This window comes from Haloarchaeobius sp. FL176 (assembly GCF_024609245.1).
Classification (GTDB): Archaea; Halobacteriota; Halobacteria; order Halobacteriales; family Natrialbaceae; genus Haloarchaeobius.
Genome location: NZ_JANJYH010000005.1, coordinates 1 through 53,876 on the forward strand (window position 1 = coordinate 1; position 53,876 = coordinate 53,876).

At 68.3% G+C, this 53,876-nt stretch carries 64 protein-coding genes, 1 tRNA gene and 1 pseudogene (1 of these 66 running past the window's edge); 30 read left to right on the forward strand and 36 right to left on the reverse strand.

The window, feature by feature from the left end; genetic code table 11:
• Positions 1–140, forward strand: a pseudogene (rpl10e, locus tag NO978_RS10535) (50S ribosomal protein L16); the annotation flags it as partial.
• Between the two features lie 30 nt (positions 141–170).
• Positions 171–1,049 carry a RimK family alpha-L-glutamate ligase gene (locus NO978_RS10540; RefSeq protein WP_257299554.1) on the forward strand — a complete coding sequence of 293 codons (879 nt, stop codon included), beginning with the start codon at positions 171–173 and terminating at the stop codon, positions 1,047–1,049.
• Positions 1,050–1,088: 39 nt separating this feature from the next.
• Here the strand turns inward: NO978_RS10540 and NO978_RS10545 are convergent, their stop codons facing one another.
• The 3 genes from NO978_RS10545 to NO978_RS10555 form a co-directional block, all read right to left on the reverse strand.
• On the reverse strand, positions 1,089–1,478 hold the full coding sequence (locus tag NO978_RS10545; RefSeq protein ID WP_257299555.1) for an Hsp20/alpha crystallin family protein: 390 nt from the start codon (positions 1,476–1,478) through the stop codon (positions 1,089–1,091).
• A gap of 68 nt (positions 1,479–1,546) precedes the next feature.
• A complete protein-coding gene (locus NO978_RS10550; RefSeq protein ID WP_257299556.1) occupies positions 1,547–1,810 on the reverse strand; it encodes a hypothetical protein in 264 nt (87 codons plus the stop codon).
• Positions 1,811–1,861: 51 nt separating this feature from the next.
• Positions 1,862–2,875 carry a type II glyceraldehyde-3-phosphate dehydrogenase gene (locus NO978_RS10555; protein ID WP_257299557.1) on the reverse strand — a complete coding sequence of 338 codons (1,014 nt, stop codon included), beginning with the start codon at positions 2,873–2,875 and terminating at the stop codon, positions 1,862–1,864.
• A gap of 218 nt (positions 2,876–3,093) precedes the next feature.
• On the opposite strand from NO978_RS10555, the gene NO978_RS10560 reads away from it, so the two are divergent.
• The 6 genes from NO978_RS10560 (at position 3,094) to NO978_RS10585 (ending at position 8,532) form a co-directional block, all read left to right on the forward strand.
• Positions 3,094–3,312 carry a hypothetical protein gene (locus NO978_RS10560; RefSeq protein ID WP_257299558.1) on the forward strand — a complete coding sequence of 73 codons (219 nt, stop codon included), beginning with the start codon at positions 3,094–3,096 and terminating at the stop codon, positions 3,310–3,312.
• 45 nt (positions 3,313–3,357) lie between these two features.
• Entirely contained in the window at positions 3,358–4,311 is a 954-nt protein-coding gene (locus NO978_RS10565; RefSeq protein WP_257299559.1) for an aminopeptidase, read from the forward strand.
• A gap of 329 nt (positions 4,312–4,640) precedes the next feature.
• Entirely contained in the window at positions 4,641–6,017 is a 1,377-nt protein-coding gene (locus tag NO978_RS10570; RefSeq protein ID WP_257299560.1) for an NAD-dependent succinate-semialdehyde dehydrogenase, read from the forward strand.
• Positions 6,018–6,380: 363 nt separating this feature from the next.
• Entirely contained in the window at positions 6,381–6,728 is a 348-nt protein-coding gene (locus NO978_RS10575; protein WP_257299561.1) for a hypothetical protein, read from the forward strand.
• Between the two features lie 51 nt (positions 6,729–6,779).
• Positions 6,780–7,691, forward strand: coding sequence for an ABC transporter substrate-binding protein (locus tag NO978_RS10580; RefSeq protein ID WP_257299562.1), 912 nt, complete (start codon positions 6,780–6,782; stop codon positions 7,689–7,691).
• Between the two features lie 40 nt (positions 7,692–7,731).
• On the forward strand, positions 7,732–8,532 hold the full coding sequence (locus NO978_RS10585) for an HAD-IIA family hydrolase (protein WP_257299563.1): 801 nt from the start codon (positions 7,732–7,734) through the stop codon (positions 8,530–8,532).
• Position 8,533: 1 nt separating this feature from the next.
• On the opposite strand, the gene NO978_RS10590 is transcribed toward NO978_RS10585, so the two are convergent.
• From NO978_RS10590 to NO978_RS10605, 4 genes are all read right to left on the reverse strand, one after another.
• Positions 8,534–8,767: a hypothetical protein gene (locus tag NO978_RS10590; protein ID WP_257299564.1), complete on the reverse strand. Its 234-nt coding sequence runs from the start codon at positions 8,765–8,767 to the stop codon at positions 8,534–8,536.
• 64 nt (positions 8,768–8,831) lie between these two features.
• On the reverse strand, positions 8,832–9,485 hold the full coding sequence (locus NO978_RS10595) for a lactate utilization protein (protein ID WP_257299565.1): 654 nt from the start codon (positions 9,483–9,485) through the stop codon (positions 8,832–8,834).
• A gap of 146 nt (positions 9,486–9,631) precedes the next feature.
• A complete protein-coding gene (locus NO978_RS10600; protein ID WP_257299566.1) occupies positions 9,632–9,979 on the reverse strand; it encodes a thioredoxin family protein in 348 nt (115 codons plus the stop codon).
• Between the two features lie 82 nt (positions 9,980–10,061).
• Complete coding sequence (locus NO978_RS10605) at positions 10,062–10,988, reverse strand: alpha/beta hydrolase (RefSeq protein WP_257299567.1); 927 nt, start codon at positions 10,986–10,988, stop codon at positions 10,062–10,064.
• Positions 10,989–11,254: 266 nt separating this feature from the next.
• Between NO978_RS10605 and pdhA the strand changes: the two genes are divergently transcribed.
• Positions 11,255–12,361 (forward strand): pyruvate dehydrogenase (acetyl-transferring) E1 component subunit alpha, encoded by a 1,107-nt coding sequence (gene pdhA, locus NO978_RS10610; RefSeq protein ID WP_257299568.1) that lies wholly within the window; start codon positions 11,255–11,257, stop codon positions 12,359–12,361.
• Between the two features lie 6 nt (positions 12,362–12,367).
• Here pdhA and NO978_RS10615 read toward each other — a convergent pair whose 3' ends face one another.
• The gene (locus NO978_RS10615; protein WP_257299569.1) at positions 12,368–13,387 is read right to left on the reverse strand and encodes a deoxyhypusine synthase; all 1,020 of its coding nucleotides are present in this window, start codon (positions 13,385–13,387) and stop codon (positions 12,368–12,370) included.
• A gap of 51 nt (positions 13,388–13,438) precedes the next feature.
• On the opposite strand from NO978_RS10615, the gene NO978_RS10620 reads away from it, so the two are divergent.
• Positions 13,439–14,017: a DJ-1/PfpI family protein gene (locus NO978_RS10620; protein WP_257299570.1), complete on the forward strand. Its 579-nt coding sequence runs from the start codon at positions 13,439–13,441 to the stop codon at positions 14,015–14,017.
• A gap of 351 nt (positions 14,018–14,368) precedes the next feature.
• On the opposite strand, the gene NO978_RS10625 is transcribed toward NO978_RS10620, so the two are convergent.
• The 6 genes from NO978_RS10625 to NO978_RS10650 all read right to left on the reverse strand — a co-directional run bounded on the left by NO978_RS10625 (position 14,369) and on the right by NO978_RS10650 (position 19,059).
• Complete coding sequence (locus NO978_RS10625; RefSeq protein WP_257299571.1) at positions 14,369–14,509, reverse strand: hypothetical protein; 141 nt, start codon at positions 14,507–14,509, stop codon at positions 14,369–14,371.
• Positions 14,510–14,564: 55 nt separating this feature from the next.
• A complete protein-coding gene (locus NO978_RS10630) occupies positions 14,565–15,800 on the reverse strand; it encodes a PLP-dependent aspartate aminotransferase family protein (protein WP_257299572.1) in 1,236 nt (411 codons plus the stop codon).
• Between the two features lie 90 nt (positions 15,801–15,890).
• Positions 15,891–16,205, reverse strand: a complete 315-nt coding sequence (locus NO978_RS10635) for a hypothetical protein (protein ID WP_257299573.1) — start codon at positions 16,203–16,205, stop codon at positions 15,891–15,893.
• A gap of 1 nt (position 16,206) precedes the next feature.
• Positions 16,207–16,551: a helix-turn-helix domain-containing protein gene (locus tag NO978_RS10640; protein WP_257299574.1), complete on the reverse strand. Its 345-nt coding sequence runs from the start codon at positions 16,549–16,551 to the stop codon at positions 16,207–16,209.
• A gap of 87 nt (positions 16,552–16,638) precedes the next feature.
• Positions 16,639–17,931, reverse strand: a complete 1,293-nt coding sequence (locus NO978_RS10645; RefSeq protein ID WP_257299575.1) for a hypothetical protein — start codon at positions 17,929–17,931, stop codon at positions 16,639–16,641.
• 219 nt (positions 17,932–18,150) lie between these two features.
• Positions 18,151–19,059 (reverse strand): serine/threonine-protein kinase RIO2, encoded by a 909-nt coding sequence (locus tag NO978_RS10650; RefSeq protein WP_257299576.1) that lies wholly within the window; start codon positions 19,057–19,059, stop codon positions 18,151–18,153.
• 258 nt (positions 19,060–19,317) lie between these two features.
• On the opposite strand from NO978_RS10650, the gene NO978_RS10655 reads away from it, so the two are divergent.
• The 6 genes from NO978_RS10655 to NO978_RS10680 all read left to right on the forward strand — a co-directional run bounded on the left by NO978_RS10655 (position 19,318) and on the right by NO978_RS10680 (position 24,559).
• Positions 19,318–19,521, forward strand: coding sequence for a hypothetical protein (locus NO978_RS10655; RefSeq protein ID WP_257299577.1), 204 nt, complete (start codon positions 19,318–19,320; stop codon positions 19,519–19,521).
• Between the two features lie 60 nt (positions 19,522–19,581).
• On the forward strand, positions 19,582–20,397 hold the full coding sequence (locus NO978_RS10660) for a biotin/lipoate A/B protein ligase family protein (RefSeq protein ID WP_257299578.1): 816 nt from the start codon (positions 19,582–19,584) through the stop codon (positions 20,395–20,397).
• 252 nt (positions 20,398–20,649) lie between these two features.
• Positions 20,650–21,486: a deoxyribonuclease IV gene (locus tag NO978_RS10665; RefSeq protein ID WP_257299579.1), complete on the forward strand. Its 837-nt coding sequence runs from the start codon at positions 20,650–20,652 to the stop codon at positions 21,484–21,486.
• A 161-nt stretch (positions 21,487–21,647) separates the two neighbouring features.
• Positions 21,648–22,451 (forward strand): methyltransferase domain-containing protein, encoded by an 804-nt coding sequence (locus NO978_RS10670; protein WP_257299580.1) that lies wholly within the window; start codon positions 21,648–21,650, stop codon positions 22,449–22,451.
• Between the two features lie 48 nt (positions 22,452–22,499).
• Positions 22,500–23,411 (forward strand): helix-turn-helix transcriptional regulator, encoded by a 912-nt coding sequence (locus NO978_RS10675; protein ID WP_257299581.1) that lies wholly within the window; start codon positions 22,500–22,502, stop codon positions 23,409–23,411.
• A 56-nt stretch (positions 23,412–23,467) separates the two neighbouring features.
• Positions 23,468–24,559, forward strand: a complete 1,092-nt coding sequence (locus tag NO978_RS10680) for an aminopeptidase (RefSeq protein ID WP_257299582.1) — start codon at positions 23,468–23,470, stop codon at positions 24,557–24,559.
• 9 nt (positions 24,560–24,568) lie between these two features.
• Here the strand turns inward: NO978_RS10680 and NO978_RS10685 are convergent, their stop codons facing one another.
• The 3 genes from NO978_RS10685 to NO978_RS10695 all read right to left on the reverse strand — a co-directional run bounded on the left by NO978_RS10685 (position 24,569) and on the right by NO978_RS10695 (position 26,338).
• The gene (locus NO978_RS10685; RefSeq protein WP_257299583.1) at positions 24,569–25,222 is read right to left on the reverse strand and encodes a hypothetical protein; all 654 of its coding nucleotides are present in this window, start codon (positions 25,220–25,222) and stop codon (positions 24,569–24,571) included.
• A 45-nt stretch (positions 25,223–25,267) separates the two neighbouring features.
• Positions 25,268–25,720: a DUF4442 domain-containing protein gene (locus NO978_RS10690; protein ID WP_257299584.1), complete on the reverse strand. Its 453-nt coding sequence runs from the start codon at positions 25,718–25,720 to the stop codon at positions 25,268–25,270.
• A 186-nt stretch (positions 25,721–25,906) separates the two neighbouring features.
• Positions 25,907–26,338: a lamin tail domain-containing protein gene (locus tag NO978_RS10695; RefSeq protein ID WP_257299585.1), complete on the reverse strand. Its 432-nt coding sequence runs from the start codon at positions 26,336–26,338 to the stop codon at positions 25,907–25,909.
• 139 nt (positions 26,339–26,477) lie between these two features.
• On the opposite strand from NO978_RS10695, the gene NO978_RS10700 reads away from it, so the two are divergent.
• On the forward strand, positions 26,478–27,173 hold the full coding sequence (locus NO978_RS10700) for an alpha/beta hydrolase (protein WP_257299586.1): 696 nt from the start codon (positions 26,478–26,480) through the stop codon (positions 27,171–27,173).
• Positions 27,174–27,223: 50 nt separating this feature from the next.
• Here NO978_RS10700 and NO978_RS10705 read toward each other — a convergent pair whose 3' ends face one another.
• On the reverse strand, positions 27,224–29,668 hold the full coding sequence (locus NO978_RS10705) for an AAA family ATPase (RefSeq protein WP_257299587.1): 2,445 nt from the start codon (positions 29,666–29,668) through the stop codon (positions 27,224–27,226).
• 157 nt (positions 29,669–29,825) lie between these two features.
• On the opposite strand from NO978_RS10705, the gene NO978_RS10710 reads away from it, so the two are divergent.
• The gene (locus tag NO978_RS10710; RefSeq protein WP_257299588.1) at positions 29,826–30,806 is read left to right on the forward strand and encodes a TIGR00269 family protein; all 981 of its coding nucleotides are present in this window, start codon (positions 29,826–29,828) and stop codon (positions 30,804–30,806) included.
• On the opposite strand, the gene NO978_RS10715 is transcribed toward NO978_RS10710, so the two are convergent.
• On the reverse strand, positions 30,803–31,075 hold the full coding sequence (locus NO978_RS10715; RefSeq protein ID WP_257299589.1) for a hypothetical protein: 273 nt from the start codon (positions 31,073–31,075) through the stop codon (positions 30,803–30,805). The genes NO978_RS10710 and NO978_RS10715 overlap by 4 nt on opposite strands.
• A gap of 219 nt (positions 31,076–31,294) precedes the next feature.
• Between NO978_RS10715 and NO978_RS10720 the strand changes: the two genes are divergently transcribed.
• The gene (locus tag NO978_RS10720) at positions 31,295–31,717 is read left to right on the forward strand and encodes a hypothetical protein (protein ID WP_257299590.1); all 423 of its coding nucleotides are present in this window, start codon (positions 31,295–31,297) and stop codon (positions 31,715–31,717) included.
• Between the two features lie 170 nt (positions 31,718–31,887).
• On the opposite strand, the gene ftsZ is transcribed toward NO978_RS10720, so the two are convergent.
• From ftsZ to NO978_RS10735, 3 genes are all read right to left on the reverse strand, one after another.
• Positions 31,888–33,108 carry a cell division protein FtsZ gene (gene ftsZ / locus NO978_RS10725; protein WP_257299591.1) on the reverse strand — a complete coding sequence of 407 codons (1,221 nt, stop codon included), beginning with the start codon at positions 33,106–33,108 and terminating at the stop codon, positions 31,888–31,890.
• 2 nt (positions 33,109–33,110) lie between these two features.
• Entirely contained in the window at positions 33,111–33,287 is a 177-nt protein-coding gene (locus NO978_RS10730; protein ID WP_089735902.1) for a ribbon-helix-helix domain-containing protein, read from the reverse strand.
• Between the two features lie 220 nt (positions 33,288–33,507).
• Complete coding sequence (locus tag NO978_RS10735) at positions 33,508–34,026, reverse strand: zinc ribbon domain-containing protein (RefSeq protein WP_257299592.1); 519 nt, start codon at positions 34,024–34,026, stop codon at positions 33,508–33,510.
• Between the two features lie 134 nt (positions 34,027–34,160).
• Here NO978_RS10735 and NO978_RS10740 point away from each other — a divergent pair.
• Together NO978_RS10740 and NO978_RS10745 are read left to right on the forward strand one after the other, a co-directional pair.
• Positions 34,161–34,234 (forward strand) — tRNA-Tyr (locus NO978_RS10740).
• Between the two features lie 101 nt (positions 34,235–34,335).
• A complete protein-coding gene (locus NO978_RS10745) occupies positions 34,336–34,875 on the forward strand; it encodes a hypothetical protein (protein WP_257299593.1) in 540 nt (179 codons plus the stop codon).
• Between the two features lie 24 nt (positions 34,876–34,899).
• Here NO978_RS10745 and NO978_RS10750 read toward each other — a convergent pair whose 3' ends face one another.
• From NO978_RS10750 to NO978_RS10770, 5 genes are all read right to left on the reverse strand, one after another.
• Positions 34,900–35,334, reverse strand: a complete 435-nt coding sequence (locus NO978_RS10750; RefSeq protein ID WP_257299594.1) for a type IV pilin N-terminal domain-containing protein — start codon at positions 35,332–35,334, stop codon at positions 34,900–34,902.
• 59 nt (positions 35,335–35,393) lie between these two features.
• On the reverse strand, positions 35,394–35,855 hold the full coding sequence (locus NO978_RS10755) for a type IV pilin N-terminal domain-containing protein (protein WP_257299944.1): 462 nt from the start codon (positions 35,853–35,855) through the stop codon (positions 35,394–35,396).
• A gap of 9 nt (positions 35,856–35,864) precedes the next feature.
• Complete coding sequence (locus NO978_RS10760; protein ID WP_257299595.1) at positions 35,865–36,323, reverse strand: type IV pilin N-terminal domain-containing protein; 459 nt, start codon at positions 36,321–36,323, stop codon at positions 35,865–35,867.
• A 604-nt stretch (positions 36,324–36,927) separates the two neighbouring features.
• Entirely contained in the window at positions 36,928–37,128 is a 201-nt protein-coding gene (locus NO978_RS10765) for a hypothetical protein (protein ID WP_257299596.1), read from the reverse strand.
• Between the two features lie 66 nt (positions 37,129–37,194).
• Entirely contained in the window at positions 37,195–37,650 is a 456-nt protein-coding gene (locus NO978_RS10770; protein ID WP_257299597.1) for an RDD family protein, read from the reverse strand.
• 114 nt (positions 37,651–37,764) lie between these two features.
• On the opposite strand from NO978_RS10770, the gene NO978_RS10775 reads away from it, so the two are divergent.
• From NO978_RS10775 to NO978_RS10805, 7 genes are all read left to right on the forward strand, one after another.
• Positions 37,765–38,187, forward strand: a complete 423-nt coding sequence (locus NO978_RS10775; RefSeq protein ID WP_257299598.1) for a Rieske (2Fe-2S) protein — start codon at positions 37,765–37,767, stop codon at positions 38,185–38,187.
• A gap of 63 nt (positions 38,188–38,250) precedes the next feature.
• Entirely contained in the window at positions 38,251–38,880 is a 630-nt protein-coding gene (locus NO978_RS10780) for an HAD family hydrolase (protein WP_257299599.1), read from the forward strand.
• Positions 38,881–38,926: 46 nt separating this feature from the next.
• Positions 38,927–39,823, forward strand: a complete 897-nt coding sequence (gene cbiB, locus NO978_RS10785; RefSeq protein ID WP_257299600.1) for an adenosylcobinamide-phosphate synthase CbiB — start codon at positions 38,927–38,929, stop codon at positions 39,821–39,823.
• Positions 39,814–40,599, forward strand: coding sequence for an adenosylcobinamide-GDP ribazoletransferase (gene cobS, locus NO978_RS10790; RefSeq protein WP_257299601.1), 786 nt, complete (start codon positions 39,814–39,816; stop codon positions 40,597–40,599). Before cbiB ends, cobS begins: the two co-directional genes overlap by 10 nt.
• Positions 40,584–41,177 (forward strand): NTP transferase domain-containing protein, encoded by a 594-nt coding sequence (locus tag NO978_RS10795; RefSeq protein WP_369684137.1) that lies wholly within the window; start codon positions 40,584–40,586, stop codon positions 41,175–41,177. The genes cobS and NO978_RS10795 overlap by 16 nt, the downstream gene beginning before the upstream one ends.
• Positions 41,167–42,189, forward strand: a complete 1,023-nt coding sequence (locus tag NO978_RS10800; RefSeq protein ID WP_257299602.1) for an aminotransferase class I/II-fold pyridoxal phosphate-dependent enzyme — start codon at positions 41,167–41,169, stop codon at positions 42,187–42,189. The genes NO978_RS10795 and NO978_RS10800 overlap by 11 nt, the downstream gene beginning before the upstream one ends.
• On the forward strand, positions 42,167–42,874 hold the full coding sequence (locus NO978_RS10805; RefSeq protein WP_257299603.1) for an adenosylcobinamide amidohydrolase: 708 nt from the start codon (positions 42,167–42,169) through the stop codon (positions 42,872–42,874). Before NO978_RS10800 ends, NO978_RS10805 begins: the two co-directional genes overlap by 23 nt.
• Here NO978_RS10805 and NO978_RS10810 read toward each other — a convergent pair whose 3' ends face one another.
• Both NO978_RS10810 and NO978_RS10815 read right to left on the reverse strand, forming a co-directional pair.
• Positions 42,875–43,570, reverse strand: a complete 696-nt coding sequence (locus NO978_RS10810; RefSeq protein WP_257299604.1) for a hypothetical protein — start codon at positions 43,568–43,570, stop codon at positions 42,875–42,877.
• Positions 43,571–43,637: 67 nt separating this feature from the next.
• Positions 43,638–43,868, reverse strand: a complete 231-nt coding sequence (locus NO978_RS10815) for a hypothetical protein (protein ID WP_257299605.1) — start codon at positions 43,866–43,868, stop codon at positions 43,638–43,640.
• 61 nt (positions 43,869–43,929) lie between these two features.
• On the opposite strand from NO978_RS10815, the gene NO978_RS10820 reads away from it, so the two are divergent.
• Positions 43,930–44,844, forward strand: a complete 915-nt coding sequence (locus tag NO978_RS10820; protein WP_257299606.1) for a hypothetical protein — start codon at positions 43,930–43,932, stop codon at positions 44,842–44,844.
• Positions 44,845–44,957: 113 nt separating this feature from the next.
• Here NO978_RS10820 and purH read toward each other — a convergent pair whose 3' ends face one another.
• The gene (purH, locus tag NO978_RS10825) at positions 44,958–46,583 is read right to left on the reverse strand and encodes a bifunctional phosphoribosylaminoimidazolecarboxamide formyltransferase/IMP cyclohydrolase (protein ID WP_257299607.1); all 1,626 of its coding nucleotides are present in this window, start codon (positions 46,581–46,583) and stop codon (positions 44,958–44,960) included.
• A gap of 178 nt (positions 46,584–46,761) precedes the next feature.
• On the opposite strand from purH, the gene purB reads away from it, so the two are divergent.
• On the forward strand, positions 46,762–48,141 hold the full coding sequence (gene purB, locus NO978_RS10830; protein ID WP_257299608.1) for an adenylosuccinate lyase: 1,380 nt from the start codon (positions 46,762–46,764) through the stop codon (positions 48,139–48,141).
• A gap of 3 nt (positions 48,142–48,144) precedes the next feature.
• Here purB and NO978_RS10835 read toward each other — a convergent pair whose 3' ends face one another.
• The 6 genes from NO978_RS10835 to lysA all read right to left on the reverse strand — a co-directional run.
• Positions 48,145–48,744, reverse strand: a complete 600-nt coding sequence (locus NO978_RS10835) for a TetR/AcrR family transcriptional regulator (protein ID WP_257299609.1) — start codon at positions 48,742–48,744, stop codon at positions 48,145–48,147.
• Entirely contained in the window at positions 48,741–49,529 is a 789-nt protein-coding gene (locus NO978_RS10840; protein ID WP_257299610.1) for an ABC transporter permease subunit, read from the reverse strand. Before NO978_RS10840 ends, NO978_RS10835 begins: the two co-directional genes overlap by 4 nt.
• Complete coding sequence (locus NO978_RS10845; protein WP_257299611.1) at positions 49,529–50,479, reverse strand: ABC transporter ATP-binding protein; 951 nt, start codon at positions 50,477–50,479, stop codon at positions 49,529–49,531. The genes NO978_RS10840 and NO978_RS10845 overlap by 1 nt, the downstream gene beginning before the upstream one ends.
• Positions 50,480–50,778: 299 nt before the next feature.
• On the reverse strand, positions 50,779–51,894 hold the full coding sequence (locus tag NO978_RS10850; RefSeq protein WP_257299612.1) for a M20/M25/M40 family metallo-hydrolase: 1,116 nt from the start codon (positions 51,892–51,894) through the stop codon (positions 50,779–50,781).
• A complete protein-coding gene (dapF, locus tag NO978_RS10855; protein WP_257299613.1) occupies positions 51,894–52,772 on the reverse strand; it encodes a diaminopimelate epimerase in 879 nt (292 codons plus the stop codon). The genes NO978_RS10850 and dapF overlap by 1 nt, the downstream gene beginning before the upstream one ends.
• Positions 52,769–53,876: the 3' portion of a diaminopimelate decarboxylase gene (gene lysA, locus NO978_RS10860; RefSeq protein ID WP_257299614.1), read on the reverse strand. The gene runs 224 nt beyond the window's last position; the window shows 1,108 of its 1,332 coding nt (coding positions 225–1,332); its start codon lies beyond the right edge, outside the window; the stop codon is at positions 52,769–52,771. The genes dapF and lysA overlap by 4 nt, the downstream gene beginning before the upstream one ends.

A 53,876-nucleotide genomic window follows, 5' to 3' on the forward strand; every position in this document is an offset into this window, starting at 1 on the left:
AAGGCGAGCAACTGTTCACCTGCTGGTGCACCGTCGACCAGGCCCCCGAAGTCAAGGACGCCTTCCGCCGCGCCTACAACAAAATCTCCCCGCCCTGCCGCGTCGTCGTCGAACGAGGCGAGGAGAAACTCATCGCGTAGGCTTTTCTTTCCGGGGTCGAACCCACTCGCATGGTCGACCTCGCAGTCGTCAACCGCGCCGAGACGTTCGAGCGGATGCAGTCACCGCTCGCCGAGCGCGGCGTCTCCGTCCACCACGTCCAGGTGAAAGAGCGAACCCTCGCGCTCTCGCCCGAGACGGCACCGTTCTCCGCCGACCAGTTCGACGCCGGCTTCGTCTATCCGGGCCGCATGATGGAGGGTGGCGTCGCCGACGCGCTACTCGACGTGCCCTGGGTCAACGGCCGCGATGCGGTGCTCACCTCGCGGAACAAGGCGGGCGTCCTCGCGCGTCTGGAACGCGCGGGCCTGGCCGTCCCGCAGTCGGTGTACGTCTCGAACCCCGCCGACGAGTCCGCCGTGGCCGAGGCCGTCGAGTCGCTCGACCCACCCGTCGTCCTCAAGCCGAACTCGACGACCAGAGGTATCGGCGTCGCGAAGGTACCGGACCTCGACTCGGCGCTCGGCGTCACAGACTACCTCGACCTCGTCCACGACTTCCGCGCGACGGGTGACCGCTCCTACCTCGTTCAGGAGTTCGTCCCCGATGCCCGGGACTATCGAGTGATGGTGCTCGACGGCGAGTACGTCGGCGCGGTGGAACGCCAGCTCTCGGACGCGGACCGCGAGGCCGGGCGCTGGAAGCACAACGTCCACCGCGGGGCCGAGGCCACGCCCGTCGACCTCGACCCGGAGTACCGCCGGCTGGCCGAGCGAGTCGCCGACGAACTCGACATCCGGTTCCTCGGGGTCGACCTGCTGGTGGGGCCGGACGGTGTCGTCGTCAACGAGACGAACGCACGCCCGACCATCGACGACGCGGCGAAGTACGAGGACGGGTTCTGGGACCGGCTCGCCGGCGCGGTCCGGGAGACGGCCGACGCGGCGTAGCCGCGGCTCACGGTGGGGAAAACGGAGGATGGTGGGTCGTTACTTCAGGTCGATGCCCGCGGAGGTGTCCAGTCGCTCGAAGACGACTTCGAGGACGCCGTTGTTGTAGGTCGCTGTCGCGTTGTGCTCGTCGACGCGGTTCGGAAGCTCGACGCGCTCGTGGTACTGTCGGTGCTCGCTCTCGGCACCGATGGTGAGTGCCTCGCCGTCGCACTCCAGTTTGATGTTCTCTTTCTCGACACCCGGGAGGTCCGCCACCACACGGATCTCGTCGTCGGTCTCGTGGATGTCGACGTGCGTGTCCGAGCCGAAGCCTGCGTCGCCCTCGAACTGCATGTCGACCGACCGATCGCCCATCATCTCGTTCATCATCCGCTCGATTTCCTTGAAGAAGTCGTCGAACGGCTCGTCACGGTCGTCACGACGCATGGAACACCCTAACGGCCGTCACCTCAAAAGCCTTCTGTCCCGGTCAACGTCGCCGGGACTCGGCCGTGCTAACGCTCGAAATCGATAGCTTTGCCCACTCCAACAGCGACGTTGACCAGCCCTGCCATCGCGGGCAACAGGCTGGCACCGCAGTCGTTGCAGTCGTCCTTCCAGCCGACCGTCAGCGTCTCCAGCTGGATGGTGACGTTCCTGACTCCCTCGTCAGGGCCGGGACAGCCGGCGGCCGTACAGCCGATGAAGAAGACCGTGCTGAGGCCGACGAGGATGCCGGCCACGACGAGACCGACGCCGAACCGGCGGTTCCGTGCCATCGTGACCGACGGGTTCGAACGAGCCGCGTAGAAAGCTGTGCTGCCGCCGGGTTAGAGGCCCATCCCCATGGCCTCGTTCGTCGTCTCGATGCTCTCCGCGGCGTCGCTCTCGCCGAGGATGGCCCGGACCGCGTCGACGTTCTCCGGCACCACGTCGGACTCCTGGTGGATCGCCTGGAAGAGGTACAGGTCGTTACCCTCCATCGTGATGGACTCGCCCCAGATGCAGTTCTCCCAGATGTCTGCACGCGGCCGGCCGACGTCCTGGGCGTACTCCTTGAGCTTGCCCGCCCCGTCGATGGCCATGTGCTCGTCGATGACGAACGTCCGGGACTGGGAGTCGAGCAGTTCGCGCACCGCCTCGGCGTCGGGTGTGGATTCGAGTTCGACGTTGATGCTGTGGGTGTGCATCAGCGTCGCGGGCACCTTCAGGCCGAGCGTGTCGATGGAGAGGTCGGGGAAGATGGTGTTCACGTCGGGGCCGTGGTGGCTCGGGAGGCTCACCGGGTTCGGCAGGATGTCGTTGATCGGGCCGCGACCTGTCTGGGCGGGGTCGCCGCCGCGGCGGACCAGCGTCGCGCGCACCTTCTCGATGCCGTACTCCTCCTGTAGCGGCGCGACGAGCCGGGAGAGCCCGGTCGTGTTGCAGGAGACGACGCGAGCGACGTCCGCGCCGGTCGTCGCGTCGAAGTTCGCGCGGGCGTTGAAGCTCACGTCGGCGGCGTCGGCGTCCTCGCCACCCTGGAGCAGCGCCGGCGTGTCGTGCTCGCGGTACATGGCGACGTTGTCCGCGCCGATACCGGACGGGCAGGCGTCGACGACCACGTCGGCGGCCGCGACGAGTTCGTCGACCGTTCCGGCGAGCTCGATACCGGCGTCGTCGAACTGGTCCATCCGCTCCTCGATGGCGGCGTACAGCGGGTACCCCTTCTCGACAGCCGTCTCGGCCTCGAAGTTCGGGCGTGTCTTCGCGACGCCGACGACCTCCATGTCTGGCTGGGCGCGCACGGCGTCCGCGACGCGCTTGCCGATGGTACCGTAGCCGTTGATGGCCACCTGGATCATACCCGAACCTCGATAGCCCCGCGAGATAACCGTTTCGAGGTTCCTACCTACTTCGGCGGCGAGTAAGTCCTCCGTGGCCGACGACGCACTCGGTCCCTCGCGGACGCTAATCGGCCGTTAGCCGTGGGGTACTGATTTCCTTGATATGTCTAACAGTTCATTTCTTCCGATATACGATGAAAGAACTTTTGTCGAGTATCGGCGTAGGCGGAAGCACCATGCTCTCCGCGGGGGTGTTCATCGCCGGGCTGGTGCTGTTCGTCGGCGGGGTGAGTGCTATCAGGACCACGCCGGGCGAGACCGAGCCCGCGGACACCGTTCTCACAGGTCGGAGACGCCGCCGCCACCGCGACGCGCCGATGGACTACGTGCAGGTCGACGGGGCCGTCCTCGGCATCCTCGGGCTGCTCTTCATGCTCGGGACGACGCTCCTCTGAGCGCAGACGGTAAACCCTAACAGGGCTCCCACCGACCGGTTGGATATGACCGACCTCCGCAAGCCCGCAGAAACGGCAGTCAGACAGTGCCTCGACCTCTCGCCCGACGAGTCCTGCGTCGTCGTCACCGACGACAAGCGCCGGCCCATCGGCGAGGCGCTGTACGAGGTCGCCAGCGAGATCACCGACGACGCGACACTGTGCTGCTACCCGCCGGGGGACCAGCACGGCGAGGAACCACCCGAACCCGTCGCCGCCGCCATGGCCGCCAGCGACGTGTTCCTCGCGCCGACGACGAAGAGCATCAGCCACACCCGCGCCCGGAGCGAGGCCTGCGAGGCCGGCGCGCGCGGCGCGACCCTCCCGGGCATCACCGAGTCGGTGTTCCTGACGGGGCTGGACGCCGACTACGAGCGCATCGCCGCCGAGTGCGAGGCGATGCTCGAACAGGTCGAAGCCGCCGACGAGGTCCGGGTCACCACCGAACTCGGCACCGACATCACGTTCGAGCCGGGCGACCGGGAGTGGCGCTCGGACACCGGCATGGTCGACGAGCCCGGCGCGTTCTCCAACCTGCCCGCTGGCGAGGTGTTCGTCTCGCCCGAGAACGCGAACGGCACCTACGTGGTCGACGGCACCATCGCCCCCCACGGCCTGCTCGACGAGGGAGAGACGGTGACCATCGAGGTCGAGGACGGCTTCGTCACCGCCACCGACTCCGACGAGATCGACGCGATGCTCGAGACAGCCGCCGAGGAGGTCGGCCGGGACGCCTACAACCTCGCCGAACTCGGCATCGGCACCAACGTCGCCGTCACCGAGCTCGTCGGGAGCGTGCTGCTGGACGAGAAGGCCGGCGGCACCATCCACATCGCCTTCGGCGACGACGCCGGCATCGGCGGCGACACCAGCGCGCCCCTCCACCAGGACGGCATCATCCGCGACCCGACCGTCTACGCCGACGGCGAGGAGGTCGAGCTGCCGACGGCCGAACAGTGAAAACCGCGAGACGGTGGAAGAATCGAACTGCCGACCGTTGAGTGAAACCCACACCGTAGCACTCCTGCCGACTTTTCACAACCGGCGCGCGCTGGCTCGCGTGCCGAAGGCCGCGAGCCTCTCAGCGTGCGAGGGATGAGGACCGCAGCGGAGCGAGGAGCGCAGCGAGGCCTGGGAGTCGAGACGCTCGGGGCTTTCTGGCTGTCCGAGTTGAAACAGACCCCCACGGCCGACTGAACCGGCACACTGGGAGCTTCTCGGTCACCAGTCCCACAAATCGCGTTACCGCCGGCCAAAACTAGTAGTACCAAGTCCGCGAACCACGGGACATGGAGCGACTCAATCCAGCGACCGGTGAGCACGTCGAGACGGTCGCCGAACACGACGAGGAAGCGGTCGAGGAGCGTCTCGCGACGGCGGCGGACACCTACGAGTCCTGGCGCGAAGTGCCGATGAACGAACGGCGGCAGCTGCTGGAGGAGGCCGCGAACGTCCTGCGCGAGAACGAACAGCACTACGCGGAGCTGATGACCGTGGAGATGGGCAAGCCCATCTCGCAGGCCAAGGGCGAGGTCCGCAAGTGCGCGTGGGTCTGCGAGCACTACGCGGAGAAGGCCCCGGAGTACCTGCAGGACGAGGTCATCGGTGGGGCGAGCAACGCGACGACGTACGTCCGGCACGAACCCATCGGGCCGGTGCTGGCGGTGATGCCGTGGAACTTCCCGTTCTGGCAGGTGTTCCGGTTCGCCGCGCCGAGCCTGGCGGCGGGCAACGTCGGGCTGTTGAAGCACGCCTCGAACGTGCCGAAGTGCGCGCTGGCCATCGAGGAGGTGTTCCGCGAGGCGGGCTTCCCCGAGGGAGCGTTCCAGACGCTGCTCGTCGGCGGCGCGGAGGCCAACGAGGTCATCCGCGACGACCGCGTCCGGGCGGTGACGCTGACCGGGAGCGAGTTCGCGGGCAAGCAGGTCGCCAAGACCGCGGGCGAGGAACTGAAGAAGACGGTGCTCGAGCTGGGCGGCTCGGACCCGTTCGTCGTGCTCGACGACGCGAACGTCGATGCGGCCGTCGAGACGGCGGCGACGGCGCGGCTGCAGAACAGCGGGCAGTCCTGCATCGCGGCGAAGCGGTTCATCGTCCACGACGACGTGTACGACGAGTTCCTCGACGGGTTCGTCGAGGAGCTGGACTCGTGGACCGTCGGCGACCCGATGGACGAGGAGACCGAGGTCGGCCCGCAGGCGCGCGAGGACCTGATGCAGGACCTCCACGACCAGGTCGAGCGCAGCGTCGACGCGGGCGCGGACTGCCTGCTCGGCGGCGAGCCGATGGACAGGGACGGCTACTACTACCCGCCGACGGTGCTGGCGGACCTCGACCGCGACATGGCGGTCGCCTGCGAGGAGACGTTCGGCCCGGTCGCGGCGGTGTTCCGCGTCGAGAGCGAGGCCGAGGCAGTCGAACTCGCGAACGACTCGCCGTACGGGCTCGGGGCGTCGGTGTGGACCGACGACCTCGACCGCGGCGAGCACGTCGCCCATCAAATCGAGGCGGGCGCGACGTTCGTCAACGAGATGACGAAGTCCGACCCGCGCCTGCCGTTCGGCGGCGTCGGCATCTCGGGCTACGGCCGGGAGCTGGCCGCCGACGGCATCCGCGAGTTCGTCAACCGGAAGACGGTGTGGGTGCAGGCGGCCGACGACGAGTAGGGAGACGCGACGGCAGGAGCGTCTCCGCCAGCGGAACGGCGAGCGGTGCGTGGTTCGGAACGAGCGGTGCGCGGTTCGAAGAGCGCTAGCGAGTGAGAACCGCGACTGCGAACGGCGAGCGCAGCGGCCCGTGAGCACAGCGAGTGAAAACCGCGAGGCGAGCGCAGCGAGCCGTGACGCCGTCACGCGCTTTCGACGCGGGTGAGTTCGAGCGAAAACCCAACTCGAAGCTACGGTACTCCTCGGACGCCGACGACACGGCACGAGTCTAGACGTCGTCCACCCGCCGGTACTCGCCGAGGTCGAGGTCGCCGTCGACAGCGCTTCGGCAGGGCTAAACCGCCGGGGCGTCACGCCCCGGACATGAGCAGGGAAGCGCAGTTCGACCGGGCGAAGTGGCACCTCGCCGGCGTCATCGTCGGCTTCGTCGTGCTGGTGGTCGTGGTCGTCGCGACCGGCGCGTCGGTCCCGGCGCTGGGGCTGGATGCCCCCTCGACCCGGTTCGCGGCCATCGGTGCGTTCCTCGCCGCTGTCGGCGGCGTCTACACGATACACGCGAAGATCGTGACCATCTGGTTGACCGCCCGGACGCAGGGCATCGACGACCTCGAAGCGGTCGAGGTGAGCGACGAGGACGTCTCACAGCGCCGCAACGGTGCACTGCTGATGTTCGTCGGCGGGCTGGTCGTCCTCCTCGTCGGGTTCCTGTAGCGCCCCGTTCTCGACCGTCGATTTATACTGTCGCCGCCCCGAGAACCGAGCATGAACGTCGTGACGTTGCTCCCCTCCGCCACGGAGGTCGTCTTCGCGCTCGGGGTCGAGCCCGTCGGGGTCTCCCACGAGTGCGACTACCCGCCGGGCGCTGCCGACCTGCCCGCCGTCGAGTACAGCCGCATCGACGCCGACGCCTCGACCGCCGAGATCGACCGGCAGGTACAGGAGGCCGAGGCGTCCGGCGGCGTCTACGGCATCGACGTCGACCTGCTCGACGAGCTCGACCCGGACCTCGTCGTCACGCAGGGCGTCTGTGACGTCTGCGCTGTCGACGAGGTGCTCATCCACGACGCCGTCGAACGGATCGACGCGAACCCCGAGGTGCTGACGACCGACCCGCACAGCGTCGGCGACGTGTTCGACGACGTCCGGGCGGTCGGTGCGGCGCTCGACCGCGAGGAGCGGGCCGCCGAAGTCGTCGCGTCGCTCGAGGAGCGCGTCGCCGCCGTCCGCGAGCGGGCAGCCGACTGCGAGCGCAAGCGCGTGGCCGTGCTGGACTGGACCGACCCCGTGATGGTCGCGGGCCACTGGGTACCCGAACTCGTCGAGGCCGCGAACTGCGAGTACGGGATGGCCGACCCAGGCGACGCCTCCACGCCCCGGGAGTGGGACGACCTGCGCGCGTACGACCCCGAGGCGCTGGTGGTCGCGCCCTGCGGCTACGACCTCGCCCAGACCCGCGCGAACCTCGCCGACCTGACCGACCGACCCGGGTGGGACGAGTTGACCGCCGTCCAGAACGGCGACGTGTGGGCCATCGACGGGAACCACTTCCTGAACCGGCCTGGCCCCCGCGTCGTCGACTCGCTGGAGCACCTCGCCGGCGTGCTCCACGACGAGTTCGAGACGCCGAGCCGCGACGTGGCCGCGCCGCTGTCGGAGCTGGCGGCCGCGCGCTGACCGGGAAGCGTTACGGCCCCACCGTCCCAAGCCCCACCCGATGACACGACGTGCGGCCATCGTCGACCTCGACGGCACCGTCTGGCGCGGCGACGAAGTGATTCCGGGCGCTCCCGAGGGCATCGCCGCCCTCCGCGACGCCGGACTCGCCGTCCGCTTCGTCACGAACAGCACGAACGTCGACCGCGAGGCGTTCCCCGACACAATCGAGTCGATGGGCATCCCCGGCGACGTCGGCGGCATCTCGACGGCTGCGTCCGCGACCGCGACGTACCTCGCCGAGCACCACCCGGACGCCGAAGTGTACGTCGTCGGCTCCGACGTGCTGTACGACGAGATCCGCGAGGCAGGCCTCACCGTGGTCTCCGAACAGGACCCGTCGTCGCGACCGCGAGACGTGGCACCGGCCGACGTCGTCGCGGCGGGGAAGGCCTACGACATCGACTTCGACCTGCTCACGGAGACGCTCTGGGCGTTCGACCAGGGGACGCTGTTCGTCGCGACGAACGCGGACCGGGCGTTCCCGACCGAGGACGGCCTTAAACCCGGCGCGGGCTGTACCATCGGGGCCATCCAGGGGATGACCGGTCGCGAACCGCTCGTCGTCGGCAAACCCTCGGAGCACATGGCCGACGCCGTCACCGAGCAGCTGGGCGTCGCGCCAGGGGAGTGCCTCGTCGTCGGCGACAACCTCCACACGGACATCCTGATGGGCGAGCGCGCCGGAATGGAGACGGTGCTCGTACTCACCGGGGCGACGCGACGCGAGGAGATCGGCGGCTCGGGCGTGGAACCCGACCACGTCGTCGACTCGCTCGGCGAGGTCGCCGGGATACTCTGAGCTACGGCTTGTGCGTGAAGATGACCGCCTGGTCGTCGACGGTGCCGACACAGAGGTCGAGCTGCAGCGTGAGGTCGAGACTCGTCGGGTTCTCCTGGCAGACTACGAGGTCGTCGAACGGCTCGTCGCAGGCCGGACAGGCGACCGCGACCGTGTTCTGGTAGCTCTTCACCGACTGGTTCTCCTCCCGCAGCGTCAGCGACGCCACGAGTTCGTCGAAGTCGACGTCCTCCATACGCCCCCATAGCGGGGCACTGTACATAAAATCAGACGCGTTGCCAGGTCGTGGCGCGCCCGGTTCAGTAGCCGAAGTCGTCGCGGACGAGGACCACGGTCGTCCGGCCCGCCTCGTTCTCCTGTCGGTAGACGAGCTGCTTGGCGACGACCGAGCCGGCACCGTAGGCGTCCTGTGCCCGGGCGTCCTCCAGCGGGAAGACGAACTCCTCGATGCGCTCGAAGGCGGCGTCGAGGTCGTCGACGATCTTGTTCACGCCGGAGACGAGCAGCAGGTTGCCGGCGGCGAAGGGGTACGCGCCGATGCGGCTGCCGGAGGCGTCGGCGGCGACGAGCTCGCCCGTCTCGGCGATAGCGTTGACGCTGCCGAGGAAGTAGTCGGCGGTCTGGGCCTCGCGCCGGAACTGCTGGCGCTCTTCGTCGTCGTCGATGCTCCAGACCTGCCCCGCGAGGTTCTCCCAGTCGTGCTCGTCACCGTTCAGGTAGTCGACGAAACCGATCTCCTCCAGCGTCGTCGAGTGACCGTTCATCACCGACGCACCGGCCGGGATGGCGTCGACGACCGTGTCGAGGGCCTCGTCGGCCGTGTCGACGACGACCACGTCGAAGCCACGCGCCTCGAGGTTCTCGACCGTCGCCTGAATGGTCTCCTCGTCCGGAAGCTGGTCGTACGATTCGTCCGCAGATACTGTCGTGAGATACTCGGCTTTTTCAGACATGATGAGGTGTGGGTCTCGCGACGGTGGGAGCCGCCGCGCGTCGACTCACACTCGGAGCGGAACACCCATAACTGCTCTCGGACGACCGTGTAAGCAGGTTACAGCGGTGTTACGACACGTGTTCACGCGGCGCACTCAACCGCCGTTCAGCGCTCGCTCTCCCCGCCGGACTCGACGAACGCGACCATCCGGTCGGTCTCGACGAAGCCGTCGGCGAGCGTCGCGACCTGCTCGCCGTCGCGGAGCAGGACGAACGTTGGCGTGCTCCGCACCTCGAACCGGTCGAGCAGCGTCATGTCGTCGCCGGGGTTCGCCATCGCGACGGTCGCGTCGGTGACCCGGGCGACGGTGCCGATGACGGGCTCCATCGCCTGGCACTTGCCACAGCCGTTCGTGTACAGTTCGAGGAGGACGAGCGACTCCGCGGCGAGGAGGTCGTCGAGTTCGTCGCCGTCCGCGAGTCGGACGGGCTTGCCGTCACTTCGTGTGCTCATACCGTCAGTACTCGGTCGAACAACCTAACGGCTCCGCCGCGTGACGCGGCCCGCGCATCACCGCCGCGACGGACGGCATCGCTCACCGCAGCGCCAGCACGGCCGCCGCGAGGTCGTCCCAGGCGTCGGCCGCCGCCGGCACCGTGTCGGCCAGCGAGAGGAAGCCGTGTGGCGCGCCCGGGTAGTGGCGTCGTTCGACGGGGACGCCGGCGTCGGCGAGTGCGTCGACGTACCGCGCCCCGTCGTCCCGCAGTGGGTCGACGCCCCCGGTGACGACGACCGTCGGCGGCGAGTCCCCGAGCGACGAGGGCTCCGCACCCAGGAGCGGGGAGAGCCGCGGGTCGTCGACCGGAATCGTCCCGTCGTCCCGGTACAGCCGCCAGAACCACTCGAGGTCCGCGCGGGTGAGCAGCGGCGCGCCGGCGTGCTCCGCGTGCGACTCCCCATCGAGCGTCGGGTCGAGCATCGGGTAGAACAGGACCACGAGCCCGACCGTCGCGTCGGCCCGTAGCGCAGCCATTGCAGCGAGATTCGCGCCCGCGCTGGAGCCCGCGACGCCGACCTGTGCCGGGTCGACACCGAGCTCGTCGGCGGACTCCCCGGCCCACTCGACGACGGTCGTCACGTCGGTCAGCCCCGCCGGACACGGGTGCTCGGGTGCGAGCCGGTAGTCGACCGAGACGACGACACTGTCGGTGTTCGCCGCTAACCGCCGGGCGAGGTCGTCGGCCGAGTCCAGCGTCCCGAGGACGAACCCGCCGCCGTGGGCGAACACCAGCGCCGGTGCGGGCTCTTCCAGGCCCGGCGGCCGGTACACCCGGACTGGAATCGTGTCCTCCTCGCCCGGTCGGTCGACAGGCCGGTCGGTCGTCCGTACGTCGCCGTCGGTCGACCGCGAGAACACCTCCGCCTCCAGCGCTCTGGCCCGCTCCACGCCGAGTTCGTGCCACGCAGGGGTGTCGGGCAGCTCCGTGATCGCACGCTCGAACGCGGGGTCGAGGTCTGTCACTGCGTCGGCCTTCGCACCACCATGGAATAACGATGCAGGTTCCGGACGAACCGGGGTTTATCAGCTATCCCGCGGCCAGAGCCCGCGTGCACTTACCGTCACCGCACGCGGGCCAGCGGCTGTGCGACGCGTCCGTGTGCGACGACACCATCCTCTGGAACCGCTCCACGGTGGTTCACGCGTCGCCTGCTCGCCACACGACCGCCAGCGACCGCGCCTGGCGGCAGTTTTATCGCGAAGACTGCCATGGGTTCAGATAGCTTGGCATGTCTCTGGGTATCACTACCGACGATGACGACGTTCACCGGGTGCTCGACGTCGACGGGTCCCTCGTCGACGGGGCGTCCGTCCCGCTCTCCGACGACGGGCTCCGGGACCTCTACGAGGACCTGAAGCTCGCCCGCCGGTTCGACCGCAAGGCAGTCTCGCTCCAGCGACAGGGGCGGATGGGGACCTACCCGCCGATCTACGGGCAGGAGGGCGCACAGGTGGGGAGCGTCCACGCGCTCGACGACGAAGACTGGCTGTTCCCCAGCTACCGCGAGAACGGGGCGATGCTGGCCCGTGGCGCACCGATGGCGGCGAACCTCGAGTACTGGATGGGCTCGGAGTCCGGTAACGCGACTCTCGGGGACAGGAACGTGTTCCCGGTGGCGAACCCCATCGCGACCCAGGTGCCCCACGCCGTCGGCCACGGCTGGGCATCGCGGCTCGACGGCGACACGCGCGTCTCGCTCGTCCACTTCGGGGACGGCGCGACCTCCGAGGGCGACTTCCACGAGGGGATGAACTTCGCCGGGGTCTTCGACGCGCCAGTCGTCTTCTTCTGCAACAACAACCAGTGGGCGATCTCGGTACCGCGAGAGCGACAGACCGCCAGTGCGACCATCGCCCAGAAGGCAGACGCCTACGGCTTCGACGGGGTCCGGGTCGACGGGATGGACCCACTCGCTGTGTACGAGGTGACCCGTGACGCCGTCAACGGTGCGCGCGACCCCCTCGACGGCGAGAAACGCCCGACACTGATCGAGGCCATCCAGTACCGGCTGGGCGCGCACTCGACCTCGGACGACCCCGGAGTCTACCGCGACGAGGAGCGCACCGAGGAGTGGAAGCGATACGACCCGGTCCCCCGACTGGAGTCGTTCATGCTGGAGAGCGGCCGCATCGACGAAGAAGACGTCGAGACCGTCGAGGCGGACATCGACGAGCGCATCGAGGCCGCGGTACAGGGGGCCGAGTCGTTCGAGCCCGACCCGGACGACATCTTCGAGGACACCTACGCGGAGCGGCCGCCACGGCTCGACCGGCAACGCGAGCACCTTCGCGAACTACGCGCGGAGTTCGGTGACGAGGAACTGCTGGAGGATTAGCGAGCGTCAGTCGTCAGCGGCGGTCGCCTCGGCCTCGCTTTCCTCGGGCTCGTACTTCTTGAACGCCTCCGCGACGAGCAGCGGCGTGACGAGCGTCGCCTCGGCCTCTACCTCGACGTGGTTCGTCACCTCCTCCTTGATCTTGCCCCAGGAGACGGCCTCGTCCGGCGGCGCACCGGAGAGCGAGCCGTCGCCCTCGACACCCGTCGAGATGTACACGGCGTAGTCCGCGCCGCCGCGGAACAGGTTCGTCATGATTGCGTGGTGCTTCGGGAGCCCGCCACCGATGACGATGAGCCCGGTCTTGTCCGCGAGCAGTCCCTCCTCGATGAGGTCGTCGTAGTCCTGGAGTATCTCGATGCCGACCTCACTGTCGTAGCCCTGCTTGTAGTAGTAGAGGAAGTTGCCGACCTCGGCGTCGGTCAGCGCCGGACAGAAGATGGGGATGTCGTTGTCCGCCGCGTTCGCGAGGATGGAGTCCTCGTCGTCGATGGTCTCGCCGAGCTCGCGCGAGAACTCGACGGGCGTGCGGACCTTCTCCTCGGCGAAGAAGTCGGGGAAGAAGTCGTTGAGGTGCTCCTCTAGCCAGACGTAGCGGTCCGACGGGACGAAGATGTTGCCGAGGCGGTTGATGCCGCGCTCGCGCATCGCGGCCTCGTCGACGTCCCACTCGCCCATCTTGAACGGCTTCTCGGTCTTGATGACGTCCTCGGTGATGGAGCCGGAGGTGGTTATCATCACGTCGACGAGGTCCTCGCGGGCGAGGTACGCGAGCGTCTCGCGCAGGCCGGAGGAGACGATGTTCGAGGTGTAGGTGCAGTAGATCGTCGCGCCGTCGTCGCGCATCCGCTTCACGATGTCGATGGCCTCGGCGAGGTGGGTCGCCTGGAACCCCGTGGTCTCGTAGCTCGCGAGCAGTTCGGCGAGGTCGAACTCGCCGGTGAAGTCGTACCCCCGCACGTCGGGTGTCGTGAGCTCCTCTTCGGAGCCCGGAATCACGTTGTCCTTCGTGTCGTCGTCGGTCATGGCTGGAAAATCGTCCCCGACAGATAAGAGCGTTACACTTGTAGGTGAGCTATGGACGTCGCTATCGTGCTGTACGAGGGGTTCGACGAACTGGACGCGGTCGGACCCTACGAGGTGTTCCAGACAGCAGGCGAGCTCGGCGGCGAGATGGAGGCGACACTCGTGACCGTCGACGAGCCGACGACCGTGACTGCCAGCCATGGGCTCCGCGTGGAGCCCGACGCCGCGCTGGAGGACGTGGAGCCGGACCTGGTCCTCGTCCCCGGGGGCGGCTGGAGCGACCCGGACTCGCCCGGCGCGCGCCGGGAGTTCGACGACGGCACCATCCCGGACGTGCTCCGCACGCTCGCACCGACGACGCAGCTGGCGAGCGTCTGCACCGGCGCGATGCTGCTCGCGGCGGCGGGCGTGCTGACGAACCGGCCGGCGACGACCCACCACAGCGCGATGGACGACCTCTCGGTGTTCGCCGACGTGCGAGACGAGCGCATCGTGGACGACGGCGACGTGCTCACCTGCGGCGGGGTCACGGCAGGGCTCGACCTCGCGCTCTACCTCGTCCGTCGGGAGTGCAGCGACGAGGTCGGCGACGCGGTCGCGACGGAGATGGAGTACGTGCCGCGGGTCTGACGCCGGGAGCGACGGGAGTCACCGCCCGGGGTGACTCAGAACGTCTCCTCGAGCAGCGAGCCGACGGCACGGGGAGCCGCTCGGGGGTGGCCTGGCGGGAGATGTCGAGCTCGTCGGCGACGCGCAGCCACTCGTCCGCCGGCGTCGGTGCCTGTGCCGTCAGCTGGATAGTCAGGTCTCGGTGGGCCGCGATGGTCGTTCCGAGGACGGATCGGTCGTGTGAGAGGAGAATCTCCGCGACGGTCTCCACGACGCTGTGTTCGGGTAGGGGTGGCATCGTCTGTCACGGCGGCAGGCGGTGAGGGGGACTATCGCTCTCGCGAAGGCGGGACGCCGACCGCTGGTCGCCTGTCAGTTGAGGGTTCGCCTGACCGCTTCGACGCCGAACCCGAGCGCGATGACGGCGTTCGTTATCGAGAGGAGCAACAACACGGTCGGTTTCGTGCTCGTCAGCTGGCTCTCTCCTCCCTGAACACCGAACCGGACGTACATCTATTCGCACGTGTCGAGGCATTCGGAGCACTGGGACGACGGTCGGTGTGATATCTCAGTCTGCGGTAGCGAGCCGCTCCTCGAGCACCGCGAACCCGCGGTCGAGGTCGTCGACGAGGTCGTCGACGTGCTCGACACCGACGGAGACGCGGACGAGCGTGTCGGTGATGCCGAGGGCCTCGCGCTCCGCTCGCGGGACCGGTTCGTGGGTCATCGCGGCCGGGTGTTCGACGAGCGACTCGACGCCGCCGAGGGAGACGGCGAGCGTGAACGTCTCGAGGTGCTCCAGGAACGCCTTCGCGTCCTCGAGACCACCGGCAAGCTCGAAGCTGAGGACGCCGCCGTAGCCCGTCATCTGTTCGCTCGCGAGCTCGTGTTGCGGGTGGCTCTCCAGCCCGGGGTAGTACACCGAGTCGACGAGCTCGTGGTCGTCCAGGTACTCGGCGATGACGGTCGCGTTGGCCTCGTGCTCGCGCATTCGCATCGGGAGCGTCTTCGTCCCGCGCAGGACGAGGTAGCTGTCGAACGGCGAGAGCATGTCGCCGATGCCGACCTGCTGGAGGAAGACGACCTCCTCGGCGATGGCGGCGTCGTTCGTAACGACGGCACCGCCGATGGAGTCCGAGTGACCGTTGATGAACTTCGTCGTCGAGTGAGCGACCAGGTCCGCCCCGAGTTCGAGCGGTGCCTGGAAGTACGGGCTCATGAACGTGTTGTCGACGCCGAGGACGGCGTCGCGGCTGTCGGTGAGCTCGCTGATCGCCGAGAGGTCACAGAGCTTCATCCGGGGGTTCGTCGGCGTCTCCATCCAGACGAGCGTGGTCTCGTCGGTCATCGCGTCCGCGACGTTCCCGGTGTCGGTCGCGTCGACGAACGTCACGTCCACGGCGAGGCGGTCGCGGAACACGTTCTCGAACATCCGACGGGTGCCGGCGTAGAGGTCGTCGAAGGCGACGATGTGGTCGCCCGGCTCGACGACGGCGAGGACGCTGGTGAAGATGGCGGCGGTACCCGAGGAGAACGCGAACGCGTGCTCTCCTCCTTCGATCGCCGCGAGGCGCTCCTCGAGGGCGTGTCGGGTCGGGTTCGAGAGCCGGGAGTAGAGGAACTCGCCCTTCGACGGGTCGACGTCCTCCAGGCTCATCTCCGTGTCCAGCCCGGGGAGCGCGAACGTCGAGGAGAGGTGGATCGGCGAGACCACGTCGCCGACGTCCGGCGCGCCGGGAGTGGCCTCTTCACCGTGTGCGACTGCGAGCGTCTCGAACCGCTTCGATGACCGTTCGTCGTCCATGCATCACGAAAACGAGACGGTTGGGCTAATAACTTACCAATTCTTAGTAATTTGTCTGCAGAGATTTATTCCTCCGAGGTATTCCCGCCGTCACTCGCGAATGTGGAGTGAGTACGCGATGCACGAGAGCCCAGCCAGCTGCAGGAGCCGCACCCCCAGCCTGAAGTAGTCCTGATACGGGAGGGGGAGCACCCGCCCCTGCAGCAGCACGGTCCCCACGAAGGCGACGCTGTAGGTCACGGCAGTCAGTACGATGAGGCCGATGGAGAGGTACCACATCGGGCGGTTGTCGTACCGGCCGAGCGCACGGTAGGCCTGGTAGCCGATGTAGAGGCCGACGAGCGTCGACAGCGAGGCCGCCACGATGACCGCGAACTCGACGGTCGTGAACGCGAAGCCGAACATCTCAGAGGTCACCCCAGAGGTCGGCGAGTCGGCCCGCGGGGTCGTCCTCGCGCCGTTCGACGGTCAGCCGGAGCTGGCCCTCACGGAGGCGGATGGCAACCTCGTCCAGCGTGGCGGTGTAGACGGCGTCGTGGTGGCCGTCGGACCGAGGACGGGTCCGTTCGGAGACGAGCCCGGCGGACTCCAGTCGTTCGAGGCGTCGGTACGCCGTCGGGAGCGAGCAGTCACAGCGTTCGGCGAGTTCTGATGCGGACATGTGTTCGGTGCTGACCGCGGTGAGGATGGTGCGGGCGTACTCGTCGTCGAGCAGGCCGACGACGGTCTCTAGACTCGGGTCCTCACTCACGTCCATCGTGTCTGTCGGGGGGAATCTATACGTTTCGGGACTGTTCGACGCTTTGAAACGGGCACGACGGTCCGAGCCCGTGTCCACTCATTCGTCAGGCCCATCGAGGTCGTAGTCGACGAGCCACATCGACGAGGACCCGTCGGCACTCTCGAAGACGAGCCGGACGGACTCGTCGGGTCCGCCAACGTCGACGGTGAGGGAGTCCCCGGGCGTGACGGTGCCGTACTCGTCGGCGAACTGGGCGGGAGCCTCGTCCTCCGCGCCGTTGGTCCCGTCGACGACCTCCGTGCCGTTGGACCCGTCGACGACCTCCGCGCCGTTGGACTCGTCGACGAACACCGTCAGCAGCTCCGCATCGACGGCGTCGCCGGCCTCGTGGCGGAGCGTCACCGTGCCCGCGTCGCGGTCGTGGTCGAGCCCCCAGGTCACCTGCGGGGTGAGCTGGTTCGAGTCGAGGTCCTGAAAGTAGCGTTCGAGCGGCTGGTGCATCTCGATGGTTGCCAGGTTCTCGTCGAGCGAGACATCGACAGAGTAGGCGTCGACCGCTCGCTGCACCTCGGTCATCTGCTCCCTGATGCTGCGTATGGTGGGCACGTCGTCCTCGGGGAACAGGAGATAGTGGACGAAGTAGGCGGCCGAATCGTCGTACGTCATCGACATTCCTCCGGTCTCGGGTGCGTCCCAGTCGTACGGCATCGGAACGCCGAGCCAGACGAACGGCTGTGAGCCCGCTGCCGCGGTCAGCTCGGCGAACTGTTCATCGTGTGTGTGCCGTGGTTCGGTCCGGTCCGCGCCGGTATCGATGATGCGGCGGACGTCCGACTCGTGGTGGCTGGACCGTGAGAAGACGATGGCTTCATCACCGACAGCAACGGTCCGCGGGAGGTCCGAGCGCCCGTAGAGGTCGTACCCGTCGTAGGAGCCCTGCGCCTCGTAGCCGCTGTCGAGCAGGGTTTCTTCGACCGTCCCACGGTCCACGTCGACCTCGGCGACGATGCTCGCGAAGTTCCCGAGCACGCGGTCGTAGTTGTCGTAGCCGATGCCGAAGTAGTCCATGCTGGACTTGAGGAAGCCGCGCCCGATGTGGACCCGGTCGACGGCCCCGCTGCCGGTCTGTCGGGGTGTCGTGTACATCAGGTCTTCCCAGAGCGGGCTCCCTCTGTCCGACTCCGTGTCGAATGGCGGTACCCAGCGGCGGTAGACAGGGTCACCGGCCGGGGGCACGTCGACGCGTCCGTAACGGATCTCCTGTCCGAGCGGTGGCATCGTCGCAGTGCAGCCCGCCAACGTGGCACTGGCGGCAGTCGCCAGGGCGGCACCGCCGGCCGCGAGCAGCTCTCGGCGGCTGTGTCCGTCGGTATCGTCCTGTCTGGTCATATTCGTTCGAATGGCTGTGAGGAGCATAATACCGGACAGTCCGCCCATCGGGTTGGAAAGCCGAGGAAAGCTATTTATACAAGTATCGAGCGAGGCTACCAGCCCCGCCTGAGCGGTTGGACTGGAAACGGAGGGGTGAGTTGATATCGCAGGATGAGGTTTATCCCTTCGTCACGGCGGAGCACCGACACCGGTCCAGAACGGGAGCAAACAGCCGCCTCAGGCGCTGTGTTCTCGCACCGACTCGAACTCACCCGTTTCGATGCTCTCGACGACCTCGTTCTCGTCAAGGTCGGGCACCTGACTCGGGTACTTCCGTGTGAAGTAGCCGACGATGTTCCGCACGTCCCGCGCGAGGAACTCGGCGGCGTTCTCGTGGTCGCTCTCGACCGCCTGTGGCCAGTCGAACACCGTCACGCCACTCTCGTCGACGAACACGTTGTACTCGCTCATGTCAGCGTGGACGAACCCCTGTCGGTAGGCCTCTGTCACCTCCGCGAGCACCAGATCCAGCACGCCGACGACCTGGGCGTCGTCGAGTTTCGCCCGGGAGAGTTCGACGCCCTCCATCTTCTCCATCACGATGGCGTGGCGGTTGTGGTCGATGGGCCGGGGAACGGAGACGTCCGGGTAGAGCGCTTCCAGTCGTTCGTACTCGCGCTCGGCGGCCTTGCGAGCGGTGTAGAGCCAGGAGACGTGCTCTCGGTCGGAGGTGTAGTCGCGCTCTTTCATCACCTCGCGGAAGTTCGTGAAACCCTCCCGGTGGTACTTCAGGGCCATCGGGCGGTAGGACTGTACCTCGTACACGTCGGACTCCTTTCCCACCCCGAGCGAGGAGCCGAAGCCGGTGACGGTGTCGCGCTCCGCGAAGGTGTGCAGCGCGAGCGCGTCGTAGCCCTCGAACTGCAGCTTGTACCCCTCGTACTGGATGGTCTTGCGTTTCAGCAGCCCCCGGTCGAGACAGCGGTCGAGCCGGTAGTCGACCTCCTCGACGGTGAGTCGCGAGAACTTCGGAATCTTCGAGCGCTGGACCCACTCCGAGAAGCGCATCCCCTGCTCGACGCCCGAGAGCAGGTGGAAATCCTCCGGCTCCAGCTCGGCGACGAGCGGGGCGACGTTCTGTACCATGGCGACCCGTAACCGGCCGGGAGGTAAAAGCCCGATGTGTCCCCGCGCCCCGCCGCCGTAAATCGTATGTTGCGATATGAAATCGACCAGCTGGCGATAACAATCCACGAACGGCACTCCTCGCTCGATGCGTCGACAGCCCGGTGACTGAGCCGCGGTTGTGAACCCCCGTCGACAACCATGCCAACGACTACCGAACCAAATAGGCCCGGTGTACAAGCCTCTTCACGCGTACCAGCAAGTGCGGAGGAACGACCGATGTCCAAGACACAATCAGGTTCGGATTACGGCGCACTGTTCGAGAAAGTAACCGGCGAGACGGAGCTCGTGGAAGAGCAGGACCGGAGCGCGGCCGAGAGTGAGCGTGCGGTCGACGAGGAGATCGAGTCCTACGTCGAGCGGACCGTCCGCGACGACGGGCTCGACGAGGCGGTCGAGGCACCCGACACCGACGTCGGCTAGGCCAGACGTGGGGAGGGGCGTCACACAACGCCTTTGTCTGGACCCCGCGAACCCGCAGGTATGCTTGCGGACAGGGAGTGGCGGCTGATACGCGAAGAGTCGCGCGACGGCCCGGCCAACATGGCGCTGGACGAGGTCGCCGCCGCGTCTGCCACGACGGACGGCGTCCGCACCCTCCGAGTCTACCAGTGGGAGCCGAGCTGCCTCTCGATGGGCTACCAGCAGGCCGCCGACAGCGTCGACTGGGCGTTCTGCGAACGCGAGGGCATCGACGTGACGCGCCGCCAGACCGGGGGCGGCGGTATCTACCACGACAGCCACGCAGACGTCTCCTACAGCATCATCGCGCCCGCCGACGAGCTCCCGGGCTCGCTCATGGACTGCTACGAGCTGCTCTGCGAGCCGGTGCTCGACGCCATCCGTTCCGTGGGTGTCGACGCCGACTTCGCCGACGACGAGTACCCCCGAATCCATCAGCCCGCCTGCTATCTGCGGGGCATCCACCCCGCCCACGACGTGCTCGCCTACGGCGACGACGAGGCGCGCAAGCTCTCGGGGAACGCCCAGTACCGCCAGCGCGACGCCGTCATCCAGCACGGCTCCATCTCCTTCGACCTCGCGACCGACCGCCACCTCGGCGTGTTCGCCGACCACGACGTGACCCCGGACCGGTTCTGCGATCGCGTCACCGGCATCCGCCAGCAGGCCGATGTCGACCGCGAAACGTTCGTCACCGCACTGGAGGAGTCGCTGAGCGAGTGGGCCGACGCAACCGAGGGAGGGTGGACCGACGACGAGCTCGACGCCGCGGCCGAGATGGTCGAGACGAAGTACGACAACGAGGCGTGGGTGCGCGACCGGGACGACTCGCGGTAGCCCGTTTTTCTGAGAGTAGATGAATTTGTAACCTCCGGCCCGCGTCGACGACCACTCGACCGGGTGGCTCGCGGCTGGCGAACGTTCCGAGCGCAGCGAGGCCCGGGAGTCGAGACCGCTGGGGGCTTTCGAGGCTCTTGTCGCGCCCTCCAACACTCGGTGAGCGTCTCTATTACCGCCAACAACGACAATCCACCTCCCACCGTCGTTCGCTTCCGAAGCCACTTTGACCCGCTACCCCCACCCGTCGGTATGGTCAAGGTAGGCGCACACGTCTCCATCGCGGGCGGTGTCGACAACGCCGTCGAGAACCAGCTCGAAATCGGCGGCAACTGCGGACAGATCTTCACGCACTCCCCGCAGGTCTGGGACCACGGTACCCTCGAAAACGACGAGGCCGCGGCGTTCCGCGACGGCACCGCTGAATCGCTGGAGGGTCCGTGGGTCATCCACGCCTCGTACCTCGTCAACCTCTGTACTCCGAAGGACGGACTGCGCGAGAAGTCCCTCGACTCCATGCAGCAGGAGGTCGACGCCGCCGACGTGCTCGACATCGACTACGTCAACGTCCACCTCGGCGCGCACACCGGGGCCGGCGTCGAGGGCGGCATCGAGAACGCCGCGAGCGCGCTCGACGAGCTCGATATTCCGGACGGCGTGACTGTCCTCGTCGAGTCCGACGCCGGCTCGGGCACCAAGCTCGGCGGGCAGTTCGAGCACCTCGCGAGCGTCCTCGACCAGTCCGACCACGACCTCGAGGTCTGTCTCGACACCGCCCACATGTTCGCCGCGGGCTACGACCTCTCCTCGCCGGAGGCCGTCGCGGAGACCATGGCCGAGTTCGACGACGTGGTCGGGGCCGAGAAGCTCGCCTGCGTCCACCTCAACGACTCCAAGCACGAGTGCGGCACGAACAAGGACGAGCACGCCCACATCGGCGACGGCTACATCGGCGAGGACGGGATGCGTGCGTTCGTCAACCACGAGCTGGTCCGTGACGTGCCGCTCGTGCTCGAGACCCCGACCGAGGACGGCCGCAGCTTCGCCTGGAACGTCGACAAGGTCCGGGAGCTGCGCGAGGACGCCTGAGACTCTCGAGAGACCCGACTTCTCGGCGGTTTCTGACGCGTTTCGGACAGGCAGAAGCGCCGGCAGTCGTCGACCTCGCTGGAACCACGAACGGCCAGCGGCCCCCGAGTTTTCCGGGTGGCTTCCAATCGCTTTTCAGCCATCGCCTCCAACGAGACTTCGTGCGACGATTCGACGCTGAGTACCTCGAGCACACCCGGAGCGGGATGTGGGCCGACTCGCGGGCGGCGCTCGAACCGCTGGAGTTGGCGCACGCCGACAGCGTGCTCGACGTGGGCTGTGGCACGGGCGAGTTCTCGCGCGTGCTCGCCGAGGAGACCGGTGGACAAGTGGTGGGCTGTGACGCCGACCCGGCGCTGCTCGCGGTGGCCCGGGAGCACGTCCCCGTCGTGGCTGGCGACGCGACGCGGCTTCCGTTCCGCGACGACGCCGTCGACGTGGTGACCTGCCAGGCACTGCTGGTGAACCTGCCCGACCCCGCAGTCGCGGTGCAGGAGTTCGCCAGGGTCGCCGGGGACCGGGTGGCCGTCGTCGAACCGGACAACGCCGCCGTCACGGTCGAGTCGACGGTCGAGCGCGAGGCCGGGCTGGCGCGGGCGGCCCGGGCGGCGTACATCGCCGGCAGCGACGTCGACCCGGCGCTCGGGAGCGACGCGGCTGGACTCCTCGAGGCCGCCGGGCTGGCCGACGTGGAGACGCACCGGTACGAGCACGTCAGGACCCTCGCGCCGCCGTACGACGAAGCGGACCTGCAGGCCGTCGCGAAGAAGGCAAGCGGCGCGGGACTGGCCAGCGACGAGGCCAGTCTGCGGGCGACGCTCTCCGCCGCCGAGTACGACGACCTCCGGGAATCCTGGCGCGAGATGGGCCGCGAGGCCGCCGCGCAGGCCGCCGACGGTGACTATCAGCGGACCGAGAGGGTGCCGTTCTACGTCACGACGGGGCGCGTCGGGTCTGGGCGGTGACCAGGCACCAGCCAGGGATTTTTCCCGCCGGCCATCCAGCAGTCGGCCATGACCGACGAGTCGACCGTCGGGGGCCGCGAGGGCGCAACCGAGCCTGTCGAGGACACGGCTGCCGTCTCGGACGCCTTCGCCGCCCTCGGCGACGAGACGCGCGTCGCCATCCTCGAGGCGCTGGTCGAGGCACGCCGGGGCAACCCGGAGGACCGGGCACTGACGTTCTCCGACCTCCGGACGCGGACGGGCATCGACGACTCCGGCCGCTTCAACTCCCACCTCGGGAAGCTCCGGGGTCGCTTCGTCGAGGAGATCGACGAGGGCTACGTCCTCACCTACGCGGGCCGCGAGGTGGTGGGAGCCATCCTCGCCGGGACGTACGACGCCGACGACGACTCCGAATCGGAGCCGCTCGACGACACGTGTCCCTTTTGTGACGAACCCCTCTCGGCCTCGTTCGATGCCGGCGAGTTCGCGGTCGACTGCGGGAACGACCACACCGTGATGCGCACCTCGGTCGCCCCGAGCGCAGCGGCCGACCGCTCCGTGGACGACATCCTCTCCCTCGCCGCCCGCCAGGCGTACACGATGATCGAGCGGGTGACCGGTGGGGTCTGTCCGAACTGCTCGGGGCGTGTCGACCGCGAGGTCGTTCCGGCGGAGACCGACCTGTCCATCGACTACGTCTTCACTACCACCTGCCGTCGGTGCGGTGCGTTCACCAGATCCTCGGTGGGGGCGGTGGTCCTTCGACACCCTGCCTTCGTCGGCTTCTGCCACGACCACGGTATCGACGTTGTCGACCGCCTGCCGTGGACGCTCCCCTTGCTCACCGACGACGCGACCACCCGGACGAGCGAGGACCCGCCACGCTATCGGGTTCGCGTCGAGGCCGACGACGAACGGCTCGACATAACCCTCGACGAGCGCGGCGTCGTCCTCGCCACCGAGCGAACCACCAGCTAGTCGACAGAACGTCTCTTCTGGAAACCGTTAACACCCCGACGCGACTCCACTGAAACATGGACCCACGAGTCCGAGATCACGCGGAGATCATCGTCGAACACTCCACACAGGTCGAGGCGGACGACAACGTCATCGTCAGCGCCCCGCCGGTCGCCGAGGACCTGGTCGTCGCCATCGCCGAGAAGCTGGGCGAGGTCGGAGCGAACCCGACGTACACGATGAACAGTTCGCGGGCGAGCCGGGCGTTCATGCGCTCCTCGGACCCCGAGGACTTCACCCTGCCCGAGCACAAGCTCGCCGAGATGGAGGAGGCCGACGTGGTCATCATCGTCCGCGGCGACGAGAACACCAGCGAGACGGGCGACGTGGCCCCCGAAACACGCTCCGCGCTGGCCCAGGCCTGGAAACCGGTCCAGGAGGAACGCATGGGCAAGCGCTGGGTCGGGACGCAGTACCCCGCGCCGGGCAACGCCCAGGACGCCGAGATGAGCACTGCAGCCTACGAGGAGTTCCTCTACGACGCCGTCAACAAGGACTGGGACGAACAGCGGGAGTTCCAGGCGAACATGGTCGAGATACTCGACCCCGCCGAGGAGGTCCGCATCGTCTCCGGCGAAACCACCGACATCCGGATGAGCGTCGACGGCATGGTCACGGCGAACGACTACGCCGAACTCAACCTGCCCGGCGGCGAGGTGTACACCGCGCCAATCCCCGATTCGGTCGAGGGCGAGGTGCTGTTCGACAAGCCCCTGATGGCACAGGGCCGCGAGATAGAGGACGCCTGGCTGAAGTTCGAGGACGGTACGGTCGTCGAGCATGCCGCGGAGAAGAACGAGGACGTGCTCGGGGCTGTCCTCGACACGGACGAGGGAGCGCGTCGCCTCGGCGAGCTCGGCATCGGCATGAACCGCGACATCGACCGGTTCACCTACAACATGCTGTTCGACGAGAAGATGGGTGACACCATCCACCTCGCCATCGGGCAGGCCATCGGGCACACCGTCCCGGAGGGCCAGCCGTTCAACGAGAGCGCCATGCACATGGACATGATCGTCGACATGAGCGAGGACTCGTTCATCGAGGTCGACGGCGAGGTCGTCCAGCGCGACGGCACGTTCAGGTTCGAGGACGGGTTCGGCGAGTAGCCGCTCCTCTCAGACCACGTCGCCCCGAACCGTCGCACCCTCCTGCTGCTCGCGCCACTCGTGCAGTTCCGAGGCCGCCGCCTCGGCCTGTTCCTCCTCGAGCCCGAGCATCCCGAGTGCCCGCGAGAGCGTCGGCAGCGCCAGTTCGGACTCGCGGAGCTTCCGCATCGCCTCCTCGCTGCGCTGGCCGTCGACCCAGAGGCAGACGCCGCGGGGGTCGAGCAACGTCGACCAGTCCTCGCGGCGTTTCGCGCCGGCGAGGCGCTGGGTCACGTTGTCGTCGAAGCTGGCGTTGCACACCTCCAGATGGACCGGCTCGTCATCGTCCGGAAGCAGGTGCGCACCGAGGCACTTCTCGGGGGCTGCGTGGCCGTTAGCGTTCGCGCGGAGGTGCTCTGGGTACTGCTCGGCCCACTCCGTGCGGACGGTCTGGCCCACGCCCTGGACGCCGTATTCGGCCTCGAACTCGTCGGCACGGGAGGCGTCGCCGCCGAGCAGGATGTCCTTCGTGAGGTAGACGTCGAGGCGGTCGACGGGGTCCAGCCCGAGCGCCAGATCGCCGTACACCCAGACCTCGCGCACCGGCACGGGCATCTGCTCGGACTCGACCGTGTCGAGGATGTCGGCGACGCGGTCGAGCGCGTCGCCGCGTGGGAGACTCATGTCCGCGAGTAGTCGTCGGAGGTGGATAATGCCCTCGCTCCTCGGTCAGTCCCGCCCGACGTACACCGTCTTCTCGACCGTCGCGTGGGTCGTCCCGTCCGCAGCGACGACATCGACCTCGTACTCGCGGTCGGTGCTCTCCTCGCGCTCCAGCCGCTCCCGGATAGTCGCCAGCTCGTCGTCGGGCAGACGGAACCGGGCGTACAGGTCCTCCGTCCCGGGTCGCTGGAATCGAACCGATGCGGCCTTGTCCCACACGGTGTACTCGTCGGGAAGTGCCTGGATGAGCATCATCGCGTAGATGGGGTCACACGCCCCGTAGATGCTCCCTCCGAACGTCGTTCCCATGTAGTTCCGCGTCCGGAGGTTCCGGGGAATCTCGACCCGGACCTCCTGCCAGTCCTCGGCGATGTACCGGAGCCGGCCGCCGGTGCCCCAGTACGACGGCCACAGGTTGAACCCGAGCCGTTGCAGCCGGGTGCGCCACGATTCGCTCATTGCTCTCCCGCAGGCTGTTCGGGGACGTGAGTGCTGTGGAACCCGTGTCGCGTCGTTTCGGGTTTCTCCGAAATGGTCGGTGGTCGGACTCGGTGAACGAGTTCGCACCCAGATTGTGCTGTCGGTTGCTGTGACCGATGCCGACCAGCGCGGCGACGTGGCCGGGTCCACCCACGGACCGACCGTTCACCCGGAGCAGGTCGTACTGCCGACGATGGTACCCTGTGGACCGACGAGAGTGACGCGGCCGTCGGGGCAGAGTCGTTCGTCCCGGTTCGCGCCGCGGACGAACTTCGGGGGGTCCGAGCGGTCCATCCCTTCGAGGACGCTCGTGGACTCGACGGCGACCCAGCTCCCGGGTTCGAGCGTGAGGCGGTCGAACTCGTAGTCGGCACCGTCGTCGTACTCCAGCGTGTAGCCCCGCATCGGCACGTCGGTCGAGCCGTCGTTGTGGACGTAGACGCGTTCGCCGTTCTCGCCGGGGCGTTCGATGTCGAGGCGGAGCTCGGCGTCGGGCGGGTGGGTGCCGGGGGGGTCGACGGTGTCGAGCGTGCTGAGACAGCCACTCAGGCTCGCGACCGCGGCGGTCAGGACCGCACGGCGGGACGCCGGAGGCATGACACCGGCTTACAGGGGAGGGCACAAATACGTATCCGACGCAGCGGCGGACACGCTGGCGGCGTACCCTGGGGGAAACCCGAGACAGCGGGTCGGCAGTTCTGGGACGTTTATGCCGCGCCGGTTCGACGAACGTGGTATGCAATCGCAGGTCACGAACGAGGATGGGGCGTCGGACCTGGTGTTCGTCCTCGGCTGGGGGAACCGCCACGAGCACGAGAACGTCGACTGGATGGTCCGACAGTTCGCCGACGCCGGCTACCGCGTCCACACGCTCCAGATTCCGGTGTTCCCGGACGACTTCGGCGCGGACTACCTCGGGCCGGTGCGGTCGTACTGCGCGGACCTCGACGAGTTCCGGCTCGCAGGACACAGCACGGGCGGGCTCATCGCGGCGTACCTCGACGGAGCCGAGACGACGACCTACCTGAGCCCGTGGTGGGACTTCCCGCCGGAGTCGAAGGGTGCGCTGTTCTCGCTCGTCGGGAAGCTGGGGCTCGACGCGAAGTTCATCCCCTCGGGCGTCGGCGACCGTCGCGCCATCGGGGAGCTGACGACCGACCGCCAGCTGGCGGACATCCCCGAAAAGGTGTCGCCCCGGTTCGTCCGCGAAGCGAGCCGCGGCCACCGCAACCGGCCCGAAATCGACGACGACGCCGTGGTGTTCTGCTCGCTCCGGGACCAGGTCGTCAGCGTCAGGGCCATCGGCGAGGCCGTCGACGCCGACCAGGTTCGGGTGTACGAGGGCGGCCACGAACTGTTCTCCTCGCGCCGTCGCGACGAGTACGTCGAGCAACTGCTGGCGGCGGTAGACGGCGGGCTGGACGCAGTGTAAGACACACAGAAGCGACGGCGGAACGTGGAGGGCCGCGCGAGCGGGCCGCGTCAGGAGATGTAGCGCAGCCCGGAGCCGTGGTCGCTGTCGCTGTACTCGTCGAGCCCCGCCCAGTTCTCGATGCTGGAGCCGGTCTCAGCGACCGCGTCGAGCAGCCGCTCGGTCGTCACCGCGCCGTCGGCACGCAGGGCCGCCCGCATCGCGAGCGTCGCGACCGTCTCCAGATCGGCGACGGCGTAGCCCGCCGCACGGTCCGCGACAGCACGCCAGTCGACCGACTCGGCGAGCCGGTCGTCGACGTGTTCGCGGAGCACGGCAGCCCGGCGCTCCCGGTCCGGCGGCGGGACCTCGATGCGTTCGTCGAAGCAGCCCGAGTGGAGCACCTCCGTCGCGACGTGGTCGACCAGCGTGGCGGCACCGAGGACGACAACCTCCTCGTCCCGGGTGTCCCGCAACGCGCCCCGGAGCCCGTGGGCGAACGCCGACGGGATACCGCCGGAGCGATGGTCGGTCCCCGCGAGCACGTCGAGGTCGTCGACGAGGACGACACAGGGCGCGTTCGCGCGGGCCACCTCGAAGGCGGCGTCGAGTGCCTCGGTCGGGTCTTCCCCCCAGTCGCCGGCGAGGCGTGCGGGCGTTACCCGGACGAGCGGGACGCCGAGGTCGCCCGCGACGGCCGCAGAGAGCGTGGTCTTGCCACAGCCCGGCGGACCGTACAGCAACGCGCCGTCGAGGCTCCCGACGCCGTACGACTCGTACCGCTCGGCGTCGGACAGCGGGGTGAGCAGGCGCTCCCGGAGGCGCTCGACCACGTTCGGCAGCCCGTCGACGTCCGCGAGCGTCAGCGACGGCTCACCCTCGACGATGTCGGCCGCGTCGAGGTCGACACCGGGCGGCTGGCGGACGTTCTCCCCCGCGACGCCCGTGGCGGCCGCGACCGGGTCGACGTGGTCGTAGTGGTCGAGCCACGAGGGGATCGAGGTGGTCGTCTCGCCGACCGCGGCTCGCAGGTGTGACTCGTCGATTGCGCAGTCCTCGTCGAGGGCCTCCCGGGCGGCGGTCTCCGCGACGAGTTCGAGGTCGCTCGAGGCGTATCCCTCGGTGCACTCGACGGTCCGCGAGAGGTGGATCTCCTCGACCGTCGGCCGGCCCGCGAGGTGGACCCGGAGTATCTCGGCGCGAGCGTCGGCGTCCGGCGGCGGAACCTCGATGCGCTCGTCGAACCGACCGGAGCGGAGGATGGCGTCGTCGACGTCCTCGAGGAAGTTCGTCGCGCCGAGCACGACGACGTCCTCGCCGTCGATCGCCTGCAGCTCGGTCAGCAGCTGGTTGACCATCTGCTGCTCGCTGTTGGTCATGTCGTTGTCCCGGCTGGCGGCGACCGCGTCGATCTCGTCGAGGAAGACGAGACACGGCTGGTTCGCACGCGCGACGGCGAACACGTCCTGAACGTTCTCGGCGGCCTCGCCGACCCACTTGCTCGTCAGATCCGCCGGCGAGAGCTCGATGAAGTTGTGGTCGAGTTCGCCGGCGAGCGCGCCGGCGATGTACGTCTTCCCACAGCCCGGCGGACCGTGGAACAGGATACCGTTCGTGACGCCGAGGTCGTACTCGCGGTAGCGCTCGGGCTCGCGCAGCGGCGAGAGCACCCGCTCCTCGAGCAGCGCTTTCAGGTCGGCCATGCCGCCCACGTCGGCGAACTCCCGACCGGGCTCGGTCTCCAGCAACGAGTCGACGTTCAGCTCGACGCCATCGGGCACGGTGAACCCCTGCTCGGCTGCTGGAACGGTGTCATCCGTGGCGTCGAGCCGGCCGGCCGACCGGACCCGGTCCATCACCGCCGAGGTCTCGGAGACGTACTGCGAGAGCCAGCGCTCGTCGCGGACCCTCCCCCGGCCGTCGGCCGTCCCGAACTCGCGGACGGCACCGAAGCGGTCGGGGTGCTCGTCGCTCGTGAACGCCGCGACCCAGAACGGCAGATAGACCCGCGTCACGTCGTCGACAGAGACGAAGCCGTCGGGCGAGAAGTCGGCCGGAAGCCCGAGGCCCGCACGGAGCTCCTCGACCGCGTCCGGCTCCTGGTCCGCGGCGCGCTCGATACGCGCCCGAAGGAGTTCGGCGGCCTCCCGGTCGGACCGCCGGAAGCGCATCGGCAACGTCGCTTCCGGGCCCCCATCGCCGTGCAGGTCGTAGCGCTCGTCGAGGGCGACGTGCTCGGGGTCCCCGGCGCTCGCGGCGTACGTCGTCAGGTCGGCCTCGTGGTCCTCGCCGAGGCCGTCGACGAGCACGAACGCGTGCCGGCGGTGGTCGTCGTCGCCGGCCCAGCCGTCGACGGGCCGGTAGGCGACGCGGGCACGGACGACCGGGTAGAGCACCCGACAGAGCGCGTCGAGGTCGAAGGCGGACTCCGCGGCGGCCAGTTCGCCCATCGCGTCCCGGGCGACGCCCACGCCGGGGAGTGTGCAGTCGACGTAGGTGGTGTCAAGACTGGTCACGCGGACTCACGCCCGGGGACGGGCTCGTGGAGAGAATTCGAGCGGGACATCGTTGCGTTGGTTCAACGCACCGGGTGTCAAATCACTTTCGAGATGGGCGAGGGCGGGGCGTACGGACCCGAAACGGGTTTCCCGGCCCGTCGACAACCGACGAGCGATGACCGAGTGCACCAGATGCGGCCGGGAGGCCGTGATGCACGCCGCCTACTCCGGCGCGCACCTCTGCGAGTCGCATTTCTGCGAATCCGTCGAGAAGCGGGTGCGAAAGCGCGTCCGCGAGGACGGCCTGGTGCCACGCGACGCGACGCCCGACGACCCCGAGACGTGGGTCATCGGACTCTCCGGCGGGAAGGACAGCGTCGTCCTCACGCAGATCCTCGACGAGACGTTCACCGAGGACCCCCGCATCGAGCTGGTCGCGCTGACTATCCACGAGGGTATCGAGGGCTACCGCGACGAGAGCGTCGACGCCTGCGTCGAGCTCGCCGACGAGCTCTCGATGCGCCACGAGCTCGTCACCTACGAGGACGAGTTCGGCGTCCGGATGGACGACGTGGTCGAGGACGACCCCGAGAACATGGCCGCCTGCGCCTACTGCGGCGTGTTCCGCCGCGACCTGCTGGAGCGCTACGCCGACGAGTTCGGCGCGGACAAGCTGCTGACCGGCCACAACCTCGACGACGAGGCCCAGACGGCGATGATGAACTTCCTGGAGGGCGACGTGGCCCAGATGGCCAAGCACTTCGACGCCTCCATCGGCGGCTTCGACGGCGACGACGCCCGCAAGGAACAGGACGAGTTCGTCCCCCGCGCGAAGCCGCTGCGCGACGTGCCCGAGAAGGAGGTCGCCCTCTACTGTCACCTCCGCGACCTCCCGGCGCATATCACCGAGTGTCCGCACTCGAGCGAGGCCTACCGCGGGGAGATACAGCAGTTGCTGTACGAACTGGAGGAGAACCACCCCGGGACGCGCCACTCCATCATGGCCGGCTACGAGGAGCTCGCAGGCGTGCTCGCGGACCGGTACGACGAGGACGGCGACGGTCCCGACCTGCACGAATGCGAGGAGTGCGGCGCGACGACGACCCGGGACCGCTGCCGGAAGTGCTCGCTGCTCGACTCGCTCGAGGCGGTCTAGAGCCAGGATGCCGGGATGCCGAGCACGACGGCGAGGAAGCCGACGAGGACCCCGGCGTCCACGTACTGGCGGTCGAGGTCGCCCCGCTCGTCGGCGTAGAGGCTCACGCCCACGAGGACGACACCGAAGCCGAACAGCCCGAGTGCCAGCGGTGTGTCGTGGATGCCCGTCGTCTCGCCGCCGTGGGCCGCCACGCGGCCGGTGAGAGCGAGGACACAGAGCACCGCCGTCGTCACCGCCCCGGCACCGGTGCGCGACCGGCCGCTCACGCCGCATCACCACGCGACGGTGTCGGCGCGACGACGTAGGTCAGCAACAGCCCGGTCGTCGACGTGTTCGCCATATTCGAGCGTCGTGCGGGCACCCGCTTATACGTTTTAGATTCCTTGCTGTCCCAGAACACACCACGGCGACGTTCCACACAGCCCGCGTGTGGCGTGTAAGACACACCCCGAAACCGATTTGGGACGTGGCATGGAACGGCGACCATGGGACTGCTCGACGCGCTGCGGAGCCTGCTGCGGTCGTCGTCGTCGGACGATTCGGTCGAGGACCCGGCCGAGCGTGCGACGCCGGCGGCCGACCCCGACCGGATGTACGCCACCGCGCCGTCCGACGACGACGACGAGCACGACCGCGACCCCGCCAGGTCGGGGCAGCCGTCGAACCCACCGGAGCTGTTCGCCCGGGAGGCCGAGGAGTGTGCCGACTTCTGGAGCGACTACGAGCTGGATTTCACGACCGACTCGCTCGCACGGCTCGACGACGCTGTCGACGAACGGTTCGAGTCACGACGGTTCGTCGGTGTCGAACCGGCCGCGAGCGGGAGCGCCGACGCACGCGCGTTCGAGCGCGCAGTCCGCTCGTTCGGCAGCTACTGCGGCGAGACGCTCGTCCGCGACGCCGGCTGAGAGTGGGTAGAGCACGACGACTGGCACGTCACCGACGGCGACGAAACGGTCGACCCGTTCGCCGTCGCGACCGACGTCTTCCGTTCCGAGACGTCGTTTACGTCCGTCCGTGACTGAGTCGGCCAGCGCCGCCGCTTCTCGGTCGGGTCGAAAGAAAGTGGAATACCGATTCAGCGGATGACGTCGAGTCCGTTGTTCTTCTCGATCTCGTCCTGGCCGCCGTCGCCCCAGGTGCTACCGGAGCTCGAGCCGCCCCCGCTGGCCGGCTGGTCGCCGCCGTTCTGGACCGGCTGACCGCCGGGCTGGGCCTCGAACTCCGCCTCGTCGACGCCGTCGATGGCCTGGCGGGACTTGTTGGCCTGCTTCTGCGTGCTCGGGCCGAGCACCTGCGCGCTCTGGACGCCGGTCATGATGGCCATGACGCGGACCTTACCCTTGTAGTTCTCCTGGATGCGTGCGCCCCAGATGACGTTCGCGCTGGCCTCCAGCCGTTCGGTGATGTTGTTCGCGATGCCCTCGGCCTCCTTCAGCGTGAGGTCCGGGCCACCCGTGATGTGGACGAGCCCACCGGATGCACCACGGTAGTCTACGTCCAGCAGCGGGTGGTTCATCGCGTCGTTCACCACCTCGCGCGTCTTGTTCTTGTCCTGTGTCTCGCCGACGAGCATCACCGCGACGCCACCCTGGTTCATGATGGACGTCATGTCGGCGTAGTCCAGGTTGATGAGGCTCGGCTGTGTGATGGTCTCCGAGATCCCCTTGACCGTCTCGGCGATGATCTGGTCCATGACCGAGAACGCCTTGCCGATGGGCAGGTTCGGGACGTAGTCGAGCAGCCGGTTGTTGTCCAGCACGATGATGGAGTCGGCCTCCTCGCGGAGCTTCTCCAGGCCTTCCTCGGCCTTCACCGTGCGGGCGCGCTCGACGTTGAACGGCGTCGACACCATGCCGACGACGATTGCGCCCTGTTCCTTCGCGATGCTGGAGACGACCGGGGCGGCACCGGTACCGGTCCCGCCACCCATGCCGGCGGTCACGAACACGAGGTCCGCGTCGCCGAGCACCTCCTTGATCGTGCCCTGGGCCATCTCGGTCGCGCGCTCGCCCATCGAGGGGTCGCCGCCCGCGCCGAGCCCGTTGGTGAGGGACTTGCCGACCAGGATCTTCGTGTCGGCTTCGATCATCTTGAGGTGCTGCTTGTCGGTGTTGATGGCGACGGTGTCGGCACCGTCGACGCCGATGTTGTACAGTCGGTTGACGGTGTTGTTGCCGGCGCCACCGCAGCCGACGATGACGATGCGCGGATCGCCGAACTCGTCACCTGTCGTGTCGGCCTGCTGCTTCTGCTCTCGTTCCTCGTGCTCGAGGGCTTCTTGGACGATATCCTGCATCGTTAGACCTTTGCCCAGGTGCGCTGGGATTTCTCGTTCGAACGGTCGTTCTGCTCGTTGAGCATCTCACGGACTGCCGACCGGATCGCTTCGCTCCGGTTCGGGTACTCGCCCGTTTCGACCATCTGTTCAACCTCCTCTATCTGCTGCTTCGGTATTCGCAGTGTCACACGCTCCATGGTTCTGATTCCCCTTTGGGTAAGACGTCCCGCGTGGCACATTGTTGCACGCGTTCCGTCTTACACACCGAAACCGTACGCGGGAGCCCCGTATTCTCCCGAATCCGTGTGTGTAAGACACCCGTCTTACGCAACTGTATGCACTGTGTCATACATAATAAATCTACCGCCTATTTCGACCGCCGAGTCGTCGTCTCGTGTGACGACAGCCCTGTTTGTCCTACGCCGAGTCCAACACGTCCGCTGCCGGCGTCCGACGCCCGCAGCTCGGACAGAACCCCCAGTCCGAACGGATCTCGTCGCCACAGTCACAGAAGACTCGCCGCGACGCTTTCTCACCACAGTTCGGACAGTACACGTGGTCGTCGTCGAGCGCCTCGCCGCACTGTCCGCAGTCCCGGTCGACATCCGCCGTCTCCGGCGTCGCCGTCGATTCGTCCGACACCGACGCACGCCCCGGCCCCGGCTCCGCCCCCTCGAACTGAAGGTTCACGTTTACGTCCTGTTGGTGCGTGCGCATGTGATACGCCACACGCTCGTCCACGAGATTCGTCACCCGGTCAGCCAGGAACCCGTCCAGCGTGTCGGTCGAACCGTCCGACGACCCACCCGACGGCTCCGCGAGCTCGTCTTCGAGGTACGCGCGGAGCGCCTCCCGAACGAGCTGGCTCTTCGACTCCTCGCGCGCCTCCAGACGCTCGACCAGCTCGTCGTCCGCGCGCACGGTAATCTTACTCATATCCGCTTCGCACACAGTTCTATGCGCCAACTATTTCAATCTATCTGCCACGTCTGACACTGGTCGTACGGCACACCGTCAGGACCGCGAATGATAACCCTTAAATCGTACTCGGTGACTACGTGAGAGTGCGCCCGCCCTTAGCTCAGACTGGTAGAGCAGTCGACTGTAGATCGACTTGCCCCCCGTTCAAATCGGGGAGGGCGGATTCGAAATTAAGGAGGGGGCGACGCCCTCTGCCGGGTTCAACACCCGTCTTCTTCCGTGTTCTCAGAATAGAGCGGTAGCGCCGTTTACGGGGTGGGCTGCGTGAGCGCAGACCGCTTCGGCATCACCACCGACGAGCTGCGCTATCGCAAGCGCGCGAAACCGAAGCCGACCACGGCGCGCGAGTTCCGGTGTGACGAGTGCGGCGCGCGCTGTACGCGCACCCTCCGCGGCCGGGAGGCCGGTCATCGAAAGGGTTGCTCGCGACGACTCCAGCGCCTCGGGAAAGGGAAGCGCGCCCAACCCGCGTCCGACGGAGGTGATGGCGACGATGGCAAGCTCCGCCCAGCCGTCGTCGATGCCGTCCAGCTCGGTGGTCGCGAGAACCCAGACCACGCCGAGGATCGAGATGATCGGCGCGTGCGAGATACGGAGCCGGATTCCAGCACGCCCGTGAAGCTCCCAAAGATGTTCACCTGCGGTGCGCTGGTCCCGAGAGTAATTGCGCTCATGATCGGAACCAGAATCACTACTTCAACGCCGATCTGGTTCCGTCCCGTACTACACCCGAACCGACGCGAACTAGCACTTCGAGGGGCGCACAGCGAGGAAGCTATGCGAGAGCCGACCGGGCCAGTGTAGCGAGAAAGGTTCCGAAACTCGACGTTACGGTATCGGCTTTTTGCTGATTATCTGTGACTGCGCGCCGTTCGAAGACGTCCACACGATCTCGAGTATCTCGCCATCAGCCCCAGTGTGCGAGCAGTAGTCCGCGCCCGTCGAGTTGTTCACGATAACCTCGCCCGCGGTTACGCTAGTGCGGTTCACAACCTGACAGTCGCCGCCTGCCCACGGTCCACTGAGGGAGAGACGTGTTGCGTCCAGGACGGTCCCGCCGCCGTGGGAGACCGTCACCTCTTGTCGCGGGTCGTTGAAGTCCCACGTGAACTGGTTCTGCGGCGGGCTCTCCTCGGTCTCACCGATGTTCAGGACGAATGCACCGATGACGGCCGCGAGGATGACCGTTACTGCGACCATCAGAATGACGCCGATGACAGGCGACACGGCGTCGTCCTCGGTGAGTATCGTTCGTAGTTGCATGTGTCTCTGGTCGGTGTCGTGTACGAAAAAACGGGTTCGCGGTAGTTAATTCCCAGGCGTTACGGGACCGTCGACTCGGCGACGATCTGGCTGTTCTCGCCAGAAGACGAGGTCCAGGTCAACGTCAGCGTCTTGCCCGAGTTCGCGCCGTGCGTACACATGTCCTTCCCGTTCGTCGAGTTGACGATAGTTTCCCCGGCGCTCAGACCTTTTTCGGTCGACAGATAACAGGTTTCATTGTTATCAGACAGCTCCGTGCTGGTGTTCTCCCATGCACTGCCGAAGTCGAGCTGGCTGGCGTCGAGCGAGCCACCGCCGCCATGAGAGACAGTCACGTTCTCACCCGTAGAGTTATACTCGAAGCTGAACTGATTCTGCGGTGCCGTTTCCTGGTTCCCGCCGATGTTCAGCACGAACGCACCGATGACGGCCGCGAGAATGACTGTGATCGCGACCATAAGGATCACGCCGATAACCGGCGAGACCGCGTCGTCGTCCGTGAACAGTTGCTTGAGGTCCATCATTGTGTATCAGGGCACCGTGGAGTCAGCGACGATCTGGCTGTTCTCGCCAGAGTTGGACGTCCACGTGATTTCGAGCGTCTCGCCGGAATCAGCACCCGGGTCGCACGGCGTGCGGGTGTCGTCGTCAGCGTCGTTGTCAACGATCGTATCGCCGGCAGACAGTCCGCTTGTGGAGTGGAGGTTGCACTCAGGTCCGGTCGCAGAAGCGTTGTCCCAGCCGTTGCCGAGGCTGAGCTGGGTCGCGTCAAGCGTGCCACCGCCGCCGTGCGACACGGTCACGTTGCCCGTGCTATTGTACTGGAAGTCGAACTGGTTCTGCGGTGCCGTTTCCTGATTCCCACCGATGTTCAGGACGAATGCCCCGATCACTGCGGCGAGAATGACCGTAATCGCGACCATCAGGATGACCCCGATGACCGGCGACACGGCGTCGTCGTCTGTGAAGAGTTGCTTGAGATCCATCATTGTGCTATTATCCCACACCTGACGAGGCTCCACCGTCGCGTCCCAGCGCGACGTCCGCCTTGTCGGTGTTACCTGACCCACACCGAGGACACGTAATAAACCCATCGGCCCATGACGGGTTTCGGACTATAACCGGTCGTTACAAACCGCTTTCAGGGGGTGCTTGGGGTCGGTCAAGCCCCCATTGAAATCCGCATAGACAGTTTAAAACTCCAAGAATACCATGATTATCATACCTGAAATCGACACCACCACTTTAAGGTCAAAATTATAGTACTTCTTCACCACCGGCCAACAGGGTTATGTACAATTATTATTCACCACGGTCGTCAGTGCTCGCGCGCGCTCCAGCTCGTAGAACGGTGAGACGGGGCTGACACCCCAGTCCGCCCCGTCTTGATGTGGGATACAAGGTCATGATGGACCTTGCAGACCCGGACGCGGGTACGTCCGGTACCGGAACCAACACCGGGGTCGTAGTTAAAGATGTCCGAGCAACTTCACCGGGCGACAATACCTCTCACACGGTTACGTTCACGACCAGCAGTGAGACGATTCTGACCGTGAGTATCGTGGCTGTCCCGCTGGAAAGCTCGTGCTCTGTCTAGACGAGACGCGCGACTGCGACGCCGAGGCCGGCAACGAGCGCGGCCATCGACGCCTGGAGTGCGACGCCGAGGAGGGGCGCACCACCGACCAGCGAGAGCGTCGCGGCGGTCGCGAACACCAGCGCGACGGCGAGGTGGAACGTGAGCGTCAGTGTGGGGACGTTCCACCCGATGTCGATGTCGGGCACCTGCTGCATACCGACCCTTCGCACCGGAGCGCCAAAAACGAGAGTGCGGCGGCACCGCGGCCGTACGCGTCGGGGTCAGTTCCGCGTGTACACGACGACGGTGTTCGCCACCATGTCGCCGACCCGCTTGTTCTGGTCGTTGGTGTACGCGGCGACGATGCCGACGATGTAGAAGCCCGGGAGGATGTCGACGATACGGAGCAAGTTTCGTATTACGGCCGCACCCCAGCTGATGTCGGAACCATACTCGTTCACGACGACGATGCCACGCAGAGACTTCCCGGGGGTCTGACCGGAGTAGCCCTCGCAGATGATCTGGTAGAGCGGCAGGACGACGGGCAGCCCGAACTGGACGGCGAGCAGGGCCCCACCGATGCCGGCGAGGCTCCCGTCGCCGACGACGATGCCGCCGAGGTACCCGAGCCCGCCGACGACGATGGCCACGAGGAGGCTGTCGAGGAGCAGTGCTTCGAATCGTCGGTCCAGGACGCCAGCGTACTTGTCGATGTCTGGGGTGGGATAGCGTTCCATGGCCACACTGTCAAAAAACCACTATTTAACCTTGGGTTAAATCGTCGGGAACTGAGTTGCGGTTTAGCTTCGAGAGGCACAGGAGTTAGGCCGGTGGGTCCGGACAGTACGGGTATGACGACGGAGCTCACGGACATCGAGACGGTCCACGAGAAGCGGTCGTGGCTGTTCACCGCGCGGGACCCCTACGGGGAGCCGGAGGAGGTCATCCTGGTGCCCTGCGAGGAAGGGGTCGAAGCGTGGGTGAACCGGTGTACACACGAGGCACAGAAGCTCGACCGCGGGTTCGGCGCGGCGATGCGGGACGGCCAGATCATCTGCCCGAAGCACGGGTCGATGTTCGACAGCTGCTCGGGCTACTGCGACAACGGTGAGGCCGCGGAGACGACGCTCGTGTCGGTGGACGTGACGGTCGAGGACGGGACGGTGTACCTCGAGGACTCGACCTACGAGTTCGGCCACGAGGGCGGCGCGGACGACGACGGCGACGACGATGACGACGACATGCCGAGTTCGACCTCCCACATCGGACTGTAAGACACCCGTCTGGAGGCCCGCCGGACCGCGTCGTTCAAGTAGACTTGGGCTAGTCTCAGGGTAGTGGCAGTCTCGTTCGACCTGTTCGGGACGCTGGTCGAGCGCGTCGATTCCGGGGGCGACGACCCGGCGGCGCGCGTCGCGGCCGAGCTAGCGGCCCGCGACGTTGCGGTCCCGGACGACTGGGCCGACGCCTATCGTGAGAGACACATCGACGCGCCGGAGGGCGCGGAGGTCCCACTCCCGGCGCACGTCTCCGCGGCGTTGTCGAGTCGCGGCGTCGAGACGCCGAACAACGCGGCCCGCCGGGCAGTCGTCGCCGCGTTCGACCCCGACGTCCGGACACGTCCAGGCGCGGTCGACGCGGTCGCGGCCGCCCGCGAAGTCGGCCCGGTCGCGCTCTGTTCGAACTGTTCGGTGCCGGAGCTCGTCGGCCGGACGCTCGTCCGGTCAGAACTCTCGCGGGGCGACTTCGGGACGGTCGTGAGCAGCGTCGGCTGCGGGTGGCGCAAGCCCGCCGCCGAGATGTTCGAGACGACGGCGACCCGACTCGGCGTCGACCCCGCCGAGGTCGTCCACGTCGGGGACGACCCCCGGACCGACGGCGGTATCGAAGCACTCGGCGGGCGGTTCGTCGACGTCGCCGACGTACCCCTGACCGAACTCTCCGACGAACTGGGGTGGACCGGATGACGGCGGCGCAGTACCGACGCAAGCTGCCGGGGTGGTCGACGTGCCGATGACGGCAACTGCGGCGGTCGCAGTCGCGGTCGGTCTCGAACTCCTCGTCGGCGAACCGCCGAACCGGTTCCACCCGGTCGCGTGGTTCGGCCGGCTGGTCGCGCCCGTCGACCGCGTGTGGAACCATCCTCGGCTCGTCGGCGTCCTCGCGACGCTCTCGCTTCCGATGCTCGCCGCGGGGACCGTCGCGGGCGTCGTCTGGCTCTCGTCCCAGGTCGACCCCCGGGCAGGCGCGGTCGTCGCCGGGGTCGCACTGGCGGCCACGACGAGCCTCCGGATGCTCGTCGCCGAGTCGTTGCGTGTGGTTCGACTCTCGACCGAAGACGTCGCGGCAGCGCGGGAGTCGCTGTGCTCGCTCGCGGGACGGGACGCCGGTGACCTCTCCCCGGGGCTGCTCCGGAGCGCCGCGGTCGAGAGCGCCGCGGAGAACCTCGCCGATGGGTTCATCGCGCCGCTCGCAGCCTTCGCCGTCCTTGCACCGTTCTCGCTCACACTGGCGGCGGCGGGAGCGGCCTGGGTCAAGGCGGTGAACACGCTGGACTCGATGCTCGGCTATCGCTCGAAGCCGGTCGGCTGGGCGAGCGCGCGTCTCGACGACCTCGTGATGTGGCTCCCGGCACGGCTCACCGCACTGCTGCTCGCGCAGGTCGCCGGCCGGCCCCGGGCGCTGCTGCTTGCGCGACAGTGGCTCCGCGAGGTCCCGTCACCGAACTCGGGCTGGCCGATGGGCACCCTCGCGGCCGCACTGGCGGTCAGACTCGAGAAGCCGGGGGTGTACGTGCTCAACGCCGGCGCGTCGTACCCGTCACCACGGACGGCCCAGCGCGGTGTCTTACAGGTGGCCTCGTCGGGCGTCGTCGCGACGATCCTCGCGGGGGTGGTCGCGTGGCTCTGAGCGCGCTACGGGGCGCGGTCGGCTTCCTCACGCGGATTCCGGTCGGGCACGACGAGCGCGCGTGGACGGCGTTCAGCGCGTCGCCCGTCGCGGCCGTTCCCGTGGGCTATCTCGTGGGTGCGTGCCTCGCGCTGCCGTTCGTCGCCGGCGCGAGCGCGCCCGTCGCCGTGCCCGCAACCGTCGTCGCCTTCGCGTATCTGGTCGCGACCTACGGCCTCACCGGCATCACCCACCTCGACGGCGTCGCGGACTGCGGCGACGCGGTCGTCGTCCACGGCGACACCGAGCGTCGCCGCGAGGTGCTGAAGGACACGACGACGGGCGTCGGCGCGGTCGCGGCCGTCGCGCTCGTCGTCGTCGCGCTCGCGCTGGCTGCCGTCGCAGTAGCCGGGCTCGCCGTCGGGGAAGCGGTCGCCGTCGTGGTCGCCAGCGAGGTCGGCGCGAAGGCGGCGATGGCGACGCTCGCGGCGGTCGCGGACCCGCCCCACGACGGTCTCGGGAGCGCGCTGGCCGACGGCTCGGGCGTCGTCGGCGTCGTGTTCGCACTCGTCCTCGCACTGCCGGTCGTTGCCCTCGGCTGGTGGGCCAGGGGTGATGTCTCCGGACTCCTCGCTGCCGTTACCCCCGTCGTCACCGGAGTCCTCGTCGCCGCCGTCGCGGTGTCGTGGGCGCGGAGCCGGCTCGGCGGCGTCTCCGGCGACGTGTTCGGCGCGACGAACGAGCTCGCCCGGCTCGTCGGGCTCCACGTGGGGGTGATCGCGTGGACGCTCTCGTGATGTGCGGCGGCGAGGGCACGCGGTTCGGAGACGACGTGGAGAAGCCACTGTTCGAGGTCGGCGGCGTCCCGATGGTCGACCGCGTGTGCGACGCGCTCGCGGCGAGCCGGGTCGACGACGTGTACGCCGCCGTCTCGCCGAACGCGCCGCGTACCCGTGAGCACATCGCGGACCGAACCAGCCTGACGACTGTCGAGACGCCCGGCGAGGGCTACGTCGCGGACCTCGGCAGCGCCATCGAGGCGACCGGCGGCGAACCCGTGCTGACCGTCGCCGCAGACCTGCCGCTGCTCGCGGCGGGACCGGTGGACCGCACGCTCGACACGGCGGTGTCGGCCGACGAGACGGTCCGCAGCCTGAGCGTCGTCGTCCCCGTCGCGCTGAAGGAGCAACTCGGCGTCAGCGTCGACACCGAGATAGAGGGGGTCGCACCCACGGGACTCAACGTGGTCGGCCCCGAAACCGAGAGCGAGACACACGTGAGCTTCGACGCCAGACTCGCCGTGAACGCGAACAGGCCCGCCGACACAGCCGTCGCGGCGGCGCTCGTCGGGGAGGTGACAGCCGATGGACCGTGAGTCCGTCCGGGACGCCGGACGGGTGCCACACGGAGGCACGACCGACCGGGACGTGCTCGACTTGAGCGCGAACACGAACCCGCGGTCGCCACCCGGGACGACGGCCGCCTACGACGCCGCCCTCGCCGAGTCCCGACGCTACCCCGACGACGATTACGCCGAGTTCCGCGCGGCCGCCGCGGCGGTCGTCGACGCGGACCCGGCGCAGGTCGTGCCGACGCCCGGCGGGCTCGCGGCCATCCGGCTCGCGCTCGCGACCGCCGTCGATCCGGGCGACCGCGTCGCAGTGCCGGCCCCGAGCTTCGGCGAGTACGCCCGCGAGGTGCGTCTGCAAGGCGGCGAGCCAGCGTTCGTCCCGGTCGACGAGATACTGGATGTCGATCCAGCCGAGTTCGCCGTCGTCGTGGTCTGTACGCCGAACAACCCGACCGGCGCGCTCCCCGACCGCCCCGACCTCGTCGCGCTCGCGGACCGCTGTGCCGACACCGGCACGCGCCTGCTCGCCGACGAAGCGTTCCTGGGGTACACCGAGCAGGCGTCGCTCGCCGGTCACCGGGCCGTCGTCGTCGCGCGGTCGTTGACGAAACTGTACGGACTCCCCGGGCTCCGCGCGGGCTACGCCGTCGCGACCGGGGCGGCGCGGGACGACCTCGCGACGGCCCGCCGCGCGTGGAGCCTCGGTGCGCCCGCCGCCGCCGTCGGCGCGCACTGCCTGCGCCAGCAGGGCTTCGTCCGCGAGACCCGCGAGACGGTCCGTCGGGAGCGCCGCCGACTCTGCGAGGCTCTCGAATCCGCGTTCGAGGTTCACCCCTCCGCCGCACCGTTCCTCCTCCTCGACTGCGAGGACCGGGACGTGGACGCGTTGCTGACCGCGGCGAGCGAACGAGGTGTCGTCCTCCGCGACGCCCGGACGTTCCGGGGCCTCGACTCGCACGTCAGGGTCGCGGTGAAGGACCGGGCGGCGACCGACCGCACGCTGGAGGTGTTGGATGTTCGAGCCGACGACGCGTGACGGCGTGGTCCGTCTCGGCGCACCCGACACGGAGTGGCTCTCGACGGGCTGGCGGGGGGGCCGCCGGGTCGCCGACGCGGCGTACAGCGTCACCGTACCGGAGGACTGGCGCTGCGACGACGTGGGACGGTTCGTCGTCGAACGCCTCGGCTCCGCGGGCTTCGACGCGGCCGAGTTCCACGACGGCTCGCCCGTCCTCCTGACCGGGGTCGCTGCACGCCACGCTCGCGGTGCCTGCCTCGGCCCCGTTGTCGCCGTCGCCACGGCCGGCGTCTCGAACCCCGCCGAACTGCCGATGGACCCGCCCGGCGGCGAGCTGCCCGACGGTGAACTCGTGCCCGGCACGGTCAACGTCGTCGTCGGGACGACCCGCGCACTGGACGACGGCGCGCTCGCGAACCTCGTCGCGGTCGCCGCCGAGGCGAAGGCCGCGACGCTCCTCGACGCGGTCGGCGTCCCGGGCACGACGAGCGACGCGGTCGTCGTCGCCAGCGACCCCGACGGCGAGCCCGCGACGTTCTCCGGGAGCGCCACGCGCGTCGGCGCTGCCGCTCGAGCGTGCGTACGAGAGTCTGTATCGGCGGCGCTCGACGCGAGATACGGCGACGACGAACCGCCGACGGGCGTCGACGACGCGCGCTACGGCGTCAGGACCGACGCCCGCGCGGACATCTTCGAACTGTAGTCAGGCCTGCTCCGTCGCCGATTCGTCCTCGTCAGGCTCCTCGGCGACTGTCACGTCCATCGCGTCGGCGACGGCGGTCTCGGACAGCGCCTCGCTCCCGGTTCCGCCGGCAGCGTCGCGCTCCCGCGCGTCGGCGTCGTCGAGCAGCCTGTCGAGCCGCGAGGACATGCTCGACCGGTCCAGGGCTTCCTCCTCGCGGTGGAGCTGCTCGAGCTTGCGCTCGAACGTCGCGCCGGATATCTTCCCCTCGACGTAGTCCTCCTTGACCTGCGCCAGCTTCTCCTCGGCGGTCGGCTCCGGCGGCGCGAGCCAGTCCGACAGCTCCACCGCCCGCGCCGCCGGCACGTAGTGCTCGACGCCCGCGGCGAGCCGGGAGAGGCGCTCGCTCTCCAGCCGCGGCGACGGGAGGGAGAGGCGCTCGCTCTCCAGCCGCGGCGACGGGAGGGAGATGCGGCTCGCGAGCGTGATGACGAGCCAGAGGAGCAGTCCACCGGAGACGAAGACGAGGAGGACGGCAGCGAGCAGCCACGGTGCGACCGCACCGACGACCGCCGCCAGCAGCGGCTGGCCCCCAGGTGCGAGCAACGCCAGGAGCCCCTGGAGCAGCCCCCAGACCGTCGTCCCGACGAGGGCGAACAGACTCAGCACGAAGCCGACGGTGAGCGCCTTCAGTTTGGTGCCGCCGAACCGTCCCATTGGAGAGCCGTACGCCGTCGTGACACTTCAACGGGACGGTGACAGCGTGTCGGGGGCTCCGGTGCGGTCAGTCGCCGGACTCGTACTCCCGTTTCAGCTCGCGGAGGTCGGCCGCCAGCTGCTCTAGGACGTCCGCATCGGGGTCCAGCTCGTACTCGCTCAGCACGTCGTGGACGTCGATGGCTGCGCCGAGAGAGTCGAGTTCGCGAATCAGCTCATCGACCGCGGGGCTGTAGATGTCTCGCCCGTGGGTCACGATGTCGGTGTAGGGGCTGTCCCCCGGTTTGCCGTTCGGCATGGTGGTCGCTCCGACTCGCCCGGCGGGTAAAGCACTTACCGTTGGAAATCGGGTTTCCGATATGCGCCGCCGCGCCCTCCTCGCCTCGCTGGCCGTTGGTCTCGCCGGCTGTTCCGGGCGGAACGAACCCACCGGGTCGACGACGAACCCATCGCCGACCACCCGGCAAACGACAGCGCGAGACATCCGGACGACCACGGAGCGGACCGAACAGACCGAACCGCCGACGGAGACGACCGACGGGCCGACCGAGACCGTCGTCGTCGGCCCCGGCGACGACGTGGAACTGTATCCGGGAACCATCACGCTCGGTCAGTTTGTCGAAACCCGGGCGAACTTTTTCGCGTCAGGGAGCGTCAGTGGGTACATTCGCGGCGGTGAGGACCGCATCTACGCCGTCCTCGAAGCGGACCTCTCCGCATACGACAGCGAGGACATCATCGCCGGCAGCCAGTGCGAGGTGACCGTGACCGGCGACCCGATACCACTCGAGAATCCCGAACTCCCGGTGAATTCCCGCTATGGTGTCGACGAAGACACGGCCCAAATCGCAGTTCCACTGCCGGCGCTCGACCACGCCCCATCGGCCGCAACCCTGTGGTTCTACGGACCGGACCGACGATACCGGTTCCCGATACCAGACCACATCCTGACCGCGATGGGAAACCAGCCAGCCCTCTCGGTGGCTACGTCGTTCCCCGAGGTCATCGCAACCACGGACGACTCTGCGGAGGTAGCGGTCGAGTTCCTCGTGGCGAACGACGGCGACCGGTCGTGGACGCTCACCTGTGTCGTCGACCACGACCGAATCCACGACGGTGGGTGGCCCGTCCAGCTGACGGTACCACCGGGTGAGCAGCGAAGAGCCTCACAGAGCGTGTGGGTCTCGCTCAGGGACGCCCAGGAAGTGACGTTCGAGGCTTCGTGGGGCTTCGGCGGGACGGAGAAGACGGTTCCCGTCGAACGGGAGAACTAAGCCAGCGGTCAGTCGCTCAGTCATGCCGGAAATCGTGCGAGACGGTCGACCTCACTCCCTCCGGTCGTTCGGTCGCTGCGACTCGCTGACTTTAGACACTCACTCGCTGGCGCTCAATCGTGTCTAAAGCACCGCTGGCCGGTCATGACCATCGTCATCCCGAGCTCGTCGGCGGCCTCGATGACCTTGTCGTCGTTCTTCGAGCCGCCGGGCTGGATGACGGCCTCGATGCCGGCCTCGGCGGCCTTCTCGACGGCGTCCGGGAACGGGAAGAACGCGTCCGACCCCATCACGGCGCCCTCGACGGACTTGCCCTCCGCGTCGCGGTCCGCCTTCATCGCGGCAATCTCGACCGCGTCCACGCGGGAGACCTGTCCGACGCCGAGGCCCACCGTCTCGGTGTCCGTCGCGAACACGATGCCGTTGGACTTCACGTGCTTCTGGACCTTCCACGCGAACAGCATCGTCTCGATCTCCTCGTCGGTGGGCTCGCGCTCGGTGACGACTTCGAGATCGCTGCGGGTGACCGCCGCGAGGTCACGCTCCTGGACGAGCCTGCCGCCGACGAGCTCCTTGCTGGTCATCGGCTCGGACGTCTCGCGCAGGGCAGCGGGCTCGCAGGCGAGGTCGAGCACGCGCAGGTTCTTCTTCTCGCACAGGGTGTCGAGCGCCTCGTCGGTGTAGCCGGGGGCGACGACGACCTCCTTGAACGAGTCGGTGACGAGCTCGGCCGTTTCGGCGTCGCACTCGCGGTTGAGGGCGACGATGCCGCCGAAGGCGGACTTCGCGTCGGTCGCGAGCGCGTCGGCGTAGGCGTCGGCGAGCGTGTCGGCGGTGGCGCAGCCGGCGGGGTTGGTGTGCTTGATGACGGCGGCGGCGGGTTCGTCGAACTCCTTGACGAGGTTCAGCGCGCCGTCGGCGTCGTTGTAGTTGTTGTACGACAGGGCCTTCGCGCCCTCGTTCAGCTGGTCGGCGTGGACGACACTGGGCTCCTCGCAGGTGTAGTCTGCGTAGAGCGCGGCGTCCTGATGGGGGTTCTCGCCGTAGCGGAGGTCGGCGTGGCGGTCCTCGCTCACGACCCGGCGGGCCGGGAGCGGGCCACCCTCGTCGCCCGCGACGGCGACCGTGTTCGACTCGGCGTCGACCGTGGCGCGGTCCTCGGCGAACCACTTCACTGCGCGGGGGTAGGCCCTGAACTCGCCCTCGTGGAGCACGCGCTCCTTCAGCGAGTCGCGGACGTCGCCCTCGTACACCGGGACCGGCTCCTGCGTGACGATGGGGCCGGCGTCGACCTCACTCTCGACGACCTCCCCGTCGGCGTCGGTCGCGTCGGTGACGACGTGGACCGTACAGCCGACGGTCTTGACGCCGGCGTCGAGCGCGTCTCCCCAGGCGTCCATGCCGGGGAACGAGGGCAGGAGGCTCGGGTGGACGTTCAGCGTCGTCGGCACCTCGTCGAGGAACGTGTCGGAGAGGATGCGCATGTAGCCGTCGAGGCAGACGAGGTCGAACCCGTGGCCGTCGAGCGCGTCGAGCACCCGTCGTTCGTGCTCCCGGCGGGAGTCGCCGTCGAGGGGGACGACTTCCGTGGGGATGTCGCGCTCCGCTGCGGCGTCGAGCACCGGCGCGTCCGCATCGGTCGCGAGCACGACGGCGAGGTCGGCGCCGCCCGGTTCGAGGTCGTCGATGTGCAGGAGGTTCCGGCCGCGGTTACCGGCGAGGCCAGCGATCCGTGTCATACTCGAAGTGGGTCCGCCCCGGGCAAAAGGAGTTGCGGTCCACGACGAGATTCTATGCACCCACCGACCAGTCTCGGTGCCCTCAACCGCCTTGAATAACCATGAACGTGCATAGAAACATGGCTCGCGGCAGGGTACATCCGACACGCTTTTTCGGGGTCGGCGAGCAGTGACGCGTATGCCCGACCCTCTCGACGCCGTCTCGCCGCTGGACGGCCGCTACGCCGGTCGCACACGTCCGCTTGCGCCGTACGCCAGCGAGTCCGCGCTCCTGCGTGCCCGCGTGCACGTGGAAGTCGAGTACCTGCTCGCGCTCGCCGACCTCGGCGCCACGCCGCTGTCCATCGACGACGACCAGCGCGCCGCGCTCCGCTCGCTCTACGAGGACTGGGACGGCGAGGACGCCCAGCTCGTCAAGGCCATCGAGACGGAGGGGTACGAGGACCTCTCCGCGACGAACCACGACGTGAAGGCCGTCGAGTACTTCGTCCGCCTGAACCTCCCCGACGACCTCGATGCCGCGCAGTGGATCCACTTCGGGCTGACCAGCGAGGACGTGAACAACCTCGCCCACCGGCTGCTCGTCCGCGGTGCCGTCGAAGACGTGCTCCTGCCCGAACTCGAGTCCATCCGCGGGACGCTGACGGAGATGGCTCGCGAGCACCGCGACGTGCCGATGCTCGCACACACTCACGGCCAGCCCGCGACGCCCACCACCTTCGGGAAGGAGTTCGCCGTCTACGCCGCCCGGCTCGGTCGCGCCGAGGCCCGCATCCGCGCCGCAAGCGAGGAGATCACCGGCAAGCTCGGGGGGGCCTCCGGCACGCTGGCCGCGCACGTCGCCGCCTACCCCGACGTGGACTGGCGTGCGTTCAGCCGCGAGTTCGTCACCGGCCTCGGCTTCGAGCACGAACCCCTGACGACGCAGGTCAACCCCTGCGACGACCTCGCCGCGGTGTTCGACGCGGTGCGGGGCGCGAACAACGTCCTGCTCGACCTCGACCGCGACGCCTGGTTCTACGTCTCGAAGCGCTACCTCGGCCAGGAGGCCACCGCGGGCGAGACGGGGTCGTCGACGATGCCGCACAAGGTCAACCCCATCGACTTCGAGAACAGCGAGGGCAACCTCTCGAAGGCCAACTCCGACCTGACGTTCCTCGCCGACTACGTCACCACCTCCCGCCTCCAGCGCGACCTCTCGGACTCGACGGTCAAGCGCAACATCGGCGCGGCGTTCGCGCACTGCCTCGTCGCCTACGACAAGACCCAGAGCGGGCTCGCGAAGGTCGTCCCCAACGCACAGGTCGCCCGCGAGGACCTCGAATCGACGCCGGAGATCATCGGCGAGGCCGTCCAGACCATCCTGCGGCGCGAGGGCGACACCGCCGCCTACGAGCGCGTCAAGGAACTCACGCGGGGCAAGCGCGTCACCATCGAGGACTTCCACGACCTGTTCGACGACCTCGACGTGGACGAGGACGTCCGCGCGGAGCTGCACGCGCTCACGCCCGCCGGCTACGTCGGCGTCGGCAGCGAGCTGGTCGACGAGCTGGAGTAGTCCCTACGCCGTCAGCCCCTTCGCGACCGCACGGATGACCAGAGCCCGGGTCTCCGGGTACCGGTCCTGCCCGATGTCGTCCTGATGTAGCGTCAGGAACGACACCGACCGGATGGCGTTGGCGACGACCTCCGGGCTCGGCCCCTCGACTTTCCCCGCCTCGTACCACGCCTCGACGTACGGCAGGAAGTACGCGAGCGACTGCTCGCGCTCCTCGCGCAGTTCCGCCTCGGTGTGATGTCCGCGGACCCGGTCGAACTCGTCGGTGTCGATGACCAGCTGGCGGACCAGCGGGTTCGTCTCTATCTCGTCCATCAGTGCGGTGAGGAAGCCGACGATGGCCGCCTCTGGGTCGTCGTGCTCCTCGAACGGTCCGAGCAGTTCCGGTAGCAGTCGCTCGCCCTCGCGGTCCAGAATCTCCAGGTAGAGCGCCTCCTTGGAGTCGAAGAACTGGTAGAACGTGCTCGTGGCGATGCCGACCGGCTCGGTGAGGTCGGCGAGGGTCGTCTTCGAGAGGCCGTAGCGGCTGAACAGCTCGCGGCCCTCGTCGACGAGTTGCTCGCGGATGCGCTCGCGTTCGGTGTCGCTGAACCCGCTGCTCATGCGATGTCCTTCCGCCGGAACAGTTCACGGCTGACGAGCACGAGCACCGCGGTCACACCGAGCAGGAGCGCCGCCCCCTGGAGGTCCCACGTGCTGCGGACCAGAATCTCGGCGGGGTCGTAGTAACGCGTCGGCGAGAGCGCCCCGAGCCACGAGAAGTCGGTCCCGGAGGTGACCGAGTCGACGAGGAACAGTCCGAAGACGACGCCCATCGCGGCACGCTGGGCGATATCGGCCCGGTCGAACGTGACCGACGCCACGAGCCCGACCGCCGCCGCCGCGAGCAGGTACGGGATGGACAGCGCGTGGACCATCACGAGGTCAGCGACGGGGATCGACTCGTCGATGGCGGCCACGCCGACGTAGACGATGACGGGCATCGCCAGGTTCACCAGGAACACCGGCACGAGCATCGACGCGAACGTCTCCAGCAGCACGCGCGAGCGGGTCACCGGCAGTGATAGCGTCATGTCCATCCGGCCGTGCTCGACGTCGTCGGCCACCAGCGATGCCGCGCTGTAGGCGACGTACAGCCCGAGCAGGATAACCCAGCCGAACGCGTACAGCTCCGTCGCGAGGAACCCCTCGATGGTGCTCAGCGACTCCACGCCGAACGCCTCCCGGAGCGCGGGCGGCCACGATTCGGCGTACTCGTCGAGGTTCACCTCGCTGGTGATGGTCGGGAACATGTAGACGTACAACGCGGTCAGCAGCCCGAGGCCGACGGTGAGCGCCCCCGCCCCCTTGATCCGGCGGCGGCCGTTGTACCACGCGAACTCGAACATCAGGCGCTCACCTGTTCGTCGTCGTAGAACCGTATGAAGATCTCCTCCAGCGGGGCCTCCTCGATGTCGAGTTCGAGCACGTCTAACTCCGCGACGAAGTCGGCCAGCGCGTTGAGGTCACCGGTGAACGTGAACGTGAGCTCCGTCGCCGTCCCGGCGACGGTGCTCCCGCCGCCGGCCGGCGCACCCGCGGCAACGCCCTCGACGGGCCGGGCGGAGAGGTCGTGGACGCCGTCGAGTGTGACGTCGTCCATCGCCACCTCGCCCGCGACGCCGAGCCGAACGAACTTGCCGCTGCGGTCGAGGAGGTCGCCGACGCGCTCGACGGTCACGATGCGACCGTCGCGGATGATGCCCACCCGGTCACAGACCCGTCGCACCTCGCTCAGGACGTGCGAGGAGAGGAAGACGGTCGTCCCGCTGGCCGTCTCGTCGCGGACGAACTCGTTGAATCGCTGCTGGACGAGCGGGTCCAGCCCCGCGGTCGGTTCGTCCATGACCACCAGGTCCGGGTCGTGCATGAACGCCTGCACGAGCCCGAGCTTCTGCGTCTGGCCGGTCGAGTAGCCCCGGATCTTGCGGTCGACGGGCACCTCGAACAGCTCGAGCAGCTCCTCGCGCCGCGCGTCACCCTTGACCGACGCGTGCAGGTCGAGTATCTCCATCCCGGTCGCCGTCTCGTCGAACCCGGGATTCGACGGCAGGTAGCCGACGTTCTCCCTGGCCTCGACGAGCGCGGCCTCGTCGCGCACGTCCGCGCCGAGCACCGTCGCCGTCCCCGTAGTCGGGGACTGGAATCCCATGATGGTCCGGATGGTCGTCGTCTTGCCGGCTCCGTTGGGCCCCAGGTAGCCGAACGTCTCGCCCGCCTCGACGTCGAACGACACCGCGTCGTTGGCGAGCACGTCGCCATACTCCTTCGTCAGCCCGTTCACCGATATCGCGCTCATTACTCGACAGTTCGACACGTGAACTCATAAAGACTCTGTTCGGTTATTTTTGGCACTTCAGACGGCTTCTCAGTTCGAATATCGGCACTCACCTTCGCCAAAAGAAACAACAGAATACACGAAAGTTCTCGTTCGTCCAGCGCCCTGCTGGACGAGGGTTCAAACCCCAGCACGCCACCAGACGGGGCGTGGTCTGAACACCGCCGTTCCGTGGCCTGGGCGGGAGCGTGGCACACCCGGAACGGAGAAGCTCGTGCCGCCTGTTCGCAACCCGCAACCGCGAGCAACAGCGCCGCCGCTCAACCGACGAGGGCGTCGACCGCCGCCGTCACCACCGCCGCCGCTTGCTCCACGGCATCGACGGTGACGTACTCCCGCGGCGCGTGGGCGACCGCGCCCTCGTCGTCGGCCAGCACCCCCGGGCCGAAGACGACGGTTGGCGCGTGCTCTGCGAAGTACGACGCCTCCGTCGCCGCAGCGAACGGCCGGACCTCGGCAGCACCGGCCTCGCGCATCGCTCGCACGATGGCGGCCTCCTCGTCTGTTGCCCACGGTCCGAGGAACGGCGTCTCCCGGTCGGTGAAGGCAAAGTCGACCCCAACAGCGGCGGGCACTGCTGCACGGAGATGCGACAGTAGCGCCGCCCCGAAGCCATCGGCGGTCTCGGGGGGGACCGACCGGCGGTCCAGCACCAGCTGTGCCGCGGCTGGTACCTGATTCGTCGCCGTTCCGCCCTCGACGGTCGTCGGGGTAAGCGTCGCCCCGCCGAGCTGTGGGTGCCGGCCAGGCGCGTCTTCACGCTCGTCGAACGTCCCCAGCGCGTCGAGCACGGGCGCGAGTGCGCCCACGGCGTTCACGCCGGAGTCGGGTTCCGCGGCGTGGGCGTTCTCGCCCGAGAGCGTCACGGTGCCCTGAAACCGCCCCTTCGCCGCGGTGCAGACGTCGAGGTCGGTCGGCTCGCCGACGACGACGGCGTCCGCGTCGGCGATTGCTGGGACTGGCCCACCGTCCTTTCCCGTGACGAGGTGGTGTGCGCCGGTCGACAGCACCTCCTCGTCGGGTGTCACCGCGAGCGTCACCCGGCCGTCGCCGGGGTCCGTCCTCAAAAAGGCCGCGAGCAGCGCCGCCAGTGGTCCCTTCGCGTCGCAGGAGCCGCGCCCCCGAATCACGCTGGCCTCGGCGTCGTACTCGTAGGGGACGTGCGGCTGGACGGTGTCGATGTGGGTGTTCAGGACGACGTGCGGCTGCCCCGAGCCGCGTGTCGCAAGCACGTTGCCCGCGTCGTCGACACGTGCGTCGACACCGTACTTCGCTATCTCGTCCACGAGGAGCGTCCGCATCTCGGAGACGTCCTCGTGGGATGCGACCGGTACCGCCCGGTGCAGGAACTCGACGGGATCGAACGCCCCGCCCATCAGTCGGCCGCCGGCGGCGTCACCGGTACCTCGCCGTCGAACTCGTGGGCGACGGGGCCGTAGAGGACGGCTGGTCCGTCGTTCGGCACCTCGACGCTGAGCTCCCCGCCCGGGGGCGAGACGGTGACGATGTCGTCCTCGCAACGCCCAAGGTGGTCGGCGACGGCGGCGATAGCCACCGCGCCGGTGCCACACGAGCGCGTCTCGCCCTCGACCCCGCGCTCGAAGGTGCGCTGGACGTAGCCGCCGTCGTTCCCTGGCGCGGCAAAGGTGACGTTCGCGCCCTCGGGAAAGACGTCGTGGTGGCGGATCGGGGGCGCGTCGGACTCGAGGTCCACCGCGTCCACGTCGTCGACGAAGACGACCGCGTGCGGCACGCCGGTGTTGATGCCGGTGACTGCGTAGCCCTCGAGCTGACCCTCGACGAGCGGCTCGTCGCGGTCCAGCGGGACGACCTCCGGTGCGAAGGAGGGCTCGCCCATCTCGATGGCGACGAGGTCGTCACCGTCGCCGACGGGAACCCGTCGCGCGTGGCGCGTGCCCGCCTGGGTGTCGATCATGACCTCGGTCGCGCCGGTGCGAGCCATCGCCCACTCGGCGGCGACGCGCGCGCCGTTGCCGCACATCTCGGCGGTCGAGCCGTCGGGCTGGACGAGCGTCATGACGACGCGGGGCGGGCTGTACTTCTCCTCGAGCGCGAGGAAGAGCACGCCGTCCGCGCCGCGTCGTTCGTCGCCGTCGATACCGTCGGTGCGATCGCAGTGGTGTGCCGCGAACGCGCCCCGGTCCGGGACGTACTCGTCCGCGTCGACGACGATGAAGTCGTTACCGGTGCCGTGGTACTTGCCGTATCGTACGTGTCGTTGTGAGATGCTCATTCTGGTACCTCCGGTCTCGTGACGTCGGCGAGCGTCTCGCGCCGTCGCGCGAGCGTCGCCGTCCCCGCCGCGACTGAGACCGTGGCTGGTCGCGGGCGGGAGTTGTAGTGACTCGCCATCTCGTAGCCGTACGCGCCGGCGTTGCCGACGGCGAGTACGTCGCCGCGCTCCGGGGCAGGGAGCGGGCGGTCCGTACAGAACGTGTCCGAACTCTCGCAGATGGGGCCGGCAACGGTCTGGGCGAGTGTCTCGCGGCCGTCCGCGGAGAGATTCCGAATCGCGTGGGACGCGCCGTACATCGCGGGGCGCGCGAGCGTCGTCATGCCGGCGTCGACGCCGGTGACGACGGTGTCCGGCGTCTCCTTGACCGTGTTCACCGTGGTCAGCAGGACGCCCGCGTCGGCCACCATGTAGCGGCCGGGCTCGACCCGAAGCGTCGCGTCCACGTCGCCGAGGGCGTCGCGGGTGGCTTCGGCGACGGCGTCGAGGTCGAGCGGGTCGTCATCCACGTGGTAGGGGACGCCGAAGCCGCCGCCCACGTCGACGAACTCCAGGTCGAACGGGGCCTCGCGGGCGAGGTCGCCCATCCGACCCACGAGCTCGCGGTGGGCCGCGAGGTCCTCGGCGTCGGTGATGCCCGATCCGGCGTGAGCGTGGACCCCGACCACGTCGAAGCCGTACTGGTCGGCGGTGTCGAGTGCGTCGAGTGCCCGGTCGTAGGGCACGCCGAAGGTGGCGTCGCCGCCGGTGCGGACCTTCTCGTGGTGGCCCGCCCCGACGCCGGGCGTGACCCGCAGACAGCACCGGCCGTCGTAGCCGCGTTCGGCGAGCCGGTCGAGCGTGTCGAGCGCCCCCACCGTGACGGTCAGTTCGGGGTGCTCGCGCCAGCGGTCGACGACGAGATCGAGGTCGCGCGCCGGCGGGTTGACTGCCGTGTACTGCACGCGTTCGGCGGGGACGCCGGCGTCGAGCGCCCGGAGCACCTCGCCGGCGCTCGCACACTCGACGCCCGCGCCCTCGTCGGCGAGCGCGGAGAGCGCCCGACCGAGCGCGTTGGCCTTCGCGGCGTAGTACACGTCCGCGCCGGGGAACGCCGCCGCGAGC

Coding starts and splice junctions, on each gene's coding strand:
- NO978_RS10540 (WP_257299554.1), top strand. CDS start 171: ATGGTCGACCTCGCAGTCGTCAACCGCGCCGAGACGTTCGAGCGGATG.
- NO978_RS10545 (WP_257299555.1), bottom strand. CDS start 1,478: ATGCGTCGTGACGACCGTGACGAGCCGTTCGACGACTTCTTCAAGGAA.
- NO978_RS10550 (WP_257299556.1), bottom strand. CDS start 1,810: ATGGCACGGAACCGCCGGTTCGGCGTCGGTCTCGTCGTGGCCGGCATC.
- NO978_RS10555 (WP_257299557.1), bottom strand. CDS start 2,875: ATGATCCAGGTGGCCATCAACGGCTACGGTACCATCGGCAAGCGCGTC.
- NO978_RS10560 (WP_257299558.1), top strand. CDS start 3,094: ATGCTCTCCGCGGGGGTGTTCATCGCCGGGCTGGTGCTGTTCGTCGGC.
- NO978_RS10565 (WP_257299559.1), top strand. CDS start 3,358: ATGACCGACCTCCGCAAGCCCGCAGAAACGGCAGTCAGACAGTGCCTC.
- NO978_RS10570 (WP_257299560.1), top strand. CDS start 4,641: ATGGAGCGACTCAATCCAGCGACCGGTGAGCACGTCGAGACGGTCGCC.
- NO978_RS10575 (WP_257299561.1), top strand. CDS start 6,381: ATGAGCAGGGAAGCGCAGTTCGACCGGGCGAAGTGGCACCTCGCCGGC.
- NO978_RS10580 (WP_257299562.1), top strand. CDS start 6,780: ATGAACGTCGTGACGTTGCTCCCCTCCGCCACGGAGGTCGTCTTCGCG.
- NO978_RS10585 (WP_257299563.1), top strand. CDS start 7,732: ATGACACGACGTGCGGCCATCGTCGACCTCGACGGCACCGTCTGGCGC.
- NO978_RS10590 (WP_257299564.1), bottom strand. CDS start 8,767: ATGGAGGACGTCGACTTCGACGAACTCGTGGCGTCGCTGACGCTGCGG.
- NO978_RS10595 (WP_257299565.1), bottom strand. CDS start 9,485: ATGTCTGAAAAAGCCGAGTATCTCACGACAGTATCTGCGGACGAATCG.
- NO978_RS10600 (WP_257299566.1), bottom strand. CDS start 9,979: ATGAGCACACGAAGTGACGGCAAGCCCGTCCGACTCGCGGACGGCGAC.
- pdhA (WP_257299568.1), top strand. CDS start 11,255: ATGTCTCTGGGTATCACTACCGACGATGACGACGTTCACCGGGTGCTC.
- NO978_RS10615 (WP_257299569.1), bottom strand. CDS start 13,387: ATGACCGACGACGACACGAAGGACAACGTGATTCCGGGCTCCGAAGAG.
- NO978_RS10620 (WP_257299570.1), top strand. CDS start 13,439: ATGGACGTCGCTATCGTGCTGTACGAGGGGTTCGACGAACTGGACGCG.
- NO978_RS10625 (WP_257299571.1), bottom strand. CDS start 14,509: ATGTACGTCCGGTTCGGTGTTCAGGGAGGAGAGAGCCAGCTGACGAGC.
- NO978_RS10630 (WP_257299572.1), bottom strand. CDS start 15,800: ATGGACGACGAACGGTCATCGAAGCGGTTCGAGACGCTCGCAGTCGCA.
- NO978_RS10635 (WP_257299573.1), bottom strand. CDS start 16,205: ATGTTCGGCTTCGCGTTCACGACCGTCGAGTTCGCGGTCATCGTGGCG.
- NO978_RS10645 (WP_257299575.1), bottom strand. CDS start 17,931: ATGACCAGACAGGACGATACCGACGGACACAGCCGCCGAGAGCTGCTC.
- NO978_RS10650 (WP_257299576.1), bottom strand. CDS start 19,059: ATGGTACAGAACGTCGCCCCGCTCGTCGCCGAGCTGGAGCCGGAGGAT.
- NO978_RS10655 (WP_257299577.1), top strand. CDS start 19,318: ATGTCCAAGACACAATCAGGTTCGGATTACGGCGCACTGTTCGAGAAA.
- NO978_RS10660 (WP_257299578.1), top strand. CDS start 19,582: ATGCTTGCGGACAGGGAGTGGCGGCTGATACGCGAAGAGTCGCGCGAC.
- NO978_RS10665 (WP_257299579.1), top strand. CDS start 20,650: ATGGTCAAGGTAGGCGCACACGTCTCCATCGCGGGCGGTGTCGACAAC.
- NO978_RS10675 (WP_257299581.1), top strand. CDS start 22,500: ATGACCGACGAGTCGACCGTCGGGGGCCGCGAGGGCGCAACCGAGCCT.
- NO978_RS10680 (WP_257299582.1), top strand. CDS start 23,468: ATGGACCCACGAGTCCGAGATCACGCGGAGATCATCGTCGAACACTCC.
- NO978_RS10685 (WP_257299583.1), bottom strand. CDS start 25,222: ATGAGTCTCCCACGCGGCGACGCGCTCGACCGCGTCGCCGACATCCTC.
- NO978_RS10690 (WP_257299584.1), bottom strand. CDS start 25,720: ATGAGCGAATCGTGGCGCACCCGGCTGCAACGGCTCGGGTTCAACCTG.
- NO978_RS10695 (WP_257299585.1), bottom strand. CDS start 26,338: ATGCCTCCGGCGTCCCGCCGTGCGGTCCTGACCGCCGCGGTCGCGAGC.
- NO978_RS10700 (WP_257299586.1), top strand. CDS start 26,478: ATGCAATCGCAGGTCACGAACGAGGATGGGGCGTCGGACCTGGTGTTC.
- NO978_RS10710 (WP_257299588.1), top strand. CDS start 29,826: ATGACCGAGTGCACCAGATGCGGCCGGGAGGCCGTGATGCACGCCGCC.
- NO978_RS10720 (WP_257299590.1), top strand. CDS start 31,295: ATGGGACTGCTCGACGCGCTGCGGAGCCTGCTGCGGTCGTCGTCGTCG.
- ftsZ (WP_257299591.1), bottom strand. CDS start 33,108: ATGCAGGATATCGTCCAAGAAGCCCTCGAGCACGAGGAACGAGAGCAG.
- NO978_RS10730 (WP_089735902.1), bottom strand. CDS start 33,287: ATGGAGCGTGTGACACTGCGAATACCGAAGCAGCAGATAGAGGAGGTT.
- NO978_RS10735 (WP_257299592.1), bottom strand. CDS start 34,026: ATGAGTAAGATTACCGTGCGCGCGGACGACGAGCTGGTCGAGCGTCTG.
- NO978_RS10750 (WP_257299594.1), bottom strand. CDS start 35,334: ATGCAACTACGAACGATACTCACCGAGGACGACGCCGTGTCGCCTGTC.
- NO978_RS10755 (WP_257299944.1), bottom strand. CDS start 35,855: ATGGACCTCAAGCAACTGTTCACGGACGACGACGCGGTCTCGCCGGTT.
- NO978_RS10760 (WP_257299595.1), bottom strand. CDS start 36,323: ATGATGGATCTCAAGCAACTCTTCACAGACGACGACGCCGTGTCGCCG.
- NO978_RS10765 (WP_257299596.1), bottom strand. CDS start 37,128: ATGCAGCAGGTGCCCGACATCGACATCGGGTGGAACGTCCCCACACTG.
- NO978_RS10770 (WP_257299597.1), bottom strand. CDS start 37,650: ATGGAACGCTATCCCACCCCAGACATCGACAAGTACGCTGGCGTCCTG.
- NO978_RS10775 (WP_257299598.1), top strand. CDS start 37,765: ATGACGACGGAGCTCACGGACATCGAGACGGTCCACGAGAAGCGGTCG.
- cbiB (WP_257299600.1), top strand. CDS start 38,927: ATGACGGCAACTGCGGCGGTCGCAGTCGCGGTCGGTCTCGAACTCCTC.
- NO978_RS10800 (WP_257299602.1), top strand. CDS start 41,167: ATGGACCGTGAGTCCGTCCGGGACGCCGGACGGGTGCCACACGGAGGC.
- NO978_RS10805 (WP_257299603.1), top strand. CDS start 42,167: ATGTTCGAGCCGACGACGCGTGACGGCGTGGTCCGTCTCGGCGCACCC.
- NO978_RS10810 (WP_257299604.1), bottom strand. CDS start 43,570: ATGGGACGGTTCGGCGGCACCAAACTGAAGGCGCTCACCGTCGGCTTC.
- NO978_RS10815 (WP_257299605.1), bottom strand. CDS start 43,868: ATGCCGAACGGCAAACCGGGGGACAGCCCCTACACCGACATCGTGACC.
- NO978_RS10820 (WP_257299606.1), top strand. CDS start 43,930: ATGCGCCGCCGCGCCCTCCTCGCCTCGCTGGCCGTTGGTCTCGCCGGC.
- purH (WP_257299607.1), bottom strand. CDS start 46,583: ATGACACGGATCGCTGGCCTCGCCGGTAACCGCGGCCGGAACCTCCTG.
- purB (WP_257299608.1), top strand. CDS start 46,762: ATGCCCGACCCTCTCGACGCCGTCTCGCCGCTGGACGGCCGCTACGCC.
- NO978_RS10835 (WP_257299609.1), bottom strand. CDS start 48,744: ATGAGCAGCGGGTTCAGCGACACCGAACGCGAGCGCATCCGCGAGCAA.
- NO978_RS10840 (WP_257299610.1), bottom strand. CDS start 49,529: ATGTTCGAGTTCGCGTGGTACAACGGCCGCCGCCGGATCAAGGGGGCG.
- NO978_RS10845 (WP_257299611.1), bottom strand. CDS start 50,479: ATGAGCGCGATATCGGTGAACGGGCTGACGAAGGAGTATGGCGACGTG.
- NO978_RS10850 (WP_257299612.1), bottom strand. CDS start 51,894: ATGGGCGGGGCGTTCGATCCCGTCGAGTTCCTGCACCGGGCGGTACCG.
- dapF (WP_257299613.1), bottom strand. CDS start 52,772: ATGAGCATCTCACAACGACACGTACGATACGGCAAGTACCACGGCACC.